This window comes from Ciceribacter thiooxidans (assembly GCF_014126615.1).
Classification (GTDB): domain Bacteria; phylum Pseudomonadota; class Alphaproteobacteria; order Rhizobiales; family Rhizobiaceae; genus Allorhizobium; species Allorhizobium thiooxidans.
Genome location: NZ_CP059897.1, coordinates 517732 through 575152, shown reverse-complemented (window position 1 = coordinate 575152; position 57421 = coordinate 517732). Strand labels below are relative to the sequence as shown.

Annotated in this window: 47 protein-coding genes and 1 pseudogene (2 of these 48 running past the window's edge); 25 read left to right on the top strand and 23 right to left on the bottom strand. The window is 62.5% G+C overall.

Features of this window, described 5'->3' with window-relative positions; translation table 11 throughout:
- On the bottom strand, window positions 1-326 hold the 5' end (the start) of the coding sequence (locus H4I97_RS20640) for a PaaX family transcriptional regulator C-terminal domain-containing protein (protein WP_182308876.1). The gene continues 538 nt to the left of window position 1, outside the view; 326 of the gene's 864 nt are visible here — the first part of the coding sequence; it begins with the start codon at window positions 324-326; its stop codon lies beyond the left edge, outside the window.
- A 166-nt stretch (window positions 327-492) separates the two neighbouring features.
- Entirely contained in the window at window positions 493-3939 is a 3447-nt protein-coding gene (locus H4I97_RS20635) for an indolepyruvate ferredoxin oxidoreductase family protein (RefSeq protein ID WP_182308875.1), read from the bottom strand.
- A gap of 112 nt (window positions 3940-4051) precedes the next feature.
- On the opposite strand from H4I97_RS20635, the gene H4I97_RS20630 reads away from it, so the two are divergent.
- The 10 genes from H4I97_RS20630 to H4I97_RS20585 all read left to right on the top strand — a co-directional run bounded on the left by H4I97_RS20630 (window position 4052) and on the right by H4I97_RS20585 (window position 11342).
- Window positions 4052-4546, top strand: coding sequence for an Lrp/AsnC family transcriptional regulator (locus tag H4I97_RS20630; RefSeq protein WP_182308874.1), 495 nt, complete (start codon window positions 4052-4054; stop codon window positions 4544-4546).
- Window positions 4547-4759: 213 nt separating this feature from the next.
- Window positions 4760-6193: a F0F1 ATP synthase subunit beta gene (gene atpD, locus H4I97_RS20625; RefSeq protein ID WP_182308871.1), complete on the top strand. Its 1434-nt coding sequence runs from the start codon at window positions 4760-4762 to the stop codon at window positions 6191-6193.
- A complete protein-coding gene (locus H4I97_RS20620; protein ID WP_182308869.1) occupies window positions 6190-6642 on the top strand; it encodes a F0F1 ATP synthase subunit epsilon in 453 nt (150 codons plus the stop codon). Before atpD ends, H4I97_RS20620 begins: the two co-directional genes overlap by 4 nt.
- Window positions 6639-6926 (top strand): AtpZ/AtpI family protein, encoded by a 288-nt coding sequence (locus H4I97_RS20615; RefSeq protein ID WP_182308867.1) that lies wholly within the window; start codon window positions 6639-6641, stop codon window positions 6924-6926. Before H4I97_RS20620 ends, H4I97_RS20615 begins: the two co-directional genes overlap by 4 nt.
- A complete protein-coding gene (locus H4I97_RS20610) occupies window positions 6923-7219 on the top strand; it encodes an N-ATPase subunit AtpR (protein ID WP_182308865.1) in 297 nt (98 codons plus the stop codon). The genes H4I97_RS20615 and H4I97_RS20610 overlap by 4 nt, the downstream gene beginning before the upstream one ends.
- Window positions 7216-7914 carry a F0F1 ATP synthase subunit A gene (locus H4I97_RS20605; protein ID WP_182308863.1) on the top strand — a complete coding sequence of 233 codons (699 nt, stop codon included), beginning with the start codon at window positions 7216-7218 and terminating at the stop codon, window positions 7912-7914. Before H4I97_RS20610 ends, H4I97_RS20605 begins: the two co-directional genes overlap by 4 nt.
- Window positions 7911-8156, top strand: a complete 246-nt coding sequence (locus H4I97_RS20600; RefSeq protein ID WP_114364070.1) for a F0F1 ATP synthase subunit C — start codon at window positions 7911-7913, stop codon at window positions 8154-8156. The genes H4I97_RS20605 and H4I97_RS20600 overlap by 4 nt, the downstream gene beginning before the upstream one ends.
- 13 nt (window positions 8157-8169) lie before the next feature.
- On the top strand, window positions 8170-8901 hold the full coding sequence (locus H4I97_RS20595; RefSeq protein WP_182308861.1) for a F0F1 ATP synthase subunit delta: 732 nt from the start codon (window positions 8170-8172) through the stop codon (window positions 8899-8901).
- Window positions 8898-10436: a F0F1 ATP synthase subunit alpha gene (locus H4I97_RS20590; RefSeq protein WP_182308859.1), complete on the top strand. Its 1539-nt coding sequence runs from the start codon at window positions 8898-8900 to the stop codon at window positions 10434-10436. Before H4I97_RS20595 ends, H4I97_RS20590 begins: the two co-directional genes overlap by 4 nt.
- 3 nt (window positions 10437-10439) lie before the next feature.
- On the top strand, window positions 10440-11342 hold the full coding sequence (locus tag H4I97_RS20585; RefSeq protein ID WP_182308857.1) for a F0F1 ATP synthase subunit gamma: 903 nt from the start codon (window positions 10440-10442) through the stop codon (window positions 11340-11342).
- 46 nt (window positions 11343-11388) lie between these two features.
- Here the strand turns inward: H4I97_RS20585 and H4I97_RS20580 are convergent, their stop codons facing one another.
- Window positions 11389-12063 (bottom strand): GntR family transcriptional regulator, encoded by a 675-nt coding sequence (locus H4I97_RS20580; RefSeq protein ID WP_182308855.1) that lies wholly within the window; start codon window positions 12061-12063, stop codon window positions 11389-11391.
- Between the two features lie 125 nt (window positions 12064-12188).
- Between H4I97_RS20580 and H4I97_RS20575 the strand changes: the two genes are divergently transcribed.
- The 5 genes from H4I97_RS20575 (at window position 12189) to H4I97_RS20555 (ending at window position 18095) form a co-directional block, all read left to right on the top strand.
- Complete coding sequence (locus H4I97_RS20575) at window positions 12189-13193, top strand: TRAP transporter substrate-binding protein (RefSeq protein WP_182308853.1); 1005 nt, start codon at window positions 12189-12191, stop codon at window positions 13191-13193.
- 69 nt (window positions 13194-13262) lie between these two features.
- A complete protein-coding gene (locus H4I97_RS20570) occupies window positions 13263-13826 on the top strand; it encodes a TRAP transporter small permease subunit (protein WP_182308851.1) in 564 nt (187 codons plus the stop codon).
- Entirely contained in the window at window positions 13823-15139 is a 1317-nt protein-coding gene (locus H4I97_RS20565; protein ID WP_182308849.1) for a TRAP transporter large permease, read from the top strand. The genes H4I97_RS20570 and H4I97_RS20565 overlap by 4 nt, the downstream gene beginning before the upstream one ends.
- Complete coding sequence (locus H4I97_RS20560) at window positions 15136-16566, top strand: malonyl-CoA decarboxylase (RefSeq protein WP_182308847.1); 1431 nt, start codon at window positions 15136-15138, stop codon at window positions 16564-16566. The genes H4I97_RS20565 and H4I97_RS20560 overlap by 4 nt, the downstream gene beginning before the upstream one ends.
- Entirely contained in the window at window positions 16563-18095 is a 1533-nt protein-coding gene (locus H4I97_RS20555; protein WP_182308845.1) for a malonate--CoA ligase, read from the top strand. Before H4I97_RS20560 ends, H4I97_RS20555 begins: the two co-directional genes overlap by 4 nt.
- A 429-nt stretch (window positions 18096-18524) precedes the next feature.
- Here the strand turns inward: H4I97_RS20555 and H4I97_RS20550 are convergent, their stop codons facing one another.
- The 4 genes from H4I97_RS20550 to H4I97_RS20535 all read right to left on the bottom strand — a co-directional run bounded on the left by H4I97_RS20550 (window position 18525) and on the right by H4I97_RS20535 (window position 21854).
- Complete coding sequence (locus tag H4I97_RS20550; RefSeq protein ID WP_182308843.1) at window positions 18525-19988, bottom strand: alanine/glycine:cation symporter family protein; 1464 nt, start codon at window positions 19986-19988, stop codon at window positions 18525-18527.
- A 487-nt stretch (window positions 19989-20475) separates the two neighbouring features.
- The gene (locus H4I97_RS20545; protein WP_182308841.1) at window positions 20476-20886 is read right to left on the bottom strand and encodes a MarR family winged helix-turn-helix transcriptional regulator; all 411 of its coding nucleotides are present in this window, start codon (window positions 20884-20886) and stop codon (window positions 20476-20478) included.
- A 235-nt stretch (window positions 20887-21121) separates the two neighbouring features.
- Window positions 21122-21490, bottom strand: a complete 369-nt coding sequence (locus tag H4I97_RS20540) for a DMT family transporter (RefSeq protein ID WP_182308839.1) — start codon at window positions 21488-21490, stop codon at window positions 21122-21124.
- A gap of 43 nt (window positions 21491-21533) precedes the next feature.
- A complete protein-coding gene (locus H4I97_RS20535) occupies window positions 21534-21854 on the bottom strand; it encodes a DMT family transporter (protein WP_182308837.1) in 321 nt (106 codons plus the stop codon).
- 477 nt (window positions 21855-22331) lie between these two features.
- Here H4I97_RS20535 and H4I97_RS20530 point away from each other — a divergent pair, with 477 nt between their 5' ends.
- From H4I97_RS20530 to H4I97_RS20520, 3 genes are all read left to right on the top strand, one after another.
- Window positions 22332-22922: a TetR/AcrR family transcriptional regulator gene (locus tag H4I97_RS20530; RefSeq protein ID WP_182308834.1), complete on the top strand. Its 591-nt coding sequence runs from the start codon at window positions 22332-22334 to the stop codon at window positions 22920-22922.
- A gap of 260 nt (window positions 22923-23182) precedes the next feature.
- Window positions 23183-24073, top strand: a complete 891-nt coding sequence (locus H4I97_RS20525) for a haloalkane dehalogenase (protein ID WP_182308832.1) — start codon at window positions 23183-23185, stop codon at window positions 24071-24073.
- A gap of 157 nt (window positions 24074-24230) precedes the next feature.
- Window positions 24231-25330, top strand: a protein-coding gene (locus tag H4I97_RS20520; RefSeq protein ID WP_182308830.1) for an IS3 family transposase whose coding sequence is annotated in 2 segments (ribosomal slippage) — window positions 24231-24492 and window positions 24492-25330 — 1101 coding nt in all. Because the reading frame shifts where the segments join, the coding sequence is not laid out codon by codon here.
- A 541-nt stretch (window positions 25331-25871) separates the two neighbouring features.
- Here the strand turns inward: H4I97_RS20520 and H4I97_RS20515 are convergent.
- Window positions 25872-26306, bottom strand: a complete 435-nt coding sequence (locus H4I97_RS20515) for an Lrp/AsnC family transcriptional regulator (RefSeq protein ID WP_182308828.1) — start codon at window positions 26304-26306, stop codon at window positions 25872-25874.
- A gap of 126 nt (window positions 26307-26432) precedes the next feature.
- On the opposite strand from H4I97_RS20515, the pseudogene H4I97_RS20510 reads away from it, so the two are divergent.
- Both H4I97_RS20510 and H4I97_RS20505 read left to right on the top strand, forming a co-directional pair.
- Window positions 26433-29485, top strand: a pseudogene (locus tag H4I97_RS20510) (aminotransferase class III-fold pyridoxal phosphate-dependent enzyme).
- Window positions 29486-29589: 104 nt separating this feature from the next.
- A complete protein-coding gene (locus H4I97_RS20505; RefSeq protein ID WP_425306245.1) occupies window positions 29590-30594 on the top strand; it encodes an amino acid ABC transporter substrate-binding protein in 1005 nt (334 codons plus the stop codon).
- Window positions 30595-31937: 1343 nt separating this feature from the next.
- On the opposite strand, the gene H4I97_RS20500 is transcribed toward H4I97_RS20505, so the two are convergent.
- On the bottom strand, window positions 31938-32858 hold the full coding sequence (locus H4I97_RS20500; RefSeq protein ID WP_182308824.1) for a LysR family transcriptional regulator: 921 nt from the start codon (window positions 32856-32858) through the stop codon (window positions 31938-31940).
- 104 nt (window positions 32859-32962) lie between these two features.
- On the opposite strand from H4I97_RS20500, the gene H4I97_RS20495 reads away from it, so the two are divergent.
- Complete coding sequence (locus H4I97_RS20495; RefSeq protein WP_182308822.1) at window positions 32963-33577, top strand: nitroreductase family protein; 615 nt, start codon at window positions 32963-32965, stop codon at window positions 33575-33577.
- Window positions 33574-34422 (top strand): EamA family transporter, encoded by an 849-nt coding sequence (locus tag H4I97_RS20490; RefSeq protein WP_182308820.1) that lies wholly within the window; start codon window positions 33574-33576, stop codon window positions 34420-34422. Before H4I97_RS20495 ends, H4I97_RS20490 begins: the two co-directional genes overlap by 4 nt.
- 13 nt (window positions 34423-34435) lie before the next feature.
- Here H4I97_RS20490 and H4I97_RS20485 read toward each other — a convergent pair whose 3' ends face one another.
- Window positions 34436-34585: a hypothetical protein gene (locus H4I97_RS20485; RefSeq protein WP_182309069.1), complete on the bottom strand. Its 150-nt coding sequence runs from the start codon at window positions 34583-34585 to the stop codon at window positions 34436-34438.
- On the opposite strand from H4I97_RS20485, the gene H4I97_RS20480 reads away from it, so the two are divergent.
- The 3 genes from H4I97_RS20480 to H4I97_RS20470 are packed head-to-tail and all read left to right on the top strand — an operon-like array spanning window position 34578 to window position 37052.
- Window positions 34578-35360, top strand: a complete 783-nt coding sequence (locus tag H4I97_RS20480; RefSeq protein ID WP_244658889.1) for a DUF2066 domain-containing protein — start codon at window positions 34578-34580, stop codon at window positions 35358-35360. The two genes, H4I97_RS20485 and H4I97_RS20480, sit on opposite strands and share 8 nt — an antisense overlap.
- 15 nt (window positions 35361-35375) lie before the next feature.
- Window positions 35376-36113, top strand: a complete 738-nt coding sequence (locus H4I97_RS20475) for a class I SAM-dependent methyltransferase (RefSeq protein WP_182308816.1) — start codon at window positions 35376-35378, stop codon at window positions 36111-36113.
- A gap of 15 nt (window positions 36114-36128) precedes the next feature.
- Window positions 36129-37052: a LysR family transcriptional regulator gene (locus tag H4I97_RS20470; RefSeq protein ID WP_148155212.1), complete on the top strand. Its 924-nt coding sequence runs from the start codon at window positions 36129-36131 to the stop codon at window positions 37050-37052.
- On the opposite strand, the gene H4I97_RS20465 is transcribed toward H4I97_RS20470, so the two are convergent.
- The 13 genes from H4I97_RS20465 to H4I97_RS20405 all read right to left on the bottom strand — a co-directional run.
- Window positions 37015-37752, bottom strand: a complete 738-nt coding sequence (locus H4I97_RS20465) for an SDR family oxidoreductase (protein WP_182308814.1) — start codon at window positions 37750-37752, stop codon at window positions 37015-37017. The genes H4I97_RS20470 and H4I97_RS20465 overlap by 38 nt on opposite strands.
- A 768-nt stretch (window positions 37753-38520) precedes the next feature.
- Complete coding sequence (locus tag H4I97_RS20460; RefSeq protein WP_182308812.1) at window positions 38521-42255, bottom strand: DUF6519 domain-containing protein; 3735 nt, start codon at window positions 42253-42255, stop codon at window positions 38521-38523.
- A gap of 10 nt (window positions 42256-42265) precedes the next feature.
- Window positions 42266-44479: a hypothetical protein gene (locus H4I97_RS20455; protein ID WP_182308810.1), complete on the bottom strand. Its 2214-nt coding sequence runs from the start codon at window positions 44477-44479 to the stop codon at window positions 42266-42268.
- On the bottom strand, window positions 44472-47558 hold the full coding sequence (locus H4I97_RS20450; RefSeq protein ID WP_182308808.1) for a putative baseplate assembly protein: 3087 nt from the start codon (window positions 47556-47558) through the stop codon (window positions 44472-44474). Before H4I97_RS20450 ends, H4I97_RS20455 begins: the two co-directional genes overlap by 8 nt.
- A 2-nt stretch (window positions 47559-47560) precedes the next feature.
- Window positions 47561-50065, bottom strand: coding sequence for a baseplate J/gp47 family protein (locus H4I97_RS20445; protein ID WP_182308806.1), 2505 nt, complete (start codon window positions 50063-50065; stop codon window positions 47561-47563).
- Window positions 50062-50421, bottom strand: coding sequence for a GPW/gp25 family protein (locus tag H4I97_RS20440; RefSeq protein WP_129334614.1), 360 nt, complete (start codon window positions 50419-50421; stop codon window positions 50062-50064). Before H4I97_RS20440 ends, H4I97_RS20445 begins: the two co-directional genes overlap by 4 nt.
- Window positions 50418-50750 carry a hypothetical protein gene (locus H4I97_RS20435; protein WP_148160686.1) on the bottom strand — a complete coding sequence of 111 codons (333 nt, stop codon included), beginning with the start codon at window positions 50748-50750 and terminating at the stop codon, window positions 50418-50420. The genes H4I97_RS20440 and H4I97_RS20435 overlap by 4 nt, the downstream gene beginning before the upstream one ends.
- Entirely contained in the window at window positions 50747-51259 is a 513-nt protein-coding gene (locus tag H4I97_RS20430; protein WP_182308804.1) for a phage baseplate assembly protein V, read from the bottom strand. The genes H4I97_RS20435 and H4I97_RS20430 overlap by 4 nt, the downstream gene beginning before the upstream one ends.
- On the bottom strand, window positions 51256-52428 hold the full coding sequence (locus H4I97_RS20425) for a hypothetical protein (protein WP_182308801.1): 1173 nt from the start codon (window positions 52426-52428) through the stop codon (window positions 51256-51258). Before H4I97_RS20425 ends, H4I97_RS20430 begins: the two co-directional genes overlap by 4 nt.
- Window positions 52425-52733: a hypothetical protein gene (locus H4I97_RS20420; protein ID WP_148155194.1), complete on the bottom strand. Its 309-nt coding sequence runs from the start codon at window positions 52731-52733 to the stop codon at window positions 52425-52427. Before H4I97_RS20420 ends, H4I97_RS20425 begins: the two co-directional genes overlap by 4 nt.
- Before the next feature lie 9 nt (window positions 52734-52742).
- Window positions 52743-53390, bottom strand: coding sequence for a hypothetical protein (locus H4I97_RS20415; protein ID WP_129334619.1), 648 nt, complete (start codon window positions 53388-53390; stop codon window positions 52743-52745).
- A gap of 61 nt (window positions 53391-53451) precedes the next feature.
- The gene (locus H4I97_RS20410) at window positions 53452-57201 is read right to left on the bottom strand and encodes an eCIS core domain-containing protein (protein WP_182308799.1); all 3750 of its coding nucleotides are present in this window, start codon (window positions 57199-57201) and stop codon (window positions 53452-53454) included.
- A 70-nt stretch (window positions 57202-57271) separates the two neighbouring features.
- A protein-coding gene (locus H4I97_RS20405) for an eCIS core domain-containing protein (protein ID WP_244658888.1) crosses the window boundary here: on the bottom strand, window positions 57272-57421 show its 3' end. It continues 1395 nt past the right edge of the window; 150 of the gene's 1545 nt are visible here — the last part of the coding sequence; its start codon lies off the right edge, out of view; the stop codon is at window positions 57272-57274.

The window sequence follows — 57421 nt, the reverse complement described above, 5'->3', positions numbered from 1 at the left end:
ATCAAGAAGCCACACGCAGAAGACTGTGGTCCGTAAAGCAGCCTCGCTGCCGCGGCGAATTCGGTTCTGGCACCCGGTGCCAGGCCATAATAGGACCGACGCCCGTGGCGCTCGCCCACCAATTGGCCGGCGGCGACCAGACGTGAAACTGCGGTCCGCACCAAAGTTTCGCTGATACCGAGGCCCGCACAGATCTCCACCAGCGTGCCCATCCACAGCACACCGCCGCGCGGCACGACAATGTCACCGTAAATCGTGACGATCATCGCCGGAGCCCGTACAGCAAGACCCGCCTGAATGTCCGAAAGCGTATCGGTTACCCGCATCACCGAGGAATTCCACCTCCCAATGTCGGCTTCGGCTTTGTTGGAATTCCCGCCTCGGCCCAAGCTCCGGCCGCATCGGTAGGCATGTCGTCCGTGAATGTCAAATCTCCCCCTGTCGGCACGCGAAGGGGCCGCACGAAGGGCGAAACCGGTCAGGCTTCTTTGGTCAGGCCGCCTTGCCCGGCGCGCTGGCTCGGGGCCGCTCGGACATGGCGCGAAGCTCACGGTGGTACCGGTCGATCGCAGCAGCCTTCACATGACCGAAACCGCGGATCATGTCGGCAAGGCCGGCGATCCCGATGGCATCCCGGTGAGCCGACCGGGAGAGCCCGGGCAACAGGCTTTCCACCAGATCCCTGTACTCGCAGACCAGCCGACGTTCCTCGCGTCGCTCCCGCGTGAATCCGAAGGGGTCCCACACCGTTCCGCGCAAGGGCCGCATGAGGCGCAACAGCCTCAGCACGGGCAAAGCAATCCGCCCTGGGATCGCGATCTTGCGCGGCTTCCCGTCCGCCGTTCGGATGAACGATAGGAGTGGCGGAGCCATGTGAAACCGGACCTTCGCACCGGCTGCAAATCTGCCCCCGAAGCCGGCAAGCATCGGGCTTTCCAGATGCAGCCTCGCGACCTCGTATTCGTCCTTGTAGGCCATCAGGCGAGAAAGATTGCCGGCGACGGTGCGGGCAAGTTCGTCCGACCCGAGCGGCGCCTCCGCCCGGCGAACCTTCTCGACGAAGGCCGCAAAATCGGCGGCATAGGCGTCACCCTGGTACTCGGTGAGAAATGCGGAGCGCGAAGAAACGAGTTCGTCGAGGCTCTCCGCCTTCGGGTCCGAACCACGCTGTTGCGCCTCGAAGACCTCCGGTCTCTCGGCACCCAGACGACCGAGCCTGAAGGCATCGAGATTGGCACTCACGGACCGGCCGTTGAGTTCGATCGCGCGCTCCACGGCTTCCAGGGAGACAGCCAATAGCCCCTTCTGCCAGGCATGGCCCGCCAACAGCATATTGGCGTAAACGCTGTCGCCGAAGAGCGTCACCGCGAGCTCACTTGCGTTCACCTCGTGAAGCGCGCGGGATCGTCCTCGCAAGGTCTTCAGACGCTGGTCCTCCTCGAACTCCGAAATGCCGCGGGTCACGAAGTCTCCCGTCGGCGCGACGTTCGTGTTGACGACAGCACGCGTGCCGTCTGCAGAGAGCGCGGCAAAGACCTCGGGCATGGTGGCGACGACCATGTCGCATGCAATCAAGGCGTCGGCGTCACCCTGTTCGATCCTGGCGGGGCGGCTTTGCGTTCGCTTGCCGGTTATCTTCAGATGGCTGATGACCGCACCGCCCTTCTGTGCAAAGCCCATGAAATCGAGAACCGTGCTGCCCTTGCCCTCCACGTGCGCGGCCATCGCCAGCACCGCGCCGATCGTCACGACCCCGGTGCCGCCAATTCCTGCAACCAGGATCTCGCCGGTTTCGGGAACGGCCGGAATGGGCAGATGCGCGGCACGCGCCAGCAATGCCTTCCGGCGCTCGCCGTCTCCGGTATTCTGCAGTTCCACGCCGGAAACGGTCACGAAGCTGGGGCAAAAGCCATCGGCACAGGAGAAATCCTTGTTGCAGGAGGACTGGTCGATCTGCCGTTTGACACCCCAGGCGGTCTTGAGCGGTACGATCGAGACGCAGTTCGCTTTGGCGGAACAATCGCCGCATCCCTCGCACACCGCTTCGTTGATGAAGACACGCTTGGGCGGATCGGCGATCACCTTGCGCTTTCTCTTGCGGCGCTTCTCGGCCGCACAGCCCTGGTCATAGATGAGGGCGGTGACGCCCTCGATCAGTTGCAGTTCGTTCTGGATGACCATCAGGTCATCACGCGGGTTGAGGGTAACCCCCGACATGCCCCTGATGGTCGTCCCGAAGCGGGTGGGATTTTCAGACACGACGGCGATGCGGCGAACGCCCTCGGCGCGCAGCTGCATGACGATGTCGTCGACGCACAAGCTCCCGTCGATCGGCTGGCCACCGGTCATTGCCACCGCGTCGTTGTAGAGGATCTTGTAGGTGATGTTGACGTCAGCGGCGACCGCTGCGCGGACCGCCAGAAGGCCGGAATGAAAGTAGGTTCCGTCTCCGAGATTCTGAAACATATGCTTTCGGCCGGTATAGGGACTCCGGCCGATCCAGTTCACGCCTTCGCCGCCCATCTGGACGAGGCCCGTGGTGTTGCGCGGCATCCAGTTTGCCATGAAATGGCAACCGATCCCCGCAAAAGCCTCCGCTCCTTGCGGGACCTTGGTCGAACGGTTGTGAGGACAGCCGGAACAGAAGAACGGTGTCCGCTTGCCGACGAGAAATTCCGGCAGCTGCACCACCGCCAATCCCGTTCCCGTGCCCCTGGAGGTCCGAACATCGGGTCCGAAGGCCTTCATCACCGCCTCTGCGACCAGGGCGGGACGCAATTCCCCTGTCTCCGGAAGCAGGGCGCCGCCAGACGCGTCCCGTTTTCCCATCATTTCCGGTAGTTTCTGTCGTCCGAACAGAAGGCCTCGCAGCTGGGTCTCCACGAGATCGCGCTTTTCCTCCACGACCAGGACCTTCCTGGCCTTTACCAGGAAGGCAGAGAAGCCCGAAGGCTCTATCGGCCAAACCAGCCCGACCTTATAGACGCCAAGGCTGAGACGGATGGCGTCGCCCTCGGATATGCCGAGCCTTGCGAGCGCGTCGGTAACATCGAGGAAGGCCTTGCCGGCTGCGATGATCGCGAGCTCCGGCTCCCGAGCGCCAAATGCGTGCCGGTCGATCGGGTTGGCCTTGGCGAAGGCGCGGAAAGCGTCCAGCCGCGCGAGCATGCGCCCCTCCATGACCGGGCCGAAACATTTCGATGGATCATAGCCAAGTCCACCGGGCGGAAACCGGTAGTCCGTCGGCACATTGAAGGAGACGTCACGATCCACCGTCACCGTCGCGCCGCTTTCCAGTATCTCGGAAATGGTCTTCATGCCCACCCAGGCGCCCGAGAAACGCGACGCCGCGAGACCGAACAGGCCGAATGGAATGTAGTCGCCAACCATAGCCGGATGAATGACCGGCATCATGAAGCTCGCAAGTGCATGGTCCGATTGATGCGGCATGCTGGAAGAGACGCATCCGTGGTCATCACCGAGAAGTGCCAAAACACCGCCCTTTTCGGATGCTCCGAAGGCATTCCCGTGTTTCAGCGCATCACCTGCCCTGTCGACGCCCGGGCCCTTGCCGTACCAAATGCCGAAGACGCCGTCCCTGGTCCTCTGGGGATCGCTGGAAACTTCCTGCGTGCCGAAGAGAGCGGTCGCGGCGAGATCTTCGTTCACGGCGGGTTTGAACGTGACCCCCGCTTCCGCCAACCTCTTACGGGCAGATATCAGCGCACTGTCGTACGCGGCCAAAGGCGAACCACGATAACCAGTGATGAAGCCCGCTGTGTTGAGCCCGGCCGCCCTGTCGAGACGCGCCTGCTCGAGCGGCAAGCGGACAAGTGCCTGTGTTCCGGTCAGGAAGACGTCCAGCCCATCAAGGCAATCTTCCAGCCGGTAGTCCCTGTCGATCGTCCTCATTGGCGGCGGCGGATCGGCAACGTTCATGGGCTCCTCCTCCATTTGTGAAGAGCCTAAGACTTGCGGTTTGACAAATCCGACCAGAATTGCATAGCTTTTCGGTGAATATGAAACATCCATTTCAGAAAGCTGCGGCAGGATGGATCGTTCATTCGAACTTTCAGAACTCGACCGAAAGATACTGGACGCGTTGCAGGACGACGCCCGGTTGTCGAGTCAGGACATCGCCCACCGGGTCAGCAGTTCACCGTCATCGGTCTGGCGCCGCATTCGCGCGATGGAAGATGCAGGCGTGATCAGTGGTTTTCGCGTGACGGTGGACGCGGAGAAGCTGGGCCTGCGCGAGACGATCCTGGTCAACGTTCGCCTTGATCGACATACGCCGGAAACGACGGCAGCTTTTGCCGAGTTCGTCCGGAATTCACCACAGGTTCTGGAGTGCTATGTGGGTACGGGTGCACACGACTACACCCTGAAGGTGGTTGCAGCCGACATGAGAAGCCATTTTGACTTTCTCCAGGAGGGCATGATCCAGCTGGGCTTCATCGCCCAGACGGACTCGACCGTCGTGATGACAAAGATCAAGGAGACATCCCAGATCGCAAGCGAGATCATACCGCGCCGGCTGCGATAATCCCCAGCAAAACGTCGTCCAGATATCGCGCATCACGGCCTCTGCCCTGGCGCCGTACTGCCGTGGTCGGGTGACGCACCATTTGGTCTTGCCACCGCCATCGAGCGGCTGTCTACTTCGCGGGAAGGGACGACCTGAAAATTGACCGAGGTCAAAGTCAGCGCCCCGAACGCGTGTTCTTCTGCGAAGACTGTCAAGAACGACGGAAGCAGCATGACCAACGGCTCGACCATCGACGGCAGGGTAATTGCCATTCGCGGTGCGGTGATCGATGTCGCCTTCCCGGACGGCCTGTTGCCTGCGATCGAAGACGCCCTTGTCATCACCGACAGCGCGACCAGGACCGTAACCGCTGAGGTTCAGGCCCATCTCGATACCGAGACCGTGCGCGCCATCGCCCTGCAGGCGACCACCGGTTTGCGGCGGGGAGATCCTGTCGTCGGAACCGGCCAGCCGATTGCCGTTCCGGTCGGTGAGGCGGTTCTGGGCCGGCTCCTCGACGTGACAGGCAAGACCGGCGACGAGGGTGAGGCGTTGCCGGATGGGACGCCGCACCGGCCGATCCATCGTCCACCGCCTGAACTCGCCCGGCAGGCGGGCGCCTCTGAGATATTTGCGACCGGCATCAAGGTCATCGACCTGCTGACGCCGCTCGCTCGCGGCGGCAAGGCCGCAATGTTCGGCGGAGCAGGCGTCGGCAAGACAGTGCTGGTCATGGAACTCATCCACGCGATGGTGGAGAGTTACAAAGGGATTTCCGTCTTCGCCGGGGTCGGAGAACGGTCGCGCGAAGGCCACGAGATGTTGCTCGACATGACGAGTTCGGGCGTCCTCGCGCGCACCGCACTCGTCTACGGCCAGATGAACGAACCGCCAGGCGCGCGCTGGCGCGTGCCGATGACGGCTCTCACGATCGCGGAATACTTCCGTGACGAGCGGCACCAGAACGTGTTGCTCCTGATGGACAACGTTTTCCGTTTCGTCCAGGCGGGTGCCGAGGTTTCAGGCCTCCTCGGCCGACTGCCCTCCCGTGTCGGCTACCAACCGACGCTGGCAAGCGAGGTCGCGGCCCTGCAGGAGAGGATCGCCTCCGTCGGCGACGCCTCCATAACCGCGATCGAAGCCGTCTATGTTCCCGCCGACGACTTCACCGATCCCGCCGTCACGACGATTGCCACCCATGTCGACAGCATGGTCGTGCTTTCGCGCGACATGGCCGCGGAAGGCATCTATCCCGCGGTCGACCCGATCGCGTCTTCCTCGATCCTTCTCGACCCCATGGTCGTCGGAAAAGACCACGCGGACATCGCCATGGAGGTCCGCAAGACGATCGAGCATTATCGCGAACTGCAGGACGTCATCTCGCTGCTGGGCGTGGAGGAGCTCGGCAGCGAAGATCGCCGCATCGTCGAGCGCGCGCGCCGGCTTCAGCGCTTCCTCACACAGCCATTCGCGGTGACGGAAGGCTTCACCGGGGTCCCCGGTCGTTCGGTGGCAATCACCGACACGATCGACGGCTGCCGCGCCATCCTGTCCGGCGCCTGCGACGACTGGCAGGAGAGTTCGCTCTACATGGTCGGCACGCTTGCGGAAGCACAGGAGAAGGAAATGGCGGTTCGCAGGACGAGCGGAGAAGCCGGCAAATGAGCACAGGCCTCCACCTCGTGATCAGCACGCCCGCGACCGTCCTTGTTGATCTCGACGCCGTCAGATCCGTGCGCGCCGAGGACGAAAGCGGCAGTTTCGGCATTCTGACCGGTCATGCGGATCTGCTGACGGTCCTGCCGGCCTCTGTCGTGCGGTGGCAGGATCACGAGCAGCGCATGCATTACTGCGCGCAGAGCGGCGGCGTGTTTACAATCTCCGGCGGCCGCGAGGTGCGTATTGCTTGCCGTCGGGCCACAGTCGGTGATGATCTTTCGCGCTTGGAGGCGGAAGTGGAGGCGATGCGCTCGGCGCTTGTCGATACCGGCCGCCAATCGCGCGTCCAACACATGCGCCTGCACGCCAACGCGGTTCGCCAGCTCGCACGGCTTCTCGGCGCCGACGCGGGCAGCGCCAACAGGTTCAACCCCTCCCGAGAGGAGGCGCCATGACATCGCCGCACGAACCTCGCGACGAACGGCTCGCCGACGCTGCCCGTCGGGCCGCCCAGCGGCAGCAGCTGGGGGCCGAGGATCCGGAACCGTCGCTCGGGACGCGGCTCGGCCAGATCGGGATCCTCGGCTGGAGCATCGTCGTGCCGACCCTGCTTGCACTCATTCTCGGTCGCTGGCTCGACCGAACCTTTTCGACGGGCGTCTTCTTCTCCGCACCGCTGATCATGATCGGGGCGGCGCTCGGTTTCCGCTCCGCCTGGAAATGGATGCATCGCCAATGATCGACATGTTTCTCTCCGCTCTCGACGGTACGTTTCTTCTCAAGGCGGCATTGGGTCTGACGCTCGGCGGCCTCCTCGGCCTCGCCCATTTCGGCCTCCTCGGCTGGAATACGCGCTTCTTCGCTTCCGGGGACGTCGCACGCGCCTTCTTGCTCCAGGCAGCGCGTTTCGCCGTCCTGGCGGTGGCACTCTTCGGCATTTCTCGCCTCGGAGCCACCGCACTCCTGAGTGCTGCGGCCGGCGTCGTGATCGGCCGGGGCGTGATCCTCAGGCGAGTGAGGAGCATGTCATGAAGTCGCCACTCGTTCTCGAACCGCTGTTCTTCGTCGGGCCGGTGCCCCTGACCCAGCCGGTCGTCGTTACCTGGGCGATCATGGCGGCACTCGGCCTGCTGTTCTTCTTCGCCACGCGCAGGCTTTCCGTAAAGCCGTCACGGATGCAGGCGGCGCTCGAAATCCTGGTTGAGGCGATCGATGGCCAGATTCGAGATACGATGCAGGTCGATCCCCGCCCCTACCGTCCCCTGATCGGCACCCTGTTCCTCTACGTGCTGGTCGCCAACTGGTCGTCACTGGTTCCGGGCATCGAGCCCCCGACGGCGCATATCGAGACCGATGCCGCACTCGCACTTATCGTTCTCGCAGCGACCATCGGCTACGGGATCGGCGCACGGGGGATCGTTGGCTATCTCAAGACCTTCGCCGAACCGAGCTGGGTGATGATCCCGCTCAATGTCGTCGAGCAGATCACCCGGACGTTCTCGCTGATCGTGCGCCTCTTCGGCAACATCATGAGCGGCGTTTTCGTCATCGGCATCGTGCTGTCGCTCGCGGGCCTCATCGTGCCGATCCCGCTGATGGCACTCGATCTGCTGACCGGCGCGGTACAAGCCTACATCTTCGCGGTTCTCACAACCGTCTTCATCGGCGCCGCCGTCGGGGAGCGCCGGCCCCCATCCTCATCCCTGAAGGAGGAAAAAAGCCTATGAACGTCATCGGAATCGTCAGCATCATCGCCGCAGCACTCGCCGTTTCCTTCGGCGCGATCGGCCCGGCACTTGCGGAGGGGCGTGCCGTGGCTGCCGCCATGGACGCCATCGCCCGCCAGCCGGAGGCGGCCGGGACCCTTTCCCGCACCCTGTTCGTTGGCCTGGCGATGATCGAGACCATGGCGATCTACTGCCTCGTCATCGCGCTGCTCGTGCTGTTCGCCAATCCCTACGCCGCCTGAGGGGCGCCCCGACATGCACATCGACTGGTGGACACTTGGGCTGCAAGCCATAAACGTCCTGATCCTCGTCTGGCTCCTGCAGCGCTTCCTGCTGAAGCCCGTCACCGCGATCATCGAGGCGAGGCGCGCCGAGGCCGCAAGCGTGATGAGCCTGGCAGAACAGGCGCGCGCCGACGCCGAGACGGAGCGGCAGAAGGCTGCCGAGGAGGTGCAACGGATCGCCCAGAGCCGGGGAGAAGCTCTGAAAGCTGCGGCCGCCGACGCCGAGGCGGCGAAGGCGAAGCTCCTTGCGCAGGCGCGTGACGATGCCGAGACGCTGAGACACACCGCCGCCACCGAAATCGACCGGAAGCGCCTAGAGGCCGCGGCTGCCGATGCCGAGCGCGCAAAGGCGCTCGCCGTCGAGATCGCCCGCAAGCTCTTCACCCGCCTCCCGGACGAGGCAAAGGTCTCCGGCTTCATCGACGGCCTCGTCGACGCCATCGTCGCCCTGCCCGAAGAGAGTCGATCCGACATCGGCAAGGGCACGCCGCTGACCCTCAAGACCGCACGACCCCTGACCACCGGCGAAGACGAGACCCTGCACGCCAGGCTCTCGAGCGCACTCGGCCGTCCGGTAGACCTCACCGTCATTTGCGACACCGATCTCATCGCCGGTCTGGAGATCGACACGCCGCATGCCCTAGTGCGCAACAGTTTTCGCGGCGATCTCGACCGCATAGCCCGGGAGCTGGCGCACGAATGACGGAGAACAGGAAGGAGACATCGAACTGGTTCGCTGACAGCAGCGCCGAGATCGGGCAGTTGCAGCTTGGTCCTTCCGCCGAGGCTGTGGGCCGGGTCGAGCATGTCGCCGACAATGTCGCGGCCGTTTCCGGCCTGCCTGACGTCCGCCTGAACGAATTGCTGCTCTTCGAAGGCGGGCGCACCGGCTTTGCGCTTACGCTGGACGAGGACACCATCAGCGCCGTCCTACTCGATGACGGAGTGGCGATCCGGTCCGGCTCCCGTGTTCGCGGCACCGGCGAAGTCGTGCGGGTTCCTGTCGGACGCGCGTTGCTCGGCCGGATCGTCGACCCCCTCGGCCGGCCACTCGACGGAGGACCGCCCGTTGCCGCAGAGACAGAGGAGCCCATTGAAAGACCTGCGCCGGCCATTATCGATCGCGACCTCGTATCGCACCCCGTCGAGACCGGCATTCTCGTTGTCGACGCACTGTTCGCCCTCGGCCGTGGCCAACGCGAACTGATCATCGGCGACCGGGCGACGGGAAAGACCTCGATCGCTGTCGACACGATTGTCAACCAGAAGGACGCCGACATCATCTGCGTCTATGTGGCCGTCGGACAGCGGGCGACCGCCGTCGAGCGCGTCATTGAATCCGTCCGTCATCATGGCGCCATGGACCGGTGCATCTTCGTGGTCGCGTCCGCCGCGGCTTCGCCGGGACTGCAGTGGATTGCGCCGTTCGCCGGCTTCACCATGGCGGAATATTTCCGGGACCGGGGTGAGCATGCACTGATTGTGATCGATGATCTCAGCAAGCATGCCGCAACCCATCGCGAACTGGCGCTCTTGACGCGCGAACCGCCGGGTCGGGAGGCCTATCCCGGCGACGTCTTCTACTTGCATGCGCGCCTCCTGGAGCGCGCGGCGAAGCTCTCGGCCAAGCACGGAGGGGGATCTCTCACGGCATTGCCGATCGCCGAAACGGACGCCGGCAATCTGTCGGCCTATATTCCGACGAACCTGATCTCGATCACGGACGGACAGATTGTCCTCAATTCGCACCTTTTCACCGCCGATCAAAGGCCGGCCGTCGACGTCGGCCTCAGCGTCAGCCGCGTCGGCGGCAAGGCGCAGCATCCGGCCCTGCGACAGGTATCCGGCGAGGTTCGCCTGCAGTATTCGCAGTTCCAAGAGCTCGAAATGTTCACCCGCTTCGGCGGCATTTCCGACAAGCGCGTCAAGGCGCAGATGTCGCGTGGGAGGCACATCCGCGCCCTGCTCTCGCAGCAGCGCTTCGCAACCTTGCGGATAATCGACCAGATCGCCCTGCTTGCCGCCCTGAACGCCGGGACGCTCGACTCGCTTTCGCCGGAAGACCTGGCGAAGCTGCGCTCACGCCTCGCCGCTTTCCTCGACGCAAACCCGACATCCGCGACAGCGGCTATCGCAGAAGGCAAGCGGCTCGACGAGAGTCAGCTCGCCGATCTCGTGGCGGTGGTCGCGAGGCTTGCAGCGGAGCTCGCCTCCACTGCGGCAGACGCGGGGTCGTGAACGATGGCCGAGCGGCTCAGCGGCGTCGAAGCGAGAATAGGCTCCGTCCGGCAGCTGTCCACGATCGTGACCGCGATGCGCGGCATCGCCGTGGCCCATTCGCGGGAGGCACGCCAGCACCTTGCTGGTGTGCGAACCTACGCCGATGCGATCGGCGTCGCGATCGGCGAGGCTCTCTCGCTGATGCCGGCCTCACCGGCCACCGTCAACGCCTCCGGTGGCGAGGCAGTCGTCGCGTTCTGCACGGAGCAGGGTTTTGCCGGCACGTTCAACGAGAGAGTGCTGGATGCAGTGGAGGCATTTAGCAATGAGCGCGCCGGACATCCACAGGCGCTGCTTCTCGTCGGAGACCGCGGACTGATGATCGCGGGCGAGCGAGGGCTTACGGTCGAGTGGTCGGCGCCGATGATCGCCCATGTCGACGAGGCGGCACAGCTTGCCGAACGGATCGTCGACGCGCTCTACGATCGCCTGGAGGCGGGTGCGATAACCAATGTCACCGTCATTCACACGGCGCTCGCGCCTGCCGGCCGGATCGACATTGTCACAAAGCGCCTGATACCCTTCGACTACCAAAGGTTTCAGCTTGCGCGGCTGACGGAGGCGCCCCTGATCACGCTTCCGCCACAGCGCCTCCTCGAGGGGCTTGCGCAGGAATACGTGTTTGCCGAGTTGTGCGAGGCGGTCATCATCTCCTTCGCAGCGGAGAACGAGGCGCGCGCACGCGCCATGATCGCGGCAAAGGACAATGTCTCGAGGAAGCTGGAGGACCTCACCGCGCTCGCCCGACAACTCCGCCAGGAGGAGATCACCAACGAGGTCATCGAGCTGGCTGACCAGGCGGATGATCCCGCCGGACCGACCGGCGCGCGGAACGCCTCGCGACGGAGCCGGGACAGGTCGTAGCATCGTGCTGAAGGGCCATCATCGGAAGACGGCCGGCTCGGCGGTCCTATCCCGAACGGCCGGCGCGGCGCTCGCGATTGGCCAGATTGGCCACAAGATCGCCAAAACGGTCGCCTTGAACCGCGACGTGACTGCGTAACCGCTCCCGCGCGGCGGTCGCGTCGCCGGCAAGGATAGCCTCGACGATCTCCCCATGTTCGCTGAACGAGGTCTTCATGCGGTTGCGGACCCTGAGCTGGAGACGACGATAGGGGCGAAGCCGCCGGTGCAGCGCCAGGCATTGTTCCTCGAGGAAGCCGCTGTGGCTTGCTGCGTATATCGCCTGGTGAAATCGCTCGTTCTCGTAATAGTAGCGATCGGTGTCCTCGCTCTCGGACGCCTCCTGGCATTTCTCGTGGGCGGAGACGAGTGCGGCTCCATCCTCCCTGGTATGCCGGCGTGCGGCAAGCGCTCCCGCCATGGCTTCCAGTTCGGCCATCACCTCGAACATTTCGAAGACGCGCTGGGGAGCCGGATCGACCACGACGGCGCCCCGTCTTGGCCTGATCTCGACGAGCCCGATGGCGCTCAACTGCATCAACGCTTCCCGGATCGGAGTACGGGAAACCCCGAAGCGGGTCGCGAGCTGGGTTTCATCAAGGCGCTCTCCCGGCGCGAACTCGCCCGTCACAATGCCGTTCTCGATACTGTCTCGCAGTTTGTAGAAGATATTCTCGCTCATTCCCTGCCCATTTCGCCCAGATATGCGCCGCCTCGTTTCTTGTATACAAGATTGTTGACATTGTGCGCAAGATTGCTTCATTCTTATACCACCGGCGGGAGGGCCGGAACACCAGGGAGGAAAAGATGAGCATTTTTCGACGGACGCTGATGGCATCCGCAGTCGCCGTGGTCGGCAGCCTTGCCGTGACAGCGGCCGATGCCCAAACCGTATTGAAGGCCTCGCACCAGTTCCCCGGCGGAAAGGGGGATATCCGTGACGAAATGGTTCAGCTGATCGCCAGGGAGGTGGCGGCAGCCAATGTCGGCCTCGAGATACAGGTCTTTCCGGGATCGTCACTCTACAAGCCGAACGACCAATGGAACGCCGTCACCCGCGGTCTTCTAGACATGACATCTTTCCCGCTGGACTATGCTTCGGGTCGCCATCCGGAATTCTCCGCAACGCTGATGCCGGGGCTCGTCGGAAACTTCGACCGCGCAACCCGGCTCAACGACTCCGAGTTCATGCAGGACATCAAGAAGATCATTGATGACGCCGGTGCGATCGTCATCTCGGACGCCTGGCTTTCCGGCGCATTCGCGTCGAAGAAGAACTGCATCACCTCACCCGACACCATCAAGGGACAGGTGATCCGCGCGGCGGGACCGGCCTTTGAAGAAATGCTGGTGGCAGCAGGCGCGTCGATCTCGTCCATGCCCTCTTCGGAAATCTACACAGGCATGCAGACGGGCGTGCTTGACGCTGCCAATACATCGTCGGCAAGCTTTGTCTCCTACCGACTCTTCGAGCAGGCCAAATGCCTGACCGCACCCGGCGAGAACGCGCTCTGGTTCATGTACGAGCCGGTGCTGATGTCGAAACAGGTCTTCGAAGGCCTGACGGAAGAGCAGCAAAAGGCGATCCTCGCCGCCGGCGAGAAGGCCGAGACCTACTTCAACGAAGAGGTCCGCAAGGGCGATCAGGTGATGGTCGACACCTACAAGAAAGCAGGTGTCGAGGTAGTCCAGATGTCGAAGGAGGACTTCGATGCCTGGCTCAAGATCGCCAAGGAATCCTCCTACAAGAACTTCGCCGCCAATGTGCCCGGCGGTGACAAGCTGATCGAGAAGGCTCTCGCTGTGAAGTGAGAAGGATGAGCGAGGGGCGCGCGACAGCGCGCCCTGCCGCCCGCATACCGGCAATTCGAGGATAATCGCATGCTCAAGGCCTATGTAACGGTTGTCGGCAATGCTTCGCGCGGGCTCGCGATCATTGCGACGGCGCTGGTGATCGCCGCTATGCTCGTGATTTGCCAGATGATTGCGATGCGCTACGTGCTGCGTCAGCCAACGATCTGGCAGACGGATTTCGTCGTGTTCTCCGCTACGGCGGCCATGTTTCTGGGTGCACCTTACGTCTTGCTGAAGGGCGGGCATGTCGGTGTCGACGTCGTGGAGATGATGGTCGGCGACCGAACCCGGGCGGTGCTGCGCGTCCTCGCGGGTCTTCTCGGTCTCATCTTCTGCGTCATCATGCTGATCGCGACCTGGATCCAGTTCCACGACGCATGGGCGGGCAACTGGAAGCACTCGAGCGTCTGGGCGCCGCCGCTCTGGGTGCCGCTTGCCGCCCTGCCGATAAGCTTCGCCATGCTGTGCCTGCAATATCTCGCGCAACTCGCGACACTTGTGACTGCCTTGCGCGCGCCCGTGGCGAGCGGTCGTGATGACGTCGAGCGGAAGTCCGGTGCCACACCTCACCCTCGGGAGATCGCTCGATGAGCCCCACCGTTTCCGGACTGATGATCGTCAGCTGCCTGTTCGCGCTGCTGGCGACAGGCATGCCGATCGCCTTCGCCCTTGGGCTTGCAGCCTTTGCGGGACTCTATGCGCAAAGTGGCGGCGCGATCTTCTACGTGCTCGGCGACACGATGTTTTCCGGCATCGCCAATCTCGCCTATGTGTCCATTCCCATGTTCGTCCTCATGGGCGCGGCGGTCGCGTCGTCTCCGGCCGGATCGGACCTCTACACCTCACTCGACCGCTGGCTGAACCGCATTCCCGGCGGCCTCATCCTTTCGAATATCGGAGCATGCGCAATCTTTTCCGGCATGACCGGCTCCTCGCCCGCGACGTGCGCCGCCATCGGCAAGATGGGCATTCCGGAGATGCTTCGGCGTGGATACCCAACCTCTGTGGCGAGCGGCTCGATCGCAGCCGGCGGCACGCTCGGGATCCTCATTCCCCCATCGGTGACGCTGATCGTCTACGGAATCGCGACCGAAACCTCGATCGGCCGCTTGTTTATGGCAGGGGTCGTTCCGGGACTTCTGCTGACGGTCATGTTCATGGCCTGGGCAATCATCGACTGCAAGCGCAAGGGCTATGAATTCGACGCCCGCCTCGTGCGATACTCGATGAAGGAACGGCTGACCGGCCTTCCGCGCATCCTCCCGTTCCTGTTGATCATCGCCGGAACGCTATACGTGCTCTACGGCGGGATCGCGACCCCGTCGGAGGCGGCCGGTGCGGGCGCGCTTTTGACCTTGCTCGTTGTAATCATCGCTTACCGGCTGTTCCGGTTCCGGTCCGTCGCGGGCATCTTCGGTTCGGCGATGAAGGAAAGCGTCATGATCATGATGATCATGGCCGCCGCCGAGCTCTTCGCCTTTGCGCTTTCTTCCTTGTTCATTACGCAGACTGTCGCCGCCGCCATCGCCGACATGGACGTGAACCGGTGGGTGCTGATGCTGGTCATCAACGTGTTCCTGCTGATCTGCGGCATGTTCCTGCCGCCGGTCGCCGTCATCGTGATGACCGCACCGATGCTGTTTCCGATCATCACCCAGGCCGGCTTCGACCCGTACTGGTTCGCGATCATACTGACGATCAATATGGAGGTCGGCCTGATCACGCCGCCGATCGGCCTCAATCTCTTCGTCATCAATGCCATTGCGCCGCAAATCCAGACAAGAGACATCCTCTGGGGTTCGCTGCCCTACGTGCTCGTCATGTTCCTGGCGATCCTCATCCTCTGCATCTTCCCGGGCCTTGCGACCTGGTTGCCGAACCACATGCTGGGGGCGATCCAATGAACACGACCTCGTTTTTCAGCGACATGCTTCAGAGCATCACCGATCGCGGCCGGCGGCTGTTGTCGCTCGGTCCCCCTCAGGACGACGACGACGCGGTCGGCTCGATGGAGAAGCTCTGCGAAACCCTGTTGTCCAGCAGGGGTGAGGCTTCTGGAATGGCACTCGCCAAGGGTATCCTGGACCGCTGGCAGGCCTTGGACCAGCAAGACCAACGCGACTTCATGGTCGCGCTGCTCACCCGCTTCGGACCGAATACGGACAGGCTCGAGCGAGCGATCGAGGCCTATCGCACCGACCCAAGCCCGAAGGCACTGCTCGAACTCAGCGAGGCGGCGGAACCTCGCCGGCAGGAACTCATCCGGAGGCTCAACCTCGCGCCGAACGGTACGGCCACGCTCGTGGGAATGCGAGAAGTCCTGCTTGCCTTGAAGAGAGACAATCCTGACCTCGAGGCGGTTGACGCGGACTTTGCCCATCTCTTCGGGTCATGGTTCAACCGTGGCTTTCTCATGCTGCGACCAATCAGTTGGTCGACGCCGGCCGATATCCTGGAAAAGATCATACGCTACGAGGCCGTTCACGACATTGGTGGCTGGGACGAGCTGCGGCGGCGCCTCGCACCGGAAGACCGGCGGTGCTTCGCCTTCTTCCATCCGCAACTCCTCGATGATCCACTGATCTTCGTGGAGGTGGCACTGACGCGCGACATGCCCGCGACCATCTCCGATCTATTGAGCGAGGACCGCACGATAATCGCCGCAGCCGATGCGACAACCGCGGTCTTCTATTCCATCTCGAACTGCCAGGAAGGACTGCGGGGTATCTCGTTCGGCAACTTCCTGATCAAACAGGTCGTGGAGGATCTGCGGCGCGAGCTTCCCCGTCTCGACACCTTCGTCACCTTGTCGCCGGTGCCCGGTTTTGCCGACTGGCTGTCGCACGAGCGTCGGGCAGACGTCTCCGACGCCCTCACGCCGGCTGACCGCGCCGCGCTCGCGGTGCTCGACGAGCCGGACTGGGCCGACCGGCCGCAGGCGAGGACAAGCGTCGAACCTGCCCTGACCACGGCCGCAGCCTGGTATTTTCTCAGAGCCCGCAATCGAAACGGCAAGCCGCTCGATCCCGTCGCGCGCTTCCATCTCGGCAATGGCGCGCGGCTCGAGCGCATCAACTTCCTCGGCGACCGCTCGGATCGGGCGATGCGCCAGGCGCATGGCCTCATGGTTAACTACCTCTACAAGCTCGAGGACATCGAGACGAACCACGAAGCGTTCGCAAGCCGCGGCGAGGTCGTCGCCGCGCCTGCGGTCCGGCGTCTCGTACCGGCCGACAGAGGGCCCCGCGCGCCCACGGCGGGCGGGCCTGCGGCGAAGGACGGATCCTATGACGCAGCAAGAAGGCAAGGCAGCAAGGAGTTCACCTCATGAGAAATCACCTGTTCGACGCGATCCGCAATGCCGCGCGCCCGGATGCCGTCTTCATTCGGACGACAGACGGTCGCTCGTGGACTTACGGGGACATGCTGGCGCTTTCAGGCCGGATCGCATCGGCGCTCGAGGCGCTCGACGTGCAACCGGGCGACCGGGTCGCCGTGCAGGTGGAAAAGAGTCCCGAAGCGCTGATGCTCTATCTCGCCTGCCTTCGCGTCGGCGCAGTCTACCTTCCTCTGAACACTGCCTACACGCTTACCGAACTTGACTATTTCATCGGTGATGCCGAGCCGCGGGTGGTGGTCTGCGCACCGGCGGTCAGGGAGGGCATCGCGAAAGTTGCCGCGGGCCACGGCGCTCATGTCGAAACACTCGACGAGAACGGCGGCGGCACTCTGATGGAATGTGCAGACAAGCAAGCTTCCGATTTCACCGACGCACGTCGGGGTCCGGACGATCTTGCCGCGATTCTCTACACGTCCGGCACGACGGGCCGCTCCAAGGGCGCCATGCTGACGCACGACAATCTCCTGTCCAACGCCCTCACGCTTCGCGATTATTGGCGCTTTACCGCCGAAGACCGCCTCATTCATGCGCTGCCGATCTTCCACACCCACGGCCTTTTCGTCGCCTCCAATATCGTACTCCTCGCCGGCGCCTCGATGTATTTCCTGCCGAAGTTCGACGCGGACGAGGTTCTTCGGCTGATGCCGAAGGCTACGGCGATGATGGGCGTTCCGACCTTCTACGTGCGCCTCGTCCAGCACCCGGGCCTGACGCGTGACGCGACGGCCAACATGCGGCTGTTCGTGTCCGGCTCGGCGCCGCTGCTTGCCGAGACCCACAGGACATTTCACGCGATGACGGGTCATGCGATCCTCGAGCGATACGGCATGACCGAGACCAACATGAATACCTCGAACCCGTACGATGGCGAGCGCATCGCCGGAACGGTGGGCTTTCCCCTCCCCGGCGTTTCGCTGCGCGTGACCGATCCCGAAAGCGGAACGCCGCTTCCCGTCGGTGAGACCGGCATGATCGAGGTGAAAGGACCCAACGTTTTCAAGGGCTACTGGCGAATGCCCGAAAAGACGCAGGCCGAATTCCGCACCGATGGCTTCTTCATCACCGGCGATCTCGGCAAGATCGATGAGCAAGGCTACGTGCATATCGTCGGACGCGGCAAGGATCTCGTGATCTCCGGCGGTTACAACATCTATCCGAAAGAGGTCGAGGCCGAAATCGACCAGATGCCGGGCGTGGTCGAGACTGCCGTGATCGGTGTACCGCACCCGGATTTCGGCGAGGGCGTGACTGCAGTCGTCGTGCGGAAAGCGGATGCATCAATCGATGAACGCGCCATTCTCGACGGACTGAAGGACCGTCTGGCGCGCTACAAGCAGCCAAAGCGAGTGATCTTCGTCGACGACCTGCCGCGCAACACGATGGGCAAGGTCCAGAAGAACGTGCTTCGTGAGCGATATGCTGGTCTTTATGTTCCGTCGGGCGCTCCGGCAGGAGTGTAGGCGTCCGGAAGCAGCTTCTTCGCAACACTCGCCGGAATTGATCTATCCTTGCCGGAAGCGGCGCGATCTCGTTCGTGTTTCGCGACGGGATCGCGGCCGTCGGTGCAAAGAACACCCTACGAGCCCCAAGCGTTTTCGAGAACGAAGCCCCGACGGGATATCGAGAGCTGACGGCCGACGAAAGAGCATGACAACCACGACGAAGAGCTCGCCCGCCGATCTGGGCGCATGGACAAAAAAAATGGGCCGGCGGAAACCGCGGCCCATGAGGTGTGGAGATCTTCAACCTCCAGAGGGGAACAGCTGTTGCGACGGCACTGGGAGGAAAACCGTCAAGTGCATCAGCTGTTTCCCTTATGACCAATTTTTGATCAGTTGGAAAACATTTATTGTGCAATGCAGCTATGCATATGCTGCAGCGGGGAAACCTCAGGCAGTGCCCTCCTCGAGGCCGCTCTGCTCGACAGATCTTCGGGCATGTGGCCAGGCGGAGTGATCCAGATCGAGATCAGGAAATGCCGCAGGCTGGAATACCGGCCGTGCCACGCCCGCCTTCAGCTGCGAGCGAAAATCGTCAAGAACGCGCAAAGCCACGGGAAAGAGCATCATGATCGCCATCAAATTGACGACGGCGAGCACACCCATCAACGGGTCGGAGAAGAAGAACACCGCCGTCGCTCCCGGAGCCGTCGCCCCGAGGAAGACCACAACGACGACGGCAAGTCGCAGCACATGTAGGGCTACCGCCTGCGAGGTCATCACTTTCAGAGCCGTTTCGCCGAGATAGTAGTTGTAGATGACAGAGCTGAAGGCGAAGAGCAGGACCGCGAAGGTCAGGAAATATTGCGACCAGCTGCCGACCTGACTGACCAGTGATTGCTGGGTCAGCACAACGCCGTCGATGCCTTCCAACCCCGGCTGATAGACGGGGCTGAGCAGGATAATGAAGGCCGTGCACGAGCAGATGACGATCGTGTCGATGAAGACCGAGAGTGACTGGGTGATGCCCTGGCTGATCGGATGCCGAACATCGGCCGTCGCAGCGACATTGGGCGCGGAGCCGAGTCCGGCCTCGTTGGAGAACAGGCCGCGCCGGAGACCTTGGGCCAGCGCCGCTCCGAAACCGCCGCCAACGGCTTGCTCAAGCCCAAACGCGTTCGCGACGATGGACCAGACTACAGCCGGCAACGCGGTAATGTTCGACACAATTACCAGCAGTGCCAGGCCGATATAGATGAAGGCCATGATCGGTATGATCACATCGGCGGCTTTGGCGATGCGGCGGATGCCACCATAGACGATGAATCCTGTGATGATCGCGAGACCGATTCCGCTCCACAAACGATCGACGCCGAGGCTGTCTTTGACGGCGCCGGCAAAGGTGTTGCCCTGAAAGGCGTTGAAGCCGAACGCGAATGCCAGCATCAGGCAAACGGCGTAGACGATCGCCAGCCATTTGTACTTTACGCCCAGTCCATGAATGATGTAGCTGGCAGGCCCGCCGCGATAGGTTCCGTCACCGTTGGACCGCTTGTAGAGCTGCGCAAGCGTCGACTCCACCAGACTCGTCGCCATGCCGATCAGCGCAATTGCCCACATCCAGAACACCGCACCCGGTCCGCCGAGCGTGATCGCGACCGCGACGCCAGCGATGTTGCCGCCGCCGACACGCCCGCCGACCGAAACCAGCAGCGCTTCGCGTGCACTGATCGCGTTCGGGTCACCAGTCTGGTTCTTGGAAAAGAGGACACGGAACATCCGGGTAAAGAATTCGATCTGGACGAATCCGCTCATGACTGTGATGAACAGGCCGAAAACGACGAGGATTGGAATCAATGCCCATCCCCAGGTGAGGTCTTCGATCAGTCCGAAGAAGTCGGTGATGACATTCATAGGCTGTATCCTCCCTGAAACACGTACGCACGGTTGATAGATACTTGCCCGCCACCTCTACCACCGACCAGCTGCTTGGCTAGATGCCTGACTCGACGAACGAGAAAGGAGAGGGGTGACCGCGGCAAACGGTTGACGATTGTGACTGTGTTTGACCCGATTCGGACGATATCTCAACCACCGGTTTTGGAGCGTACATTATGTCGGGACAATCCGCCGTTGTTCCCGATCGGAATAGCGACGCTCTTCCTGTGGAGTGCTGAGGTGTCAATGTGAGAAAAGGCTTTCTCAAGAAAATTCCTGTCCCCCCAACAGCAGCCGCAGTGCTCGCGTTCAATCGGCGCCGCCGAACCCGGTAGGCCCGGCAACGATCGGACCGACATGGATCGAGGTGCCGGTCAGGCGCGGGGCCACCGGAAGCTCTGGTCGACGGGGCTCTGACCCCAAATAGCCTGCTTCCAGCTTTTTGATGAGTACTCGGCGTGGCTCAACCCACCTTCGGCCCGCTTACCGCGAGCAGTTCTCCACACCCACGCCTCTCGAGGGACACCTTCAACGCCGCCACGTAATCGGGTTGTGCTTTCTCGAGATGTCCGCGGCCCTTCTCGGTGAGAACAGCGTAAACACCGCGCTTGTCGTCGGGGCAGAGATCGCGAATGGCGAGCCCGGCGCGCTCCAGACGTTCCACCATCCGCGACACCGAGCTCTGGTTCAAACGGAGATATGCCGCGAGCGCCTGCATTCGAAGCTCGGATCCTGGCGAACGCGACAATATTTCAAGTGCTCGATACTCGGAGAGACCGAGACCGTGCCGTTCCTGGAGAACCTTCTCGAGATCGGCCTCGACGCTCGCGACCGCATGGATCAGCGCGAGCCACGATTCACTTTCTTCTGACATGAGCACTCCGGACTCCCTGCGGACACGGTCAAGACACTCCAGAGATGTATGCCCATGCAAGTGATGACTCAAGTCCAAGATGACGAGCCTGCGCAACGCAGGCTCTCTTTGCCGACGGCCGAAACCTCAGCACGGACGGTTGCGTCGTAGTGCTCCTGGAAGCGGTCAACATCGCGTCCAGGTTTGCCGTCGCTCCAATCCATGACAAGGGCGCGGAAGGGAAACGGCAAAAGCTCTATCCTTGGAGCTTTGCGCTGTCAGCAAGCTTCAACCAGACGACGCCGGCGATAATGACGGCAAGCCAGAAGGCCTGAATCTGAGTGAGTGGCTGGTCGAGCAGAATGCTGCCGAGGATTGCCGCACCGACGGAGCCAATACCGGCCCACACTGCATAGGCGATCCCTACATCGATCGATTTCAATGCGGCGCTCAGAAAGTAAAGCGTGAGGAGAAAGAAGCCGAAAGCGGCAATCGACCAACTCGGCACCGTGAATGCGTGGCTGCCGCCGACGCTGAGCGCATAGCCAATTTCGAAAGCCCCGGCGAGCAACAACATCGTCCAGGCGCGTCCGTTGCTTCTGTTCTTTTCATGGGTCGCAGTCATATCTCTTTCCTTTCAGATCGAATGGAGTTGATCGGCGAGGTCTCTATGCCGCGCCGCTGAGGCGCAGGCCGACGACGCCTCCAATGACGAGAACGATCCCGAGGACCTTTCTCCAGTTCAACGGCTGCTCGAAGAACAACGCCCCGAGCACGACGATTCCGACGCCCGCGACAGAAGTCCAGATCGCATAACCCACGCCGACGCTGAAGGTGAGCAGCGCGAGGCTCAGGAAAAAGGTGGCGATCGCACCGCTGACGAGCGTGGCGACGGTCCACCAAGGACGAGTGAACCCCTTTGCATTGCCTGCGCTGATTGCAACTGTGATCTCGAAGATCACGGCGATTCCAAGATATAGCCAGCTCATGTCATCTACTCCTTTCGTGAACGACGTGCCGAGCACGGTATGTGCGACCGGCCTGACGGTTTTCGTGAGCGAGACGGCCGCTATGGCTCCAGATGCCGGCGGGCCGGTGGATTACCCGCTGCAGCCACAGCGGCGGGAAATTCCCCGGAAAGCCAGTTTGCCGACAACAGCCCTTCGGCCAATCTCACCCGGCATTATCTTTGCGTGTGCATGCAATAACCTAGGCCAGTGCAGCCTGTCAACATAGATGCATGCACATGCAGATTCATATCCGAGCGATGCCGCCTGCCCAACTGGTCGTGACAGCGACCATGGAACGGTGGAGCTCGGGCAGGGTGAGGCCGTCGCTTTCGTTGGCCGTAACCGGGGAACAGATCGCCGCAACTCGGCCGAGGCGGTGCCGGCAACTGTCTCCTTCGATTTCCTCGCTTCATTCTCGACGTTGACAGGCAATACGGACGACCGCATTATTGCGGAATGGTAAGGAAGTCGCTTAGAGAAAATATCCTGGACGCTGGGCTTCGTGTCATGCTGCGCAAGGGCTACGCCGCTGCCAGCGTTCGCGATGTTGTTGCCGAGGCGGGCGCCCCTCAGGGTTCGTTCACGAACCACTTCCGATCAAAGGAAGCGTTCAGCCGTGATGTTCTGGATGTCTATTTCCAGCATGTGCGGACCCTTGTCTCTTTGGCACTCGACGACGAGAGCCTGACACCGCGCGCGCGGCTGCAACGCTATCTCGACATCATCACCGGTCAGCTGGAGGCGGACGGGTTTTCGCGTGGTTGTCTGATTGGTGACTTCAGTCTGGAGGCAGCGCCGCTCAGTGAGATGTTGCGCCTGCGTCTGTCGGAAATTTTCCTGGAATGGCGCGACCGTTTCGCCGATTGCATCAAGCAAGCGCAGTCGGCGGGCGAAATCGATTCCACTTTTGCTCCCGAAGACCTCGCCGATTTCCTCCTGTCTTCGTGGGAAGGCGCTATCCTGCGCATGAAAGTCGAGCGCAACGCGACGGCGCTGGAGCGATTCAAGAAGATCGCTTTTGCCACGGTCTTCAAGGAAGACTTGTGACGACCATCTGGTTTGTCGAGTCGATCTGCCGGGTTCATCGATAACGTCCAAAGCTCAATCTCGGCTGGCTGCCCGGCGCGCGCACAGTTGCGAGTGGGGCGTGATCGTCCCTGACCGAGGTCCCGCATGTTCACCGCCCACAGTCGCGGCCGGGGCTTCTGTGACTTGACTCAATACGTACGACCGTATTATTGACATTTCGAAGGACGCGGCACCGAACATTCGCCCAACCGAGGTCTAACAAATCAAAGGTCAAACGCATGACATTCGACATCGATCTCCCTCATCGCGCAGTATTGGGCTCCCATATCGCCTACCGGGAAGCAGGTTCGGGGAACGGGCCCGTCGCACTCTTCCTGCACGGCAATCCGACCTCGTCCTACATCTGGCGGAACATCCTGCCGCACGTGGCGCCGGTGGCCCGATGCATCGCTCCCGACCTCATCGGCTTCGGCCAGTCGGGCAAACCCGACATCGACTACCGCTTCGCGGATCACGCCCGCTACCTCGACGCCTTCATCGAAGCCGAGGGAATCGGTTCGGCCTATCTCGTCGCTCAGGATTGGGGAACGGCGCTCGCCTTTCATCTGGCGGCTCGCCGACCGGATTTTGTTCGTGGCCTCGCCTTCATGGAGTTCATCCGGCCGATGGCGAGCTGGGATGATTTCCATCAGGTGGAAGCGGCACGTGAAACGTTCCGCAAGTTCCGTACACCCGGCGAAGGTGAACGGATGATCATCGAGGGGAATGCATTCGTCGAGCGTGTATTGCCGGGTTCCGTCATCAGAAAGCTCACCGACGAAGAGATGATGGTTTATCGTGCTCCGTTCGCCAGACCGGAATCGCGAAAGCCTACCTGGCGCTTTCCGAACGAGCTGCCGATCGCCGGCGAGCCTGCGGACGTGAATGAAATGCTGTCCGAAGCACATCTCGCCCTCGCGCGCTCGCGCTATCCCAAACTGCTCTTCGTCGGGAACCCGGGCGCTCTGGTTTCCCCGGCCTTCGCCGAGTCCTTTACCGCGACGCTACACAATTGTCAGGTCATTCAGCTAGGGGCGGGAGCGCACTACCTGCAGGAAGACCATCCCGGTTCCATCGGCCGCGCCGTTGCTGAGTGGATCGCAGGGAACGAGGCGCGCTGTAGCCCGTAGGGCTTTGACACCCTGCAACTATATCTGCCATCGAAAATGGGAAGATAATAACTCGCCCAATGATATCCTACTGCATTTGCTCTGATCCCCAAAAATTGGACCGTTCATAACTGGAGTTTTCCGCGGTAATTTCCCGGCTGTGAGAAGGAGCGGAAGCATGAAGGCATCGAAGTTCTCGGACGCGCAGAAGGCGTTCATTTTGAAGCAGGGTGACGATGGTGTGCCAGTGGCTGAGATCTGCCGGAAGGCTGGGATCAGCCAGGCGACGTATTTCAACTGGCGCAAGAAGTATGCGGGCCTGCTGCCCGACGAGATGCGCCGATTGAAGGCTCTGGAAGATGAGAATTCGCGACTCAAGAAGATTGTGACGGATCTGACGCTGGACCACGAGATGCTGCAGGACGTCATCCGCCGAAAGCTCTGAGGCCTGCTCGGAAGCGCAAGCTGATCGACGGGATGCTGGTGGATTGGGGCATATCAATCCGACGGGCCTGCAAGGTCCTGAGGTTTGACACATCGACCTACCACTATAAGTCCCGCCGCACCGGGCAGGCCCCACTCGAACGACGCATCAAGGCGATTTGCGAGACACGCGTGCGGTATGGCTACCGGCGCGTCCATGTCCACCTGTGTCGCGATGGCTGGAAGATCAACATGAAGAAGACACGCAGGATTTACAGCGAGTTAGGGCTTCAACTGCGCAACAAGCATCCGAAGCGCCGGGTGAAGGCAAAGCTCAGAGACGATCGCCAGGAGGCCGCCGGGCCGAACGATGTCTGGGCGATGGACTTCGTTCACGACCAGCTCGCGACCGGCAAGAAGCTGCGCATCCCGACCGTGGTCGACACGCACTCGCGTTATTGCCCTGCCGCCGACGCACGCTTTACCTACCGAGGAGAGGATGTCGTCCAGACCCTGGAAGGCATCTGCCGGAAGACCGGCTATCCGAAGACGATCAGGGCGAACAATGGCAGCGAATTCATCTCCCGCGATCTCGACCTGTGGGCCTATGCCAACAACGTCACCCTGGACTTCTCGCGACCTGGCAAGCCGACCGACAACGGCTTCATCGAGGCGTTCAACAGCAAGCTGAGGTCCGAGTGCCTCAACGCCCACTGGTTCCTGACCCTTGCAGATTCCCGCGAAAAGTTGGAGACTTGGCGCAGGTACTACAACGAGGAACGTCCTCACTCGGCGATCGGATATAACGTCCCGATCGCCCTGCATATTCCCGGCGCCACCAGCCCGCCATCGTGATCAGAGCCGGAAAACTCCAACTTTCGGCGGTCCAAAGTTTGGTCCCAGAGCATGATGTGACGGACTCTGCCAAAATCTGGAGGAAGGTCAGGGGCTCAGGTCAAAGGCAACGCTGCGATAGAGCGGCGCAATCTGTTGGTCCACCCCGTCTCCCCTTGCCTTGATCAGTCGGATGACGTGCCCTTCTCTTGCTGACACCACGGCGCGCAACATCCCCATGGAACTGGTCTTGGGCCAGAAGCCCTTGCCAGCCCAGCAACGGCGATGAACTCCGGTTGCCTGCCGTGAACGGAGCCCAGCATTGCCTCTACGGGCGAAATGGACGAAAGCGACCTGCGTTTCATTACGAGTGGTCGAAACGGAGGATTGCTTGAATTCAGCAACGCGGCAGTCAAGAGGTTGGTAAGGGGATGTATGTTGACCTAACATCCCGGACGCGTTACCCGGTCGATTAAAAAGCAAGACATACCTGTTCCCGAGACCCGAAACAGCGCCGAGTAAGGTTCAGGGTCCAACTGCGGCGGTCAGATTGGTCGCCAGCTCAGCATCGTTCAATGTCTCTTCGCAGAACGATGGCGGTCGTGAGGTCGTCCACACTGTCCATGATCGAGACCTCGTTGCGCAGTTCGTTCAGTGCATTGATCGACTCAACCTCAACTTCCACCACGAGATCGAGCTGGCCACTGACGGAAGAAACCCTTCGGACGGCGGCAAGTCCAGCGAGCCGATCCAGTACCCCGATTGACGGAGTCCGCTTCAGGGTAACTAGGAGGAAGGCCTGAACTTGCCCCTCATCGAGCTGACCGATGTCCGCGCGGTAGCCACGGATGATGCCGGTTCGTTCGAGCCGGCTTACGCGCTCGGTGGTTGCACTACGCGAAAGGCCGATCCGCCCCGCTAGAGTCTTCATTGGAATGCGAGCCTCGCGGGAAAGGATGCTAAGGATCTTCGAATCGATTGCGTCCTTATCTTGCATGGGCTTTCCCTCCGAACGCGCCGACAATATGACGGTTAATCTAAACAGAATGCTGGCACAACTGGCATCTTGCCGAATGCGAGCAGCGTCGATCCATGCAAACCTTCTTGCGAAAAGAGGATGCCCATGACCGACATACTAATGACGACACCACAATTTAAGACAAACGACGTCGCATTGCTGCTCGCGGAACATTATGGACTCGTCGGCGCAATTTCGCCGCTCCCAGGAGAGCGAGATCAGAATTTCAAGGTGGAAATGCCAAGCGGCCAGCGCTTTGTCCTAAAGATCATCAATGCAGCGGAACCGGGTGTTGAAAGCGAGTTTCAGACAGCTCTGCTTGACCATTTGGAGAAACAGACCCTCGATCTTCCGATACCATACATTCGCCGAACAATGTCCGGCTCGAGCCTTGCAACCATCGCAAGCAGCTCCGGCATTCGCCATCACCTACGCCTCATGAGCTGGGTTGAGGGGACGCCGCTTGCCGAAACAAGTCGAACTGAAGGCGCGCTGCAGTCTCTCGGGCGGCTGCTCGGTCGATTTGACGCAGCCCTGAAAGGCTTCATGCATCCGGGGGCGCTACGCGATCTCGACTGGGACATTCGAAATGCCGGTCGCTCGGTGGCTCGACTTGGACACATCGCCTCATCGGAGGATCGGGCGTTGGTAGAACGCTTCCTCGATCGTTTTTCTTCGGTCTCCCCGCGTCTTGCGACGCTGCGCGCGGCAGTCATTCATAACGACGCCAACGACTGGAACGTTCTCGTCGATGAGAATAGTCCCGGCCAAGTGTCCGGGCTGATTGACTTTGGAGATGCACTCTACGCACCACTAATCGCTGAAGTTGCCATCGCAGGTGCCTATGCCGGTCTGGACCATCCCGACCCTATCGGAGCGGCAGCCGCGGTCGTTTCGGGATTCAACGCGGAATATCCCCTTTTGGAGGAAGAAGTAGATCATCTATTTGATCTCATCGCCATCCGCCTGGTCACTTCCGTTACGATTTCAGCTTCGCGACGCCGTCACACCCAAGACAACCCCTACCTCGCCGTCAGCGAACGCGCGGCCTGGGATCTCTTGCGCAAACTCGACCAGATGAATCCTCGGTTCGCCACCGCCATTCTACGCAAGGCGTGCGGCTTCGATGCCGCCCCCGGTGCGCGTGCTGTGGCTTCATGGATTGCGAAGCACCGCACGGATCTCGCACCGCTCCTCGAGCGTCCTGTCGCGAGCTATCCGGCTGCCCTCGTGCCCTACGGAGATCCTGGCCATCCGATGACACGAATGTCGGCGGCGGAACAGCCAAATCAAGCGCAAGCGGTTTGGGATGCCATTTGCCAAGCGAACGGAGCCGAACTCGGTGTCGGTCCATGGGGGAAGAACGCAGCGTATATGCGGGAGAAATGTTCGTCTCCCGCTTTATCGAAAAAACGCGTCGCACACGCCACCTTGGTCTCGACCTTTTTATGGCTGCTGGCACGAAAGTCTTCACGCCGCTGGCGGCTACGGTTGTCAGCGTCGAGATTGAGACGGAACCGCTCGGTTACGGCTGTCTGATTGCACTGCGTCACGAACCGGAAGCCTGTCCGCCCTTCGTTACACTTTGGGGACATCTTGCCCATGAAGCTATGAACCGACTTAAGGCCGGTGACCGTCTGAAAGCAGGCGAACTCGTGGGCGAAATGGGTTCGCCTTCGGAAAATGGTGGTTGGGCGCCGCATTTACACCTACAGATCTCAACTGATCCGGCTCTCGCTGCTACGGAGATCCTCGGTGTTGGGGAAGCACGATACCTTGATGTGTGGTCCGAGCTATTCCCAGACGCACGAACCTTCGCTGGCCTCGCGACCGAATTCTACACGCGCAATGGCCGCTCGCCAGACGAAATCATAGAACTCCGTCGAGAATTGCTTCTCCCGAATCTTTCGATTTCCTACGACAGGCCGATCAAGTTTGTGCGCGGCGATGGCGTTTGGCTGATTGATGACGGCGGGCGTGCTTATCTCGACTGCTTCAACAATGTCTGCCATATCGGGCACACCCATCCGGCAGTGGTGGAGGCGATGGCCAAGCAGGCTGGTACGCTCAACACCAATACCCGTTACCTGCACGACAACATCGTCGCTTATGCTGAGCGACTGACAGAGACCTTGCCGAAGGACCTCACCGTCGTCGGTTTTGTCAATAGCGGCTCAGAGGCCAACAGTCTCGCGCTGCGTATGATGCGCGCTCACACGGGCCGTGAGAACGCGATCGTTCTTGATTGGTCTTATCACGGCACTACTCAAGAGCTTATCGAAATCAGCCCGTACAAGTTCCGCCGAAAGGGCGGCACAGGACCGAAGTCGCACGTCCACATCGCCCCTGTTCCAGACGGCTACCGGGCTCCAGAGACTTGGCGGGAGGAAGAGTATGGAACGCGCTTCGCCGAAAGCGTCCGCGATCTGTTGGCGATAATGAAGTCGAACGGCGAAAACCCTGGCTTCTTCATAGCCGAATCGATCCCCAGCGTTGCCGGCCAAGTCGTGCTGCCGGAGGGTTATCTGAGGGAAGTATACGAGCTCGTTCGCGAGGCCGGGGGCGTATGTATTGCTGACGAGGTGCAGGTCGGCTTTGGTCGTGTAGGCAGCCACTGGTGGGGTTTTGAAACGCAGGGCGTCGTACCCGATATCGTCACCATGGGGAAGCCGATCGGCGATGGTCATCCTATGGGTGCAACGGTGACGAAACGGGAAATCGCCGAAAGCTTTAACAATGGAATGGAATATTTCAACACCTTCGGCGGAAACCCGGTCTCCTGCGCGGTCGGTCTGGCCGTGCTTGATGTCATTGAAAGAGACAAGTTGCGCGACAACGCAGTTGCCATCGGCAAATACTTGATCGACGGCTTCGGCGACTTGCAGGCGCGCTATGAGGTCATTGGGGACGTACGCGGGCTAGGTCTCTTCCTGGGTATCGAACTTGTCACCGATCGCGCAACGAAGACACCGGCAACGCGCTTCGCACACGCCGTCTGCAATGGAGCACGCCGTCGCGGCGTGTTGCTAGGAACCGAGGGACCGTTTGACAATGTGCTGAAGATGCGCCCGCCCATGATCTTCTCGAAGGGCAATGCTGATCATCTGATCTCAGTTCTTGATGAAACCTTCGCGGACGTCACACGGACCCTCGCCTGAGCTGGCTGCCCACAGACCTCAACTAGGCAACAGCGGGAGCGCCCACGCGCCCACGCACGCTTGAGATATTCATGAAATCTAACTGAGGAGGAGAACCTATGAGAATGAGATTCCTGACACTAGTTGCCACCGTGGTTGCCCTTGGCACAGGTGCCAACGCCGGCACGCTGGACGTCGTCAAACAGCGCGGCGAGGTTCGTTGTGGCGTAAGCCAAGGCGTGCTCGGCTTTTCCGCTCCCGATGAAAAAGGCGTGTGGGGCGGCTTCGATGTCGATTTCTGCCGTGCAGTCGCTGCTGCAACGCTCGGCGATGCAGATAAAGTGGAATATGTACAACTCTCCACGAAAGACCGCTTCGCCGCGCTGCAGTCCGGTGAGGTCGACCTGCTCTCACGTCAAACGACGTGGACACTCTCGCGAGATACCGACCTGGGCATTAGTTTTGTCGGCGTGAACTACTACGATGGTCAGGCCTTCATGGTCAGGAAGGATATCGGTGTGACGAGTGTCAAGGAAATCTCCGGCGCGTCCGTCTGCACCGAAACCGGAACGACGACCGAGCAAAACATGGCGGACTACTTCAAGGCCAATGGAATCCAGTATCAGGTCATCGCCTTCGACAAGCCCGACCAGACAGTCCAGGCCTTCAACACCGGCCGCTGCGACGTCTATTCTACCGACGCTTCGGCGCTCTACGCGCAAAGACTAAGTCTCAGCGACCCTGAAGGTTTCATTATTTTGCCGGAAGTCATCTCCAAGGAGCCGCTCGGGCCGGCGGTGCGCCAAGGCGATGATCAATGGTTCAAAACCGTGCGTTGGACGTTGTCTGCAATGATCGAGGCAGAGGAACTCGGCATAACAAAGGAGAACGCTACTTCGCTGCTCGATGAAGGCAGTGTCACGCAAAAGCGTTTTCTGAATATTGGTAGTGAGGCCGGCAAGGCTCTGGGTCTCGACCCCAAGTGGGCTTATCAAGTGGTCAGCGCCGTTGGCAACTACGGCGAAGTCTTCGACCGCCATCTTGGTAGCCAAAGCGCGCTGAAAATCGACCGCGGGCTAAACCGACTCTGGAACGACGGCGGGCTGTTATACGCACCGCCGGTCCGGTAATCGGAGCGCTAAAGACGGGAGTGCGGCCGCGGCTGCCGAAGCCGCGGCGTTCCGACGGGGTGAACACCTACTCCTTTGGCGTCTATCCTAGCAGAGTAGGCGGCACACCTCCTGGCGGCCCATGATCAAGGCCCCGTTGAGCAGGTTCTGCGAGCGAACATACACAGCCACCTTGAGAAGGTGACTGCGATGCATATCGGCCAGGAATTCCCACGGAAGACGCGGTCATCGGATGGCCCTCGGTAGCCCCAAAACGATCGGCGCGCAAAGCGTGCCATTCCTGCCTCGCCTTTTTGGTGCGTTCGCTCGTGGCGCGTGCCCGATACGGACAATGCAGAGCAGCTGGATCTGGGAAGCCAATGCGATCGAGGAAAGCTGCATTCAACCTGCTCGATCGCGCTTGCGGTGGTGGGCGAGCGGATTTCGAACCAGCCTAGGCGGGTGATGCAAAGATAACGTCGAAATGCAAATGTATCCCCCAGACGTTGCTGAACAGTCGCAACGGGTGAACACCCGGGTCTACAAAAAGAACCTGCATTTTGGACCTAAGCCATCGACCACAATCGAAGTGCTTCTCAAGATTCGCGGAAGTCTCCGGCGCCGGCCATCCGCACAAATCAAGAATTTCCATGTTCAGCCTCCAGTCCACGCGCTCCCGTACTCGCCGCCCAGGGGGACTAGCCGACGGAAGTTGGCAAGCCCTTTCCGTATCCACCGGTTTGATCCGGCGGCAGCGTAGATTTCGATGTTCCTCGCCTCAGACTCGCCGAAGCATGGGCGGCTCGCCGGTTCTCCAAAAAACTTGATTTCGGTCAAGGCAGAGCAAAGGATTATGTGCGCATATGCTAATTTAGAAACTTTTGGAAGAACTTCTATGAAAAGCCTTATAATTTCTTCTGTGCTCGTCATTCTTGCAGGTTGTACCAGTAGCAACAACGAGAAGTATGTGGATGTGCCCGGACATGCGTACAAAACCGATCCCAATTGCAAGCGAACCAAGCCACCTTCCCATTTCGATGAACGTTGCGACTGTCCGCGCGTAGGTTTCAGGGGCTTTACCCCTGCTCAACCTTGCGGCTTCATGTAATCTGAGCCGACGGACGTGCCTGCAGCACGAATAACGCCGGTAACGCCGACGACGCGACGACTATCAATGACGGTGCCGCGCCCCGGTACATATATGGCCATAACATGCACTGCACCTGCAGGCGTGCGCTCATTTGCTCAAGAGGCATGATTTGGCACGTCGCTCGGGCGAGACGCTGGCCACACGCCATGATTGCTGTGTTCTTCCAGAGATTAAGCATGGGACGTCTGTCACTGGTCTCAGTCTCTGCGTAAGTCTACGGCACCGGCGCGCGGTCGAAGCCGGACGGGACGCGATCAAACTGCTGGACCAGGAAGTCGACAAAAACGCGGATCTTCGGTGCAAGATGCTGCCGCGATGGATAGACCGCGTAGTGTGTGACCTCAGCTGTCTTCCAATCATCAAGGGCAGATTGCAGCCGTCCTTCTCGCAGGTCCTTCGCAACATAGGGAAGCGGGATCAGGCTGACGCCGAAGCCGCCCCGCAACGCGTCCCGGACGGCGAGACTCGACGTTACCGAATAGCGCGCCTGGACCGCGATCCTTTCGGTTCGGCCATCTTTTTTGAATTCCCAGACATCGACGTTCGCGCCAAATGGAAACCGGATGTGGTCCAGCGTCTTCAGGTCGGATGGTGTTTGCGGAATTCCATGCCGCTTGAAATAGTCAGGAGCCGCACAGAGCACATGCGGCATGACCGCCAGTTTTCTTGCAACGAGGCTTGAGTCCTCGAGATTGCTGCTGCCGCGTATTGCGAGGTCGAACCCTTCACGAACGATATCGACCCGTCGGTCGTCGAGATGCAGCTCGAGCTTCAGATCCGGGTACAGCGAGAGGAATTCCGGAATGGCTTCGGAGAACCGTACGAGGGCGACCGTCATGGGTGCACTCACGCGCAGCGTGCCCGACGGTGACGTCCTGACCAACGAGAGCGCCTCTTCCGCTTGCGTCAGCGCGTCAAGGCCGCGGGTGACGTGGTCGAGATAGGTCTTGCCCTCCTCGGTCAGCGCCATGCGCCGGGTCGTCCGGCTGATCAGGCGCACCCCCAGATGCGCTTCGAGTTCCGCTAGGTTCTTGCTGATGGCGGGTGGAGAAAGGCCGAGCTTACGGGCCGCGCCCGCAAAGCTGCCCAGTTCCGCCACCTGCCGGAAGACCTGCAATGCCGTGAACCGGTCCATCTGATTATTCCCTAACAGCTAAGAGTATCTTTCTCTATCAAAGTATTCTATCCCGAGCGTGAATTCTCTACCTCTCCTGCAACAGTGTCAGGGAATTTCTCACAATGCTCCATCCAATGATCCCTCTCATCGAGCAGCGCGTTTCCGTCAATCGCTTCGACGCGTCTCATAGTCTCACCGACGCCGAGATTGGCGCGCTCGTCAGGCTCGCCACGCGCGCACCGACGGCCTACAACTTACAGAACTGGCGGTTCATTGCAGTCCAGACACCGGATGCGAAAGCACGACTGCGCTATCGGGCCTATGGCCAGGCCAAGGTTTCCGACGCTGCCGTGACATTCATCATCTGTGGGCAAGCGCCCGACCATGCCGCCCTTGCCGACCGGCTGCGCCCATTCGTCGACGCGGGACACATGCCGCAGGACATGGCTTTGGGTTGGCAGGAGAGTGTCAGGGCCCAGTATTCCGAGCCCCGTACCGCCCGCGACGAGGCGATCCGTTCGGCCACCCTAGGCGCCGCGACGCTCATGTATGCTGCCGCTGCAATGGACCTCGCATCGAGCCTCATGGGCGGCTTTGAAGCCGACGCGGTGGCTCGAGAATTCGACCTCGCCCAGGATGAGACGCCCGTTGTGCTTCTTGCAGTCGGCCGCGCCGCGCCGGGCAACTGGCCACAGAAGCCGCGCCGGCCGCTTTCGGAGGTTCTGCAGATATCATGAAGACCAGCGTTTCCGACCTCGCCACGACGGCAATCGCACCTGTCATCTGGGGCAGCACCTATCTCGTGACGACCGAATTCCTGCCGGGTTTCTCGCCGATGACCGTCGCCATGCTGCGCGCCTTGCCCGCAGGCCTGATCCTGATGATGATCGTCCGTCAATTGCCGAGCGGAATTTGGTGGCTGCGCGCATTCGTGCTCGGCGCCCTCAACATCTCGATCTTTCTCGGCATGCTGTTTGTCGCCGCCTACCGGCTTCCCGGAGGGGTTGCCGGCACCGTTCTCTCGTCGCAACCGCTCATCGTCGTCATTCTGGCCTCCTTGCTGCTGTCCAGCCCGGTGCGGCTATCGAACATCATCGGCGCCCTTGTCGGAATGGGCGGCGTCGCCCTGCTCGTCTTGACGTCCAGCGCCGCGCTCGACGCAATCGGGGTTGCCGCCGGTCTCGCCGGCGCGACATCCATGGCGCTCGGAAGCGTCCTTGCTCGCAAGTGGCGGCCTCCGGTGTCGCCGCTCACCTTCACCGCCTGGCAGCTGACTGCAGGCGGCCTGCTTTTGCTTCCCGCCGTTCCGATCGCCCGACAACCAATCCCTGTTCCGACGGCGAGCAACCTTCTGGGACTGGCATGGCTCGGCCTTATTGGAGCGGCTCTCACCTATGCCCTATGGTTCCGAGGGATCGGACGATTGCCTCCCTCGGTCGTATCGTCCCTCCTGTTCCTCAGCCCGCTGACGGCGGTGCTGCTGGGATGGAGTCTGCTGGGACAGACGCTGACCGTGCTTCAGATTGTCGGTATCGCATTGGTCATCGGCAGTATCTGGCTCAGCCAGCGCACGAACACCTGAACTTGCGGCACGCTCACGGCACGACCAGTCTCTCCACCATGCCGTCGGTGAGGAAGCCCGAAGGAAAAGCGTTTGCACGATCGAGGTCGCTGTGGAAGGTTGCGGGGCCGATATCTGCCGGGAAGCGCTGGGGAAACATGCATTGCTTCGCGAAAATGGCCATACTCCTCTTCTTGGTAGTGCTCCCCGGGACCGCCTCAGCGGACGGATTCGATGAACTCTATAGCGCCAGGACGATCGTCACCGGGCAGGGTGAAAAGAACCGGGAGACGGGCTTTCGGGATTGTCTCGACCACGTGCTCGTGCGGGTATCCGGCAACCAGCGCCTCACCCACCGCCCCGAGATGAAGGCGCTGCGGGAACGCGCCGGCACCTTTGTTCGATCCTTCTCCTATCGTGACCGCCTGGCCGGTAGACCTATCCATGACGAGCAGGGCACCTACGACCGCCCGCACGATCTGACCTGCCTCTATGATCCGATGATCATCGACGAGTTGCTCACCAGTCTCGGCAGCCGTCCCTGGCGCGATGCGCGACCGTCTCTCGCGGTGTTCCTCGATGTCCAGCGAGGAGACTCCCTGTACAGCGTTTCGCCTGACGACCCACGCGATGCCGCAATGCGCGAGTCCTTCGCGTTGGGTGCCGAGCCAATGGCGATGCGGGTTTCATTTCCCTCAAGCGCCGATGTCGATGCCTGGGCGGCGGGACCTGGCGCACCGGAACTCGCCCGCGCCGCAAAGGCAGCGGGTGCCGAACTCGCCCTGGTGGGCAAGCTCATCTGGAGCGATGCCGACCTCGGCTGGACCGGGACATGGCGCCTAGCCGCCGCAGGAAAAGAGGAATACGTCTGGACAGTTCGAGGCGTCAATTTCGATGAAGCCTTCCGCGTCGCCGTACGCGGCGCGGCACAGATCCTTTCCGGCAACGGCTCTCCATAAGACCCCGGCAAGGCAATGTCCAACAGGAGAATCGCTCTCATCACCTCCAATCAATCGATCGACCTGCATCGGTTCATCCGCAACAATTTCTCGCTCGGCCGCGCAGCGACGGTGCCGGAGATATCACTCTATACTGCCGGTCCGAGAAGCGGGCTGTGGCGCCTCGCCGAGCGCGACGACGCGTTCGGCGCACCCTATTGGGCCCATCTCTGGGGCGGAGGACTGGCACTTGCACGGTATGTCCTCGACAACCCGGCATCGGTGTCGGGCCGGCGGGTGCTCGATCTGGGCGCCGGTTCTGGCATTGTCGGTATCGCGGCGGCGAAGGCGGGAGCATCGGCGGTCGTCGCAGCCGACGTCGATCCCTATGCGATGGCCGCGATCGAACTCAACGCCGAGGCCAATGCAGTCTCGATCACTACTCGGCTCGGCGATCTGTCTGCCGAGCCCGTGCTCGACTTCGACATCGTGCTGGTCGGCGATCTCTTCTATGACGAAGCACTTGCCGAGCGGATCACGGCTCTTCTTGACCGATGCCTGGCTTCAGGCGTGCTCTCGCTGATTGGCGATCCCTGCCGGGCTTATCTGCCAAGGTCGCGGCTCAGACTTCTCGCCGAATATCCTGGACCGGATTTTTCCACGTTGACGCTCGGCCAGGGGAGAACCAATTCCGTCTTCCTGTTTGACCGTGACGCGCCCGACCCGCAGCTCAGACCGCCGCGGTGTGATACATGGACGATCGCGGGACCGTGAGCGCGGAGGCTTGAGATGAATCCACGACAGTTGAAAACCTTCCTCATCGTCGCACGACTCGGCAATGTCACTCGGGCCGCCACGGAAGCGAACCTTGCCCAGTCGAGCTTGAGCGACCAGATGCAGTCTCTCGAGCAGGAACTGGGCGTCCAGCTCTTCGAGCGCAGTCGCCATGGCGTGATCCTGACGCCGGCCGGGCAGGTGATGAAGACCTATGCGGAAGAGATTTTGGCGCTGAACGACGAGGCGCGGATTGCCGTCCGCGCCTCTGCTTGTCAGAGCGAGCGGACTCTTGCAATCGGGACGCTCGAGACCGTCGCGGCCGAGAAACTCGCAGCCTTTCTGCCGCGCTTCCGGGAGAGACATCCCGATATCGGCCTGACACTGAGGATCGGCGGCAGCGCCGAACTGCAGCGCTGGCTGGACGACAGTTCGATCGACCTCGCGATCACCTTCGACCGCGACCAGCAAGACGGTCGCTTCGTCACCCGTCTGGTATCGCACGAACCGCTTGCACTCATTTCGAGCGGCAACGCCGATGCTCGGTGCCCCGCAACCCTCGCCGACCTGAGCCAATTGCCCTTCATCGCGACCCAGGAGGGCTGCGTCTACCGCCGCCTCTTCGATGCCGCCTTTGCCGGCGCGGGCGTCGAACCACCACGCGTCGCGACCGAGGTCGACAGCATCGCAACGATCATCAGGCTTGTCGCGGCCCGCGCGGGCTACGGCCTGGTGCCACGTCTCGCGATCGGCGCCTACGCGAAACGCAACGACATCTGCGAACTGCCTTGGCCGGGCAACGTACCGACGGCTTCGCTGATCATGGTCTGGCGGCGCCGGCGGGTACAGCCACCGGCGCTTTCCCTGCTGCTTGCCGCAGCGCAGAGCGAGTTGCGACCGGTCAGACCAGCCGATGTCCGCCTTCGACGTGAAGAATAGTACCGGTGGCAAAGCCGTTACCGATCAGGAAGCGGATCGCATCGGCAATGTCTTCGGGCCGGCCGACCCGACCGACCGGCAGGCGTTCGGCCATCGCGTCCAGCCTCGCCTTCGCGGCATCGCCCGCGACAGATTTCCAGATAGGTGTTGCCACCCATCCCGGCGATACGGCATTGATACGAAGAGGCGCGAGTTCCACAGCGAGAGCTCGCACAAGTCCTTCTAGCGCGGCGTTCACGGCTGCAACGACCGAACCGCGCGCTGCCGGCCGGTAGGCCGCCACCCCCGATGTATAAGTGATCGAACCCGAGGGCGGCAGACGGGCTGCACCGTGTTTGGCAAGCAGCAAGGGCCCGTAGAACTTGCTTTCCACCACCCGCTGCGCCGCGGATATCTGGATATCCGGCAACAGCTGATAAGCCCCGTCAATATCGGCCGCCGTGCTGACGATATGGTCGACCCGAGCGCGATCGGCGAAGAAGGCAGCAACCTCACCTTCGCGTGTCAGATCGAGGACTGCGGTACTCAGTCCCTGATGGTCATCGAGCGCCTCGCAGGCGGCTTCAAGCTTCGCCGCTGTACGACCCGCGATGGTGACATGCGCTCCCTCGGAAAGCAGCCGCCGCGCAAGCGCCAATCCCATGCCGGAGCTCCCGCCGACGATAACGATTTCCGCGCCTTCGATCTTGGTATCTGTCATGTGCATCTCCTTCTTCGATGGAGAGCAGATGCCTTGTGCCGTGCGGCAAGGAAAACGGAAGTATCCGATCGCGCTTTCGGATTTTCCGATGACAGCGCGGACGTGACCCCGAATATGTCGGCTCCGGCGAGTGGCTGCGTCATACTTGGCAACACTACGTCATCGCCTCGGCCACGAGGTCTGACGGTGCGTACAGAGTATTTCTACGACTGTCGAAATAGCTACTGGCAGCCTCGACTGATCTGCATACCTTATTTCCATGATTATCGAAAAAGCGAGCGTGGCTGCTGTCTCGTTTGTCGGAGACCGCGCATGTCTTCGACCGGGAGGGGTTCGAAGGGATCACGTGCGGGATCACGCGGTGACTTTCCAGGTGTTGGTTCGCCGCCATTGCAGTCGGGGCTGCGTGATGCGGACGTCAAGCAGCACTCATAAGCGGGTCGAAGGTCCGTCAGCGCTGGATCATGGTCCAAAGGACGGTAACGCGCCTGCCCAGTATGTGCGGATTGTGCGCTCCCGACGTTGGATTAACCCACCTCGACCGACCTACCTCCGGTAGCCCCGGCCATGTCTGCCCCTTCGGGATTTGCGGCGCCGAAATGCTTAGCGGAAAGGCTTCGCCTACCCCGAAAATGCGGGAAGCGGACCGGGTATTCCCGCTCCGCTTCGCTAACCTGACAGGGACTCGAACCCGGTGGCACCAAACATCGATTGCCACTAGAGCCAGGAAACATACGTATACAACGAAATTGGACCTCGGACCACTCCTTAGATACTGCGCGTCAGATTGTTCTGGTCGATGAGCGGCCAGGATGGCGTCATCTTCCAGTTGCGGATGCCGGCAGGCCCCTGGATCAGGTTTTCGCGGAACACCCAAAGGTGCGGATCGTCGTTGTCGAACGGGACCACCGAGACCAAGCGGATGCCCATCGTCGCCATCGAAATCCTGTTTTCCGCCACAAGGATCTGGTGGCCGACAAAGCCCCAGATGCGGATACCCTGAGCAAAGTACCTAATGAAATTCGGTCGGCTCGACAGCGCCATCTCGTTGCCGCGGATGCGCAGGGTATCGACGTTGCCCACCATCACGCCGTAGCCGGCATAGGCTTCGACGCTGGGCGCCATCAGCTCCATCCGGTTGTCGTCGATCGACACCGATCTTGACCGGACGTTTAATGTGCGCATGTGGCTCACCGCCACCCGCACCCCCACTTGGAAAGCGCGGATCGCATTGCCCCGGATCGCGACATTGTCCATACGCCGTCCGCCGCAGACGATGCCCTGCGCCCCCAAGCTGACAGAATTTTCTTCAAGTGCCTTAAGCCAGTTCTGAACCGAACCCAATCCGGCGCGAAGTTCCTTGTCCACCAACACCTTCTTCGCCAGGCCATAGCTAAGTTTCAGGAGCTCGTCCGCGTTCGCGATCTTGGTGGCCGAGCCGCTGCGGGAGATCAACGTCGTCCAGTCCTTCTGGCTGAAGGCGCTGTCGAAGGCGACGACCTGTCCGTTCGCCTCGACCACGACCTGGCGCTGCGCACCCGACCTCGCATCGAACCGCTGCACGACCGGATCGCTCGAGACGAGCAGCGTGGTGCGCACCTTCGGATTGTCTAGGCCCCGACCGTCGGTGCCAAACGACTCTCCCACCCGCTTCAGCTGCTTGCGGAAGACCGGCATCCTGTCGGGGTCCTCAGCCACGGAGGCGATGAGCCCCTGCGCCCAGCGGCTGAACGTGTCCTGGTTCCTCAGGTCCGACGCCACGGGCGGGTTCATCGCGACCAGATCGTCCCAGTCCTTCTGCGGCACCGGGCTGTCGAAGGTCATTCGCCATTCCTTTGCGGCAATCTCCTTGACGCCGGTGCCTCGGCCGACATTGCCCTTCACGGGTCGAGAAATGAGGCTGTTTGCCGTGGTCGCTACCCAGACCTTGTCGGCGAGGAACGCGTCGATCTTAAGCGAGCCCTTGCCCGGCTTGGCCGTCAGGAGATTGCCAGAGACGTCGACGTCGACGGCATCGGTCACGACGATCCCCTCCTGAAGGTTGCCGACCGTCAGGCTGTTGCCGGTGATCCGCACCGAACGCGTGACCTTCAAGGTCTTCAGCGTCTCACTGTAGCCCCGAACCGTCACGCAGGTGCGTTCGGTCGAAGTGCCGCCGCCGCAGCTGAGGGTGCAGCCATGAACCTCGACCTCGTCACAATGACCGAAATCCAGCGTACCCTGGCGGTGCCCCTTCAGGCCGGCGTCGACGGCGGAATTCGCGTCGGGAGTTGCAAGTTCCAGCCCGCTCACCGCGACGCTTACACACCCCTCGAAGGCCAGCGCCGCCTCGGTGCGGTTAGCCACGATCCGGACGGTCCCCGGTCCAGCACCGCTGATCCGGATATGACCCAGGCCGCTCATCCGTACGGTGCGCCCGCTGGTGTAGGTACCGCGGGCGAAGCAGATCGAGGCGTTCTCGCCCGGTTGCAGCCCTTCAAGCCGCGCTACCCAGTCCTCGCCTGGCTGGATGACAATGGTTGTGCACCCCAACTGTTGGAGACCCACCAGCGCCTCGATGGCCTTCTGCACCGTATTGGCCGGACCAAGTTCAGGCGTGTTGACCGGATCGAAGCTGACATGAGACGCGCGCGCAAGGGTCGCGTTGAAGGCGATTGGCGCATGGGTCGCGGTTCCGGCGGCATCCAGCCGCTGGGCAACGACGCGCTGGACCCGGTTCGTGCCATCGAGGCTCCAGTTCACCGACGCCACGCCAGCGGCATCGGTGGTGGCCTGCTGGGTCGGCAGGCCATTGCCAAACTGCCCGGCACCTTCGACCACAGTGAAGCGGATCGTCTCGCCCTCGACCGGGCTGTGACCACGCACCACGGCCACTGAAAGCTCCTTCGGCAGAGGCACCAAGGCGGCCGCATTCAGTGGATCGTCCAGCGCCTCCTGTCCGTCACCGCCAGCATAGAGCACCTGCTTGGCCCGGGAAATCGGGGGGAAAAGCAGGCGGCAATCTTCGGTCACGGTCCACGCGCCGGCCCCGTCGAGCGCCAGCCAAGCCAGTGCTGCATAGTTGCGCCGCGGCCCGTCGGCAGGTTTCGACATCGGCTCGTCCGTGGCCGGATTGCGCGGCCATTCCACGTCGCCCGACACGGCGCGCGCCGGAATGGTCCAATGATCGCCGGATTGGTATTGGCCGACCTCGAAGCGGATCTGGACGCCGTTCTCCAGATCGGCCCAATCGGCCGTAGCATCGTCCACTTGCACCGGCAGCCCGCCTTCCCAGCGGGTGACGAATGCCTCGGCCGGAAGCTTGTCGGTGTCCGGAAGACCGTTGCTGAGCAGCGGCGCAAGCGTGAGCGGATCGCGCAGTTCGGCAAGCGAAACGCGCTGACCGACTACCTCATCAATCCGGGCAAAAAAGCCCGGCGCTTCGCCGTAGATCGCCGCCTGATCGCGAATTTCAATCCAGTCGCCCGTCTTCAGTGCCGTCATCTCGTCCCGGCCAATGCTTTCCACCGCCAATACGCCGGCGTCGATCTCGCGGTATCGCGTGCGGTGAATGGCGTTCTCGCGCGACCATTTGTAGAACGCCGTCGCCTCGTCGCCGCCCAGATGGATCTCGACGCGGAAGAGCAGGTTGTCGAGACTGCGGTAGCCCGCGGCAGGCGGAAGGTTGCAGGGGCCGGCACTGAGGTCGGAGAGCTCGGCCCGCGCACGGAGCTCGCCGCGCGCGCGATCAGCGAGGACTGGGTCGAACCCCTTGGACAGCGCCGGGCAGGTCAGGTCGGCAGCCTGGTATCCGAGCGCCAGAAGAGCCGCGCGCGAGACCAGCGAAACCTGCCAGACAGTCCGGTCACGATAGGCCGTATCCGGCCCGTCGAAAGCCACTTCACGCAACAACGGATCATCGAGCGCGGTCACGACCCGATCAGTGGATTTGAGCACGGCAAGGTAGTCGCCTGCCACCTCGGGAAGCAGTGTACCGGCACCGTAAGGCTGGCGCGAGAAGATTGCCGGACGGAACGCACCGGTCACAGCGTCACCAAGGGCGGGCGTGGTACGGAAGGTCCGCACGCCGCTGGAATCCTCGGCAAGATTGCGCACCTTGACGAAACCGGTCAGGCCCGCCGGGTCTGTGCTCAGCACATCGCCATCCGACAGTTCCTTGCCATCGTCGATCCGCCAGACCGCATTGCCGCCGGTGCCCGACTGACGTGTCAACTTGTAGGCGGCAGGCCAGCGCAGTACATGGCGCACACCCGCCACGTATCCGGTCCCCGGGGTGATCACCAGCGTTCCGGTCCCGGCATCCGGGATTAGTCCGAATCCCGCATCCTCCTCCGGAAAGCCCGCGGGCCCGATGATATCAGCCGTGGTCTCCCGGTCCGAGGCACGCAGGATTTCGCCCTGTTCGTTCCAGTCGGCATCAGTAAAAAGGCGGCCCTGCTGCATCCCAACAAGGCTGAAGTCCTTGGCAGGATCGAAGGTCTTTCTCGAGATATCGCCGGTCATGGCAGGCCTCCTATGTCATATAGATGAAGCCCGGGACGAGGCCGAATGGCGCGAATTCCTCTACGGCATCGCGGATGTTGGCGCGGCGGGCGGGGTCGCGGTTGGCGTAGCCCACCCCCATCTCCATGCCATCCTCGGCCCCTTCGAGGATGGCCTCGGGCGTACGCAGGCTGAGAAGTCCGAATTCGGGATCCTGGAAACGGGTCGAAACGAAGATCGGACGCGGCTTGGGATCATCGTTGGCACGCGGCACGCAGCGGTAGCGGCGCGGCAAAACAGAGGTCTCGGCGGCATAGCAGAACCGGACACAGCCAGTCTGCCGGTGTTCGACGGTGATCCTTCCCATCAGGATGCTGTTCTCCGCTTCCAGGCTGCGGCAGCTGGTGCGGCCAAAGACAGTGCTGCCACTGCAGCTCATGTCCATCAGCGGCACGCGCAGGACCATGGGGCCGGCCCCCGCCCCACCGCCACCCGCGGTCTGATCCTCACCGATAATCGACCGGGTGATTTCTATTCCGCCCGTCGCCTGCGGCAGGTCCACCTTGCCGACGATGCAGCGGTCCAAGACCAAGCTCATCCGCGCATTCTCGGTAGTGGCGCGCACCGAATGGTCCAGCGCGGCGCCCGAGGCGCCGATGGTGCAGTTGTAAAGCCTGAGCGCCCCCAGATCGCTCCCGGGACGGGCAGTGAGATTGCCGCCGATCACCAGTCCGTCCATCACCAGCGAGCCGGCCCGGTCGTCACCGGCGTCTGCCGCGTCGATCATCGCTGACGCCAGCACCAGCGGACGGCGGTGCATCGGCGACAACTGGCCCGGGATGCGGCGTCGCACCCCGCCCGGCTCCTCCACCACGGGCCAGGCGGCGGCAACGATCGCGAGCGTCGCGCCCTTCGGCAGCTTGATTGCATGCGTGGCATTCAATGCCTCGGTGTAAGTGGCATTGTCCATCACCGCTATGATCCCGCGCGACCCCTCGATGGACTGGGCATTCCAGCGGTCGACCGCTTCGCGCAGGCTGGCGACTACCGGCCCACCCTGGAGCGGGTTGTCGGTCACATGGCCCGCCACCTTCGTCACGCCGATCTGCCACGGCGGCGCTTCGCCGGGTATGACGAAATCGGGCAGCCATTTCTCGAGGCTGGACCGCCGGTCGTAGGCGCCTCCACCGATATCGAAGGGCTGCCCCGCGGCAAAGCCGGTCTCGACCGCCTTGCCCTCGTCCGCGGCGTGCAGCGAGATCCGGCCGCGTTCGGGGTCGACCATTACCGTGCCGGCCACGGCCGGGCGCCGCCAGGTGCCGTCTTCTGCCTTTTCCAGATTGCAGCAGAAGATCTTCTCAGGCGGCACCTCTGCGCCGTCCAGACGGACCCGGAACGGCGGGCTTTCCTCGAACCAGCGGCCCGGAGTGGCGCCCTCTGCGCGGGCAGTGTTCAGCGCGGCAAAGACCTCGTCGCGGGTCAGCGCCGCGGGCACCATGCGCCGGCTCATCCGCGCGCCCACGCTCAGGTCGGCCGCCGGGCGATTGACCAACGGTATGTCACGACCCAGCGGATCAAAGGTCAAAAGCCCCGGGTCCGGTGCATCGGGGCGCGGCACCGCCCCGCCCAGATATCCTGCGGCCGGGTCTTCCACCGGCCAGATTGGCGCTGCGGCGTGCCGCCAGATGAACAGCCCCAGATGCAGGATGTTGTAGCGCCCGGCATAGGCGCCCGGTTGCCCGGCAGCCGGCGAATGCGCCATCGTCGAGAAAGGCGACCGGCTGGCGCGGCTCCGCGCGGTATCGCGCAGGTCGGCAAAGGCCGGTGTATCCGGCCGGACGTGGTTCATGTGCTGCGAGGTGGCAAGCCGCTGGAAGAACTCGACCGCCACGACCGACCATCCGGACACCTCGCGCGCTACCTGCTCGATTGCCGCCGCGGTGCCCTTGGCCTGCCGGTTGCGCAACACATTAGCGACGTATCCGCGCAGAAGCCCCGCCTGGTCGGAGCCAATCTCGCGCATCGGACGCGCCCCGATTAGAGCGGCGATATAGGGCAGCGCCCAGGGCTCGCAGGTTTCGACGAACCAGTCGTCGTAGAGTTGGTCGATGTCACGCTCCAGGACGCACAGCTCCTGCGCCATGATCTCCATCAGCGTCTGAAGCGGCCGGCCTTCTGCGGCATCGCGGGTGCGGAAATGGCTGGGCAGCCGTTCGAACAGCTTGGCGGGGGCGCGGTTATACATCTGCGGCCTCCATGATCGTCAGATTGACCGCCGACGGCAGCACGGTCAGCAACTGGGCCGGGGCAAAGTCGTGCTGCTGCCCGCGCTGACCCGGCCCGACGGCTGGAAGCGACGGCAGCTCCGAGGACAGCTCCACAGCGATGGAGCCGCCGGCGGACCCGTCGAGCAGCACCTCGAGCGCGTCGAGATCGACCGACACGACACCGGTCGCCCGATGCAGCGCCGCGATGACCTCGGCAGCACTCACCGATTGCGCAAGCTTGCGCGCGTCATAGCCGAAAAGCGTCTCGACCTGCTGGCGCGCCCAGAGCTTGATATCCTCGGCGCGGTAGGCCGGATCGGGATAGATCTTCGCCGTCAGGGCAAAGAAGCGGCGCGCATAGGGCTGGAGGATCAGCGGGCGCGCGGGGTCTCGCGCTTTCGCCATGGCATCCGCGAGGTTGGTCAGCAGGGGATCGCTTGCCGTCAGCTCGGCATCCGCCTCCGGCGCCACCGTGACATGGATCACCTTGTTCTGTCCCGACCACAGCTCGCGCGCCTGTGCCTTGCCGACGCCTGCAAAGCTTCGCGCAAAATCGGCGTAGTCAGTGAGCGAGACGATGCGCCCGAGGGTCTTGACCGTACCCGGCGCGGTTTCGCGCGCGCTTTCCAACGTCTCGGGATCGGCCGAGCCTGTCGCTGGCGACGGGTTCACCACCGCGCGCACGCCGAGCGGTCGCGTCCGGAGTTGACTGATCGCCTCCTCCGGCACTTCACCGGCACGACCGATGCCGCTGCGGTACTCCGCCTTTACGTTCAGCGATCCCGTCGGCAGGCGACGCCCGGTCCGGCCGTCGCCGAACCGTACATGCGCCTTGCCGTCGTCGGACAGGCGAACCTCGTAGACGGGATCCTCCGGCCCGGCCTGGCCCAGCGCGCTCACCTCCTGCCAGAGCGCACTGTCGACGCGGATCTTCAGGGTCGAGGCGCGACCGGCATCGTTGGCTGCAGAGACGTAGGTGAGCGGTGGCTTCTTCAGCGTGAAGGTCTGGAACGTCAGCCGCGCATCGCCATTCCCGAGGTCTTCGGTTACCGCTTCGCCATGGGTGGCCAGCGCGACATTCGCGTTGATGCGCACGGTGGTGCGGTCATAGGGCCAGGCGGTCTCCCCAGTCAGCAACAGCCGGGTGATCCCGTCGATATGCTGGACCTCGTCGATGATGTGGGTCTCGCGGCCGGTGATCCCCTCGGCATCGTTGCGTGCGCCCGAAAGCGACACAGGCCGACCGCGTTCGAGATCGAGGTAGAGCCGGTCCAGCTCGACTGAGGTCGATTTCTGTGGCAGCTCCGGCGACAGCGGCACGCCGGCAAGCGGAAGGTGCGTGCTGACGGCATGGATCTGCGAGCCCCGGAACAGGAAGGAATTGTAGATGGTGGTCGAGTCGGCGCCACCGAGATCCAACGGATCGCCATTGGCGGTGCGGAAGCCCACGCCGGTCGCCTTTCCGGTGATTGCGTAGTCCGCTCGCGATTCTGCCGCCGCATGCACGACCCGCAAACCGAGAGAACCACCTGCGGCGTTTTCGATGATTGCCCAGCCGTTGGGCTGCAATTCCTTCAACTCGCGATCGAGGTAGACGTGGGAAGCGCCTTGGTCGATGTACTTCGCGCCCATCCCGTCCAGCCAGATCGTGTTGGGTGATCCGCCTGCGGTCCCATCCCAGTTGTGGGTGTAGGGGCCCTTGTCATAGGTTCCGTTGGCCTTGGTGCCGTAGTTCACCGTGGCGTAGAGCGGCGCGGTGCTGCCGAAAAACCCGGAGCTCTCGCGCATGACATGAAGTCCGAGCGCCGGCACCTCACCATCGTCTTTCTCCGGCGGCGGCAAGACAAGCAGGCGCACCAGCGTCATGATCTTGGCGCGCTGCCAGGATTGTGATTGCACCAGCGCCGAGAGCCCATCGCCCGACCAGGTCCTGCCGCGGATATGACTTTCAACTGCCTGGGTGCCCAGCGCGATGCGCGTGGAGGGCATGATGCCGATCAGCAGTTTCGCGAGACGGAAGGGCGGCGCGCGACGCACCTTCTCGGGCGCGCTGCCACTGCGCGTCAGCACGACCTTCGTCAGACCGAAAGCGCGGTCCTCTGTGACGGAAACGACCCGCATCGGCATGGCCGTAATCGGCGCGCCATCGATCGCCGCCTGCGCCACCGCCAGCAATCTGGTACCCTTGCGCAGATTGAGCCCGAGCCCCACGAGGCAGACCTCGTTCACCGGCAAGGCGTAGAGCACAGGATCGATCTCTTGGTTGGTCTCGTTATCCTCGATGCGCTTTGCCAGCGCCTGAGGCAGATCGAGCCGTCGGGTCATCGGGTGGTAGTGTTCCAGATCCGCCTCGGCGGCAATTGTGACGAGGTCAGGATCGGCCAGCGTGGCGTCGTCGAAGGAATTGTCCAGATCGAAGAGGTAGAGCGTGCCGTTGGCGGCGTCGCCGTCGCTTTCGAGGTTATTGTAGAGCACCAGGTTCTGAGGGCGCTCGGTTCTGGCGTGAATGTCGTTCCATTCAGCCCGCGCGGTGATTTCCTCGACCGTTTCAAAGATCTGCGGCAGCTTGCCCTTCTCGTGCGGGATCGACATTGCCTGCACACCGACACCGATCTGAACCACGCGGTAGGGATTGTCCGAATCCTCGACCGAGAACGCCAGATGCGCGCTGGAGGCCACGCCGGGCGCAAGTTCATAGCCGATCATCCGCGCCAGTTCGAGCACCGAGCGGCGCTGGGTGGCGGTGCCGATGAACCCTTCGTTGGCGATGCGCTCCGAATAGAAGGACACCACGTCGCAGGCCATGGCCCAGGCATCCAGCAGGCTGATCGTCGGATCGCGAAGGTCGCGCGTGCGCAATGCTTCCATCGGCTGGACCTCGCTATTCGTCTCGGGGTCGGTCACCCCGTGTCGCGGCAGAAGGTGCAGCATCCGCGCCAACGCCTCGGGCTGGGTCGCGATCCGGTAATCCACCTGTGAAAGCCCGGCGCGGTTGGCAGGGCGATGCGGATTGAGATCGGTGCCTCCGCACGGCGAGTTCTTATCATGCGTCGCCATGATCAGCGTCCCCCTTCCACGATGAAGCGGACCCGGCCGTTCTCGGGACGGCTGGGATCGTTGTCGAGCCGGGCGATCTCGGCGCTGGCGATTGGCAGGATCGCTTCGTTAGCGTAGTCCACGCCGGGCTGATCCATCCGGGCAAACCGACCCACCGGCACGTTGTTTTCGTCTGTGGTGCCGATCCAGGATACCCCGTCAACCCGCATCGCGCGGGCGATCATCGGCGACAGCGCCACATCCGCTCCAAACGCCAGAACATCCGGATGAAAGAGCCCGCGCGTCCCATCCGGCAGATCGCGGTCAGAAAAAAGCGCCAGAAGGTCGCGGTTGATGTCTGACGCATAGGCATCGGGCGCGGCGCAGACAAAGAGGATGATGTCGAGCGGCACGAAAACCGGCGAGACGAACTCCAGATCGTGGCCCGCCAGCCGATGATCTTCAATGAAGGCGCGCAACTCGGCCTCGACTGCGACATCCACCTCGCCACCGCCGACGAGGTCGAGCGCCAGCGTGACCGTGTGCCAGCTGCCGGTCCAACGACGACGGCCGAAGGCCCGAGCGACGCTCGGATGGCGGGCGGCAACCTCGGCGTAGTCGGCGGCGGTGACCGCGCGGCGCGATATGCGAAAGGCCTGTGGCGCGGCCACATGCACGGCGGTGCGCGGTTCCGGCACCGCGCCGCCAGTCGCGGGGACAGGGTTGTCCAGCGCGAAGATGCCGCTGCCGTCGCCCGTCACTACATGGGCAATCGCGCCGGCACCGATGTTGCCGCGCAAGCCGCCGCCGTGACGGATGCGCGCGACGAACGTGGCACCGTCGGTGGGGTGGCGGCCCAGCACCCCGTCGCCGAAGCGCACATAGGCGGACCCTTGCGCGGTGCCCGGCTCGACCGTCACATGCGGTGCAAAGCGCTCCGACGCCAGCAGGTCAGGCACTGTCGTCCAGATCTCGCCATCTCCAACGAGGGCGACCTGAGCAACCGGTTCGGCCACCGGTGACAGCGAAGCAACAGCTGAGGCGCTTCGCGCGCCCTCCGGATCAAAAGGCGGCGCCCGCACCACCTCTTCGGCAGCCAGCCGGTAGCATAACACCTGGCCCGGTCCGTCATCCGGCAGGAGGCCGCCCTCGGAGAGAGTCTCCAGGAGGATCTCGTCCTCGGGCGCGGGGTCACCGTGATCGACGGTACGGCCTTCGTCGACGAGCAGAACATTGCCACGCGCCACCGACATCGGTGCGCCATTGAGTGTGCCGATGGGCAGAGCGAACCTCAACGCATCCTCGGCAAACCAGCGCACTTCCGTCAGGGCGATGCCGAAGATCGGGTCGCTTGCCGGCGTGGGGTCTTGCGACAGGCGCACGACCTGACGGTGGGTCGGATCAGGCGGATCCTCGGCGCTGCCGCCAAAGGGAATGCGCTCCTCCAGCACCAGAAGATCGCCGCCCGCCAGGTCGAGGTCACCGGGGCCCCTCGTCAGGAAGGCCGAGGTTGCGCCCTTGGTGAGACAGCAACCCTCGTCGCCCCAATCGTGGAACCCCGCACCGTTGCGGGCAACGCGCAGGGACTTCAGCGGCTCCAACGCCTCGAATACCACCGCCCCTCGGCGGACCATGTCTTCGAACAGCTCGGCGTCCGGCGTCAGCACGTTCGACCACTCCTGCCCCCGGGATTCGGGGCGGGTCAAGAACCGCGTGCCGCGCGCAATTACGTCCGGCGCGCCATCCCGGTCGACATCCGCCGTCACCGCGACGGCCGTCCTGGCATTGCACCCCTCGCCCGGGCGATAGCCAAGCAGCCGCGCGTGGCGCACAAGCGACTGTCGAAAGCGCGTGCGCTCGAAGAACGCCTCAGTGCCTATGGCGTCCTGAAACCAGCTCGCCTTGTCGGCAGCATCGGCCAGCACCTCGACCAGGGTCACGCCCAGGTCCGCCGGGTTGCGCTCAGTCCAGTCGGCCATGGTGGCGGACATGCGATCCAGCATCATCGTGCGGAAGCCAGAGAAATCGCGGGTCAGGTAGTCCGTCGGCGGCCCCTGAGGACGCACGGGAACGGGCATTTCGGGGTCGACGCAATCGAAATCCGAGGGGCATTCAACCTTGAAGGAGAAGCTGACGCTCGCCAACTGGCGATCCATATTGGCGGGCGGTGCGGCGTTTAGCGGCCCTTGTCGCAGCGACAGCACATATGGCGAGAAATCCCCGGCCTGGTCCAACACCAACCGCTGGGTCGACCCGTCCGGCTGCAGCGCCAGCGACACGACCTTGATGCTCTTGATCCGCGTTCCGCCGGTGACGGCGAAGTTGTCCTCGTTCAGGGCCGCGACCCCGTCGGGCTTGAGGAAGGCGACATCAAGCAGCTTCTGCGCCATGCCCGCCGGTGCGTCGCTGTCCAGGACCTCGACGAAGTCGATGCCGTTGATCTCAAGCCCGCCCCCCATGTCGGCGTTGCTGTCCAGAACCCTTTGCCGGCGCAGCGACGTGCCGCAATGACACCTGCACTTCGTCATATCGCGCCCTCCACCACGGCGCGGCGGAGCTCGTCGTCGCCGAGCCGGCTGTAGACCACCGTGACCCGCAACTGGCTGTCCACCGCCTCAACCCGCACGCCGCGCAGCTCGATCACCTCGACCAGCCATTGCTGGAGCGCACCCTGAACCATGTGCTGGACTGCCGCCGCAATCTCGGGCGTGTTCTCCGAAAACACCATTTCGTGCAGCCCGGCCCCGAATTCAGGCCGATTGAGGCGCTCGCCACGACGCGTAAAGAGCACCTGCTCGATCATGTCGCGGATCTGCTGGTCGCGGTCGGCCTCGGCCGTGGTTCCGGCTGCCGAGGTCCGGTAGGGGAACGAAAACCAGGTCATATCGCCAGAACCTTGGTTTGCGGCGAGGACCAGACCACCGGACCGTTGGGGATCTGGCCGGACTTGCACAGGTCGCCGGGGTTGAGTAACAGGACCGGCTTGCCGGCCGACTGCACCTTGCTGGCAGCCTTGGTGAACTCTGCGATCAGACAGGGCTGCGGCTTGGGTTCGGGCGTGGTGAACGGGCAGCCTGCGATCGTGCCTTTGTCGCCGAGAAGAGCTGCGGCCGTGCCATCGATGAGGAGTTTCGCGCCCGTCGCCGCGATCGTGATCGGAATGGAATGCGGGCAGGTGGCGACGGTTCCCTGCGTGACGATCGGCGTGGTCATGGCAGCACCTTCAGATTTCCGTTGTTGATCGTGACCCCATCGGGACCAAGCTTGACCGTCGATCCGGAAAAGCTCAGCTCCATGGCGTCTGCCCCAGCCTTCAGTACGGCCTCGCCCATGGCCGTGGTCACGCTGAGCGTGAGTTCCCCCATGCCCGGCGCGTCGAGCACCTCGAGCTTGAAGTTGTCACCCGCCCAGATCCGCGTCAGCGCCTGCGTCGGCCCCATCGCGGCCGGCGTGTCTCCGGCGTCCCAGAACCCGCCCGACCAGATCGGATAGTCCGGATCGCCGCGTTCGAACTCGACCCAGACATTGGCGCCCGACGGTGGGATGGCAAAGAAACCTATGCCCGGCCCGGCTCCTGGCAGACAGGGCATGGCCCAGGCAAGCGTGCCATCGCCCATAACGTCCGCCACGCTGACCTGCACCCGACCGAGGCCCAGCGGGTCGATGTTGAGTTCAACCTTGCCGCGGTACTTGCCGAAGAATTTTTCGTCCTCGCAGCTCATAACGGCGATACCTCCGGTGCAACCGCGGGCAGGATCGGGTAGAGCCCGTCGCGCTGAAGCGCGAACGTTTGGGTGTAGGAGCCGGGCTTGAGGACGTGTCTGACTTCGGCCACCGTATAGGTTCCGTTGTAGATCATCCCCAGTCCGCGGATGGGGACCGCGTAGTATGGTTTGAGCACCGCGTTGTAGCGCGTATTGTCGATGGTGCCGGTTACCTCCAGCACCCTTTCGGCCGGTTCGTTCACCTCGGCCATCAGGCGCGCAAGCACCTGCGCGGTGTTCAGGCCTGAGGTTTCGATTTCCTTCGTCTTGGTATTGCCGATCTGCGTCAATGCATCCGACAGAGCCGACATCGGCGTATTGGTCGAGGTGGGGATTTCCAGCGGAACCACCTGCCCGGTGGAACGGTCATGCACCTTGGCGCGCGCGGCCGTCAGGGTCTCGCCGTCGTGGTTGATCGTGACGTCGTAGGCATCCGACATCGGTCCCAGGTTGACCGAGATCGGCTTCTGCGGCAGGCCCGGGCGCGGCACCGGGCCGAAATAGAGCTGGCTGATCCCCGGCGCCGGACCGGGATCGATGAACACCTGGTAGCCGTGGCGCTTGGCCATCTTCTTGGCATAGGCAAGGTCCGTACAGGTCTGCTGCGGCGTGCGATCGACCGGAATTGGCGGATCGATCACCGAAGGCGGCATGATCACCGGGATCACGCCATAGGTGGCGTATTTCAGCGCCATGGCATTCATAATGACGGTTTCGTCCTGAGCCGGGTGCTGGGCGCGCTTCTGCTCGCGGTCCATGACGAAGGTCAGGTCGCGGCCCAACATCAGGTATTTGCCTTCATTCGAACCTTCGCCGGGTATGTACTGGGTCTTGGTCACCACACCATCGAAGATCGGCGTCGGCATCACCCCGTTCCAGACGACGACCACCACCCGCGCCCCGCGCTGGAATCGTGGATCATTGACGAACGGCGGACCAAATGCGCCAAGCGGACCCTCTCGCCCAGCCAGCAGCGTGATCTTGAAGCCCGAGTCCTTCTTCATCGCCTGGCGCACCTCGATCTCTTCGATCGCCTCCATCGCCTCGTGCGGCGCAGGCAGCACGACGGCCTCCCTGCCTAGAAGCAGCGTGGCGCGAATGCCGAGGATGTTGCCGAAGGCGCTCACGTGATCCTGCCTCCCCTCGCATCGGGCATAGGAATCGCCAGCGGGGAGCCGGGCACCTCGGTCAGCTGGTCGGGATGCGCGGCGGAATTGGCATTGGCGATCATCCACCAGGCGGTCGCCTGGCCATAGGTCTGCGCGGCAACGATGTCGGCGCGATCGCTGTCGGTGACGCGATGCTGGCGCGCCACGGTGTGCTCTTCGGGGTGGGGCAGGATCGGCGGCACGATGTGGCGCACCTTGCTGCCGTCGGGCCGGGTGAACTCGGTTTCGGTGGCAGTGGCATATCGGCTCGTTGCTGTGATCATCGCGTCCTCTCAGAAATCCAGATTGCCCGCCACATCGGCGATGTTGTTGACGCTCGCGACCGTGGCGAGCGTCTCCTTGACGACCTGATGGGTCAGGAAGGCCCAATAGCCGGGATTGGTCATCGACAGATCGTTGTAGGTCAGCACCTTCATCGAGATCGCGACATCGGCGCGGATCGGGTTCAGCGCCGGGTCGTGTGCGGTCTCGGTGATCGACAGGCTTTCGATCTTGACCGGCACCACCCGCTTCCAGCCGTATATGAAGAGCGTCAGCGGCGCGGCGGGCGGTACCACCTCCATGGTTCCCGCCAGCATCAGCGCCTGGTTGATCGCGACGGCGATGGTCTTGGGGTAGACCATCATCTCGAGCGCCGCGAGGTAACCCGAAATGCCGCCGCCTAGCGGTCCGTTTTCGCCCTCTTCCATTTGGTCGATCAGGTCCATTTTGAGATTCGCGCTTATCGTCTCGGCGGGAGGTCCGGCCAAGCGCAACGGCTCGGCCTTGCCGCCACCAGCCTGGCTATAGTTCGGCGCGATCGACCGGGTGATCTGGTCGGGGTTGTACTGGAAGATCGCCACCGACGAGAGCGGATTGAAGAGGTCGAGCCCGACGAGCGCGCCCTTCTGGACCTGCGGGGAGATGGTGAGACCGGTCATCGCTGGCTCCGATCCGGCACGCCGGCCGTGAAATCACAGAGATGCATTTTTGGGATCCTTCTCATCGGTCAGCACTCAGCTTTGCAATGATCCAATCGTGGCCCGCCGGGTCGATCTCGATTTCCTGACCGTTCTTCGTCAGGACATAGGGGCCGTCCGGCAGGTATTTGATCCAGTCGCCCGATTTGAGACGCCCCACCTCGATGACCTTGATCCGGATCGGCAGTGGCCCGAAGGTCCGCATGTCCGACAGCTGGACGTAGAGGTAGACGCTAAACAGGGTCTTGGCATTGCCCCGCCCTGGCGCGAATCCACCGCTAGGTCCAGGCAGGATGGTGTGATAGGCCGTTACCATATCGGTCGGACCGTCGATCTTCCCACGGCGGATGGACTGGTCCGACTGCCCGCCGGACCCGCCCTGAGCTCCGCTTCCGCCGGTCGATCCGCTCCCCGGCGCTTGCCCTGGCGCCTTGTCCGCCGGTTTGTCCTTCTCCTGGTCGTGGGGCGCCGCATCGGGAGTAGCTTGCTTGCCAGCCGGTGGGCTGGTTCTAGCCGTCGGCGGACTGGTGTTGGCAGGCGGATCCCAGACTTCGGGGGTGCCTGGAGGCGGAGGCGCTTCGGGTTCGAGCAGCTTGCGGAACTCTTCCGGCAGCTTGCTGCGGTCGACCTTGCCGGAGCTGTCGACAACCCCGCCACCCAGACGGCCGTGATCGCGGATTTCCTTCTCGGTCGCGCGGCGCTCGTTCATGCCGGGCGGGAAGTCCGGCGGCGGCTTGGACAGATCGCTGCCGCCGCGTCCGCTGCCCGGATTCTCGATGTCCTCGCATGGAACCTCGGTCGCATCAGGCAGATCTGGCGCATCGCCGATATGATCGCAAAGCAGAGGTTGGACCTCTGGCGGCAGGAGTTCCTTGACGTGCTTACGGATCGTCTCGGCGATCTCCTTCGGCAGGTTCTGGATGATCGCCCGACCGAGGATGAATTCCTTGATCAGGTCCTGCGCGACACAGGAGCCGAGCAGATGTGACAGAAGATACTCACTCGGCGAGACGTCGAAGAGCGAAAGGATGTAGTCGACACCGGCAACAACGCAGGAAATCCCCACTGTCTCGAGCCCGCCGGCGGCGCAGGAGGCGATGCGGGCGACATTGAACACATGCCGCGCAATGCTCAGCAGTGTCTTGGCCGTTTCCCAGGTGTCCATCACTGCTTCATAAATGCTGCCGAAGCGCGTCTTGATCGCCTCGGCCGCCTCCTCGACCTTGGCCTCGATCCTTCCCGCGATTTCCTTGTATTTCTTGATGATCTCGCCTTCGACCGTATCGGTGTACTTGCTGAAGTCCGTGCCGATCATCGACTTCAGCAGCGACTTGAACCCCTCCTCGACGCAATCGACGAGATAGGCGCCGACCTGTGGCAGCATGACCTTGATAATGGCCCCGAAGATCACCCCTCCGACCTTCATGATCGCCTTGCCGATCCTCCCACCGCTGGTTCGCTTTTTCGCACCCTTCAAAAACGCTTCGAACTTGGTTTTCAGCCGCTCGTAGATGTTGATCGCCTTGATGAACGTCGCGCCGAAGGTCTTGCGCATGGCCCCGAGCATCCGTCCCGAGCGTCCTTCCATCAGCTCGGCACGGTTGAACTCGGTTTGCGCCTTGGTCAGTTCGGCCGTGTTCTGCACAGGCCGCGATCCGTCCGGCCCCGTGCCCCCAAGCAGCTTGACGGTGTTCTGGATCGCCGTATCGAAGGCCAGCTTGGCGATATCGGCCTTCCCGCTCCCGGTCTTGATGTTGGTGTAGTCGGCGAAGGTCCTGGTGAAGGTCTTCTGCTTCTCCTTCCAGGTGTTGTATTGTGCCTGGAACGGATCCTCCTTCGGCGGCAGCGGCTTTTTCGGCTTCTTGGGCTGAACGCGGGCATCTGCATGGCGCAGTGGCATCACCTTCTTGCCCGTCGGCGAAGAGATCATCTGGTCATACAGCGTCTGGCTCGCATTTGTCAGCTTGTCGCGCCGGTTGGACCGCGCTGTACTGTCGTCCTGCTCCTTGATCTCATCCGGCCAGAACACGTACTCCCAAAGGAACTTGGACCCGCTCTTCTGCCGGTAATAGGACTTCCCGGTATAGGTAAAACCGGTGACGTTTTCGTACTTGTCGTTTCCCAGGATCGTCTTGCTGTACTTGCTGAGGCGCAGCTTCAATGCGGTTTCCAGAGGGATGAAATCGCCGGTGCTGGCCGAGCTGGTCATCTTTGCTGCGGTGAATTTGGTCTTGGCCAGCGAGTTGCTCCGCGACGACCCGGTCCAGGAACCGGCAGCGGTGCCGTTCTTCACGGCCTCGCTCTGTTCCACCACCTTGTTGTAGTGTCGGGCGGCCGCATTGAACCCGGTAGCGTAATCGCCGACCTGCTTTTCCGCGCCGCTCGTGCGATCCCTGTCACCGGCGAATTTCACGTCGCCAATCTCGTAGCCGGCCGGCGCATCAATGGCGGACCGGATGAAGTCGGTGGTGGCCCAGCGCGGACTCGATTCGCTGCTGTATTTTTCATAACCTGCGCCTGGCCTCAGGGCGGTTCCGCCGATGTGGAGTTGTTTTTTTGCGTGATAACCTAGGCTCTTAGGTACGATGTTCTTGCCGCCGTCCGACACGACATACCACGGCAGCGCGGTCTGGGCGCCGGCTCCAGCACCTGAAACGGTGCCTGTACCGGTGTAAGGCGCGAACCGAAGGCCCCAGAGCTTGTTGGGATCCGAGAGAACGAGGTCCGCATAGCCGAAGCCGTCTTCCACAGCGCCCTTGTCGCGCTGCGCGTTTGGCACCGCGACCTCGCCCATGAGTTTGGCATTCTTCTTGACTGCGTCGGCAACGACAAGGTCGTGGGTGCTGGTGGCCTTGTTGGGATCTTCTCCGAAATAGAGCGTTTCGCTGATGATTTCGGAGGGTACCCGGCGCACCTTGGGCTTCACCTCGCCCGGCTGGGTCTGTTGCAGCACGTGCGCCAACTCGTGCGCCATGGTGAAGGACGGCGTCTCCGTTTCGTCACGCCCCAGCCAGACGTGATTGCGGAAGGTAAACGCGCGGGAAGAGATGCTGTCGTTCAGCGCATCCGAAGCGCCGCCCTGATGGACGCGCACGGCCGAGAGGTCACGACCCATGCGGCTTTCAAAGAAGTCGCGGGTTTGCGGCGAGAGGGCGCTGCCACCGGACTCAAGCTGACTGGCCGAGGCCGCAATGTGCTCGGTGCCCACATCGCCTCCGGGCCGCATCCGCGGCATCTCGGCCAAATCGTGTAAGGTCTCACGCTCAAGCAGGGGCGCGGGCGCGCGCTGGACCGTCGCGCCCGCCCGGCGCGGCATGACCGGCATCTCCTCGTCGGCGGCGCTGCAGGCGGCGCATTTGCGTTGAACTGCCGATCTGCGCGCCATCACCTCCGTCTCGTCGCCTCCGCAGGCCGAGCATTTCCGCCTGATGCGGCGGGTCATGACGTCCGGCGTCTCTGCGGCGATCTCGGCCCGTTGAACGGCTTGCGGCCCGCGCATTGCCATCACGCGTCCGGCGATGTCGTCCGCCTCGCGCTCGAACGGGTCATCCACCGGTCCAACCTCAAGCTTCGGCATGACCGGCATCTTGTGCTCGTCATCCTCCCTGCTGCATTCGGCGCAGACGCGCCGAACCACCGGAACGGAAGACAGCGAGGAGAGAAGTCGACGGGGCGCTTCCTCCTTGTCCGGCGACGGCTCGACCTTGCGTTGCGTCGGTGTCGCGACGGCAAAGGCGGGCGGCTTGGCGGCCTGGGCGACGCTCACGGACATGGCAGCACTCCGGCAGCGAACCTGATGCCGCGGGTGATCACGGGCGCGGATCGCCCTATGTCGCCCCGGCCTACCATTCGAAACCGATCCCGGTCAGGACCTGGTGCGCCCTTTGGCGTTCCGGTCGGCCGGCCGTGGCCGCATCCTCCTCGCCCAAAGGCGCCAGGAAATTGTAGAGGGCCTCCATCTGTACTGGTCCGAAGTCATAACCGAGCCCGCC

What these genes read in the sequence shown, in the direction of transcription:
- H4I97_RS20475 (WP_182308816.1), top strand. Translation starts at nt 35,376, where the DNA reads ATGTCCAACAGGAGAATCGCTCTCATCACCTCCAATCAATCGATCGAC.
- H4I97_RS20415 (WP_129334619.1), bottom strand. Translation starts at nt 53,390, where the DNA reads ATGACCGGTCTCACCATCTCCCCGCAGGTCCAGAAGGGCGCGCTCGTC.
- H4I97_RS20460 (WP_182308812.1), bottom strand. Translation starts at nt 42,255, where the DNA reads ATGACCGGCGATATCTCGAGAAAGACCTTCGATCCTGCCAAGGACTTC.
- H4I97_RS20455 (WP_182308810.1), bottom strand. Translation starts at nt 44,479, where the DNA reads ATGTATAACCGCGCCCCCGCCAAGCTGTTCGAACGGCTGCCCAGCCAT.
- H4I97_RS20620 (WP_182308869.1), top strand. Translation starts at nt 6,190, where the DNA reads ATGAGCACAGGCCTCCACCTCGTGATCAGCACGCCCGCGACCGTCCTT.
- H4I97_RS20535 (WP_182308837.1), bottom strand. Translation starts at nt 21,854, where the DNA reads ATGAGCTGGCTATATCTTGGAATCGCCGTGATCTTCGAGATCACAGTT.
- H4I97_RS20530 (WP_182308834.1), top strand. Translation starts at nt 22,332, where the DNA reads ATGGTAAGGAAGTCGCTTAGAGAAAATATCCTGGACGCTGGGCTTCGT.
- H4I97_RS20500 (WP_182308824.1), bottom strand. Translation starts at nt 32,858, where the DNA reads ATGGACCGGTTCACGGCATTGCAGGTCTTCCGGCAGGTGGCGGAACTG.
- H4I97_RS20540 (WP_182308839.1), bottom strand. Translation starts at nt 21,490, where the DNA reads ATGACTGCGACCCATGAAAAGAACAGAAGCAACGGACGCGCCTGGACG.
- H4I97_RS20585 (WP_182308857.1), top strand. Translation starts at nt 10,440, where the DNA reads ATGGCCGAGCGGCTCAGCGGCGTCGAAGCGAGAATAGGCTCCGTCCGG.
- H4I97_RS20590 (WP_182308859.1), top strand. Translation starts at nt 8,898, where the DNA reads ATGACGGAGAACAGGAAGGAGACATCGAACTGGTTCGCTGACAGCAGC.
- H4I97_RS20495 (WP_182308822.1), top strand. Translation starts at nt 32,963, where the DNA reads ATGCTCCATCCAATGATCCCTCTCATCGAGCAGCGCGTTTCCGTCAAT.
- H4I97_RS20555 (WP_182308845.1), top strand. Translation starts at nt 16,563, where the DNA reads ATGAGAAATCACCTGTTCGACGCGATCCGCAATGCCGCGCGCCCGGAT.
- H4I97_RS20575 (WP_182308853.1), top strand. Translation starts at nt 12,189, where the DNA reads ATGAGCATTTTTCGACGGACGCTGATGGCATCCGCAGTCGCCGTGGTC.
- H4I97_RS20565 (WP_182308849.1), top strand. Translation starts at nt 13,823, where the DNA reads ATGAGCCCCACCGTTTCCGGACTGATGATCGTCAGCTGCCTGTTCGCG.
- H4I97_RS20615 (WP_182308867.1), top strand. Translation starts at nt 6,639, where the DNA reads ATGACATCGCCGCACGAACCTCGCGACGAACGGCTCGCCGACGCTGCC.
- H4I97_RS20505 (WP_425306245.1), top strand. Translation starts at nt 29,590, where the DNA reads ATGAGATTCCTGACACTAGTTGCCACCGTGGTTGCCCTTGGCACAGGT.
- H4I97_RS20410 (WP_182308799.1), bottom strand. Translation starts at nt 57,201, where the DNA reads ATGTCCGTGAGCGTCGCCCAGGCCGCCAAGCCGCCCGCCTTTGCCGTC.
- atpD (WP_182308871.1), top strand. Translation starts at nt 4,760, where the DNA reads ATGACCAACGGCTCGACCATCGACGGCAGGGTAATTGCCATTCGCGGT.
- H4I97_RS20445 (WP_182308806.1), bottom strand. Translation starts at nt 50,065, where the DNA reads ATGACGAAGTGCAGGTGTCATTGCGGCACGTCGCTGCGCCGGCAAAGG.
- H4I97_RS20515 (WP_182308828.1), bottom strand. Translation starts at nt 26,306, where the DNA reads ATGCAAGATAAGGACGCAATCGATTCGAAGATCCTTAGCATCCTTTCC.
- H4I97_RS20560 (WP_182308847.1), top strand. Translation starts at nt 15,136, where the DNA reads ATGAACACGACCTCGTTTTTCAGCGACATGCTTCAGAGCATCACCGAT.
- H4I97_RS20595 (WP_182308861.1), top strand. Translation starts at nt 8,170, where the DNA reads ATGCACATCGACTGGTGGACACTTGGGCTGCAAGCCATAAACGTCCTG.
- H4I97_RS20580 (WP_182308855.1), bottom strand. Translation starts at nt 12,063, where the DNA reads ATGAGCGAGAATATCTTCTACAAACTGCGAGACAGTATCGAGAACGGC.
- H4I97_RS20430 (WP_182308804.1), bottom strand. Translation starts at nt 51,259, where the DNA reads ATGAGCTGCGAGGACGAAAAATTCTTCGGCAAGTACCGCGGCAAGGTT.
- H4I97_RS20570 (WP_182308851.1), top strand. Translation starts at nt 13,263, where the DNA reads ATGCTCAAGGCCTATGTAACGGTTGTCGGCAATGCTTCGCGCGGGCTC.
- H4I97_RS20420 (WP_148155194.1), bottom strand. Translation starts at nt 52,733, where the DNA reads ATGATCACAGCAACGAGCCGATATGCCACTGCCACCGAAACCGAGTTC.
- H4I97_RS20600 (WP_114364070.1), top strand. Translation starts at nt 7,911, where the DNA reads ATGAACGTCATCGGAATCGTCAGCATCATCGCCGCAGCACTCGCCGTT.
- H4I97_RS20550 (WP_182308843.1), bottom strand. Translation starts at nt 19,988, where the DNA reads ATGAATGTCATCACCGACTTCTTCGGACTGATCGAAGACCTCACCTGG.
- H4I97_RS20480 (WP_244658889.1), top strand. Translation starts at nt 34,578, where the DNA reads ATGGCCATACTCCTCTTCTTGGTAGTGCTCCCCGGGACCGCCTCAGCG.
- H4I97_RS20490 (WP_182308820.1), top strand. Translation starts at nt 33,574, where the DNA reads ATGAAGACCAGCGTTTCCGACCTCGCCACGACGGCAATCGCACCTGTC.
- H4I97_RS20435 (WP_148160686.1), bottom strand. Translation starts at nt 50,750, where the DNA reads ATGACCACGCCGATCGTCACGCAGGGAACCGTCGCCACCTGCCCGCAT.
- H4I97_RS20470 (WP_148155212.1), top strand. Translation starts at nt 36,129, where the DNA reads ATGAATCCACGACAGTTGAAAACCTTCCTCATCGTCGCACGACTCGGC.
- H4I97_RS20545 (WP_182308841.1), bottom strand. Translation starts at nt 20,886, where the DNA reads ATGTCAGAAGAAAGTGAATCGTGGCTCGCGCTGATCCATGCGGTCGCG.
- H4I97_RS20450 (WP_182308808.1), bottom strand. Translation starts at nt 47,558, where the DNA reads ATGGCGACGCATGATAAGAACTCGCCGTGCGGAGGCACCGATCTCAAT.
- H4I97_RS20605 (WP_182308863.1), top strand. Translation starts at nt 7,216, where the DNA reads ATGAAGTCGCCACTCGTTCTCGAACCGCTGTTCTTCGTCGGGCCGGTG.
- H4I97_RS20635 (WP_182308875.1), bottom strand. Translation starts at nt 3,939, where the DNA reads ATGAACGTTGCCGATCCGCCGCCGCCAATGAGGACGATCGACAGGGAC.
- H4I97_RS20440 (WP_129334614.1), bottom strand. Translation starts at nt 50,421, where the DNA reads ATGACCTGGTTTTCGTTCCCCTACCGGACCTCGGCAGCCGGAACCACG.
- H4I97_RS20630 (WP_182308874.1), top strand. Translation starts at nt 4,052, where the DNA reads ATGGATCGTTCATTCGAACTTTCAGAACTCGACCGAAAGATACTGGAC.
- H4I97_RS20610 (WP_182308865.1), top strand. Translation starts at nt 6,923, where the DNA reads ATGATCGACATGTTTCTCTCCGCTCTCGACGGTACGTTTCTTCTCAAG.
- H4I97_RS20525 (WP_182308832.1), top strand. Translation starts at nt 23,183, where the DNA reads ATGACATTCGACATCGATCTCCCTCATCGCGCAGTATTGGGCTCCCAT.
- H4I97_RS20465 (WP_182308814.1), bottom strand. Translation starts at nt 37,752, where the DNA reads ATGACAGATACCAAGATCGAAGGCGCGGAAATCGTTATCGTCGGCGGG.
- H4I97_RS20485 (WP_182309069.1), bottom strand. Translation starts at nt 34,585, where the DNA reads ATGGCCATTTTCGCGAAGCAATGCATGTTTCCCCAGCGCTTCCCGGCA.